Origin of the sequence: Mesorhizobium sp. CAU 1741, assembly GCF_039839275.1 — a bacterium.
In the GTDB taxonomy this organism is placed as follows: Bacteria; Pseudomonadota; Alphaproteobacteria; order Rhizobiales; family Rhizobiaceae; genus Aerobium.
Window position 1 is genome coordinate 449,533 of sequence record NZ_JBDOQP010000002.1, and the last position, 57,671, is coordinate 507,203.

The 57,671-nt window shown below is 64.4% G+C and carries 46 protein-coding genes and 2 tRNA genes (2 of these 48 only partly in view); 25 read left to right on the top strand and 23 right to left on the bottom strand.

Features of this window, described 5'->3' with window-relative positions:
- A protein-coding gene (locus AAFN84_RS09065) for a glutamate--cysteine ligase (protein WP_347514233.1) crosses the window boundary here: on the top strand, positions 1–279 show its 3' end. The gene continues 1,095 nt to the left of window position 1, outside the view; 279 of the gene's 1,374 nt are visible here — the last part of the coding sequence; its start codon lies beyond the left edge, outside the window; it ends in the stop codon at positions 277–279.
- Between the two features lie 54 nt (positions 280–333).
- Positions 334–1,194: a DUF937 domain-containing protein gene (locus tag AAFN84_RS09070; protein WP_347514234.1), complete on the top strand. Its 861-nt coding sequence runs from the start codon at positions 334–336 to the stop codon at positions 1,192–1,194.
- Positions 1,195–1,337: 143 nt separating this feature from the next.
- On the opposite strand, the gene AAFN84_RS09075 is transcribed toward AAFN84_RS09070, so the two are convergent.
- Positions 1,338–1,628 (bottom strand): DUF1127 domain-containing protein, encoded by a 291-nt coding sequence (locus AAFN84_RS09075; RefSeq protein WP_347514235.1) that lies wholly within the window; start codon positions 1,626–1,628, stop codon positions 1,338–1,340.
- Positions 1,629–1,813: 185 nt separating this feature from the next.
- Between AAFN84_RS09075 and AAFN84_RS09080 the strand changes: the two genes are divergently transcribed.
- The 4 genes from AAFN84_RS09080 to AAFN84_RS09095 all read left to right on the top strand — a co-directional run bounded on the left by AAFN84_RS09080 (position 1,814) and on the right by AAFN84_RS09095 (position 5,477).
- Positions 1,814–2,773 carry a LysR substrate-binding domain-containing protein gene (locus tag AAFN84_RS09080; protein WP_347514236.1) on the top strand — a complete coding sequence of 320 codons (960 nt, stop codon included), beginning with the start codon at positions 1,814–1,816 and terminating at the stop codon, positions 2,771–2,773.
- Positions 2,770–3,612, top strand: coding sequence for a hypothetical protein (locus AAFN84_RS09085; RefSeq protein WP_347514237.1), 843 nt, complete (start codon positions 2,770–2,772; stop codon positions 3,610–3,612). The genes AAFN84_RS09080 and AAFN84_RS09085 overlap by 4 nt, the downstream gene beginning before the upstream one ends.
- Positions 3,613–3,662: 50 nt before the next feature.
- The gene (gene xseA, locus AAFN84_RS09090) at positions 3,663–5,291 is read left to right on the top strand and encodes an exodeoxyribonuclease VII large subunit (protein WP_347514238.1); all 1,629 of its coding nucleotides are present in this window, start codon (positions 3,663–3,665) and stop codon (positions 5,289–5,291) included.
- A 110-nt stretch (positions 5,292–5,401) separates the two neighbouring features.
- Positions 5,402–5,477: transfer RNA gene (locus AAFN84_RS09095), tRNA-Cys, on the top strand.
- A 36-nt stretch (positions 5,478–5,513) separates the two neighbouring features.
- Here the strand turns inward: AAFN84_RS09095 and AAFN84_RS09100 are convergent.
- The 3 genes from AAFN84_RS09100 to AAFN84_RS09110 all read right to left on the bottom strand — a co-directional run bounded on the left by AAFN84_RS09100 (position 5,514) and on the right by AAFN84_RS09110 (position 7,572).
- Entirely contained in the window at positions 5,514–6,674 is a 1,161-nt protein-coding gene (locus AAFN84_RS09100) for a ceramide glucosyltransferase (protein WP_347514239.1), read from the bottom strand.
- 148 nt (positions 6,675–6,822) lie between these two features.
- Positions 6,823–6,899 (bottom strand) — tRNA-His (locus tag AAFN84_RS09105).
- A 217-nt stretch (positions 6,900–7,116) separates the two neighbouring features.
- Entirely contained in the window at positions 7,117–7,572 is a 456-nt protein-coding gene (locus AAFN84_RS09110; protein ID WP_347514240.1) for a phasin, read from the bottom strand.
- 254 nt (positions 7,573–7,826) lie between these two features.
- On the opposite strand from AAFN84_RS09110, the gene AAFN84_RS09115 reads away from it, so the two are divergent.
- Positions 7,827–11,315, top strand: coding sequence for a PAS domain S-box protein (locus AAFN84_RS09115; protein ID WP_347514241.1), 3,489 nt, complete (start codon positions 7,827–7,829; stop codon positions 11,313–11,315).
- Positions 11,316–11,324: 9 nt separating this feature from the next.
- On the opposite strand, the gene AAFN84_RS09120 is transcribed toward AAFN84_RS09115, so the two are convergent.
- The 3 genes from AAFN84_RS09120 to AAFN84_RS09130 all read right to left on the bottom strand — a co-directional run bounded on the left by AAFN84_RS09120 (position 11,325) and on the right by AAFN84_RS09130 (position 16,265).
- Positions 11,325–12,890 carry an iron ABC transporter permease gene (locus AAFN84_RS09120; RefSeq protein ID WP_347514242.1) on the bottom strand — a complete coding sequence of 522 codons (1,566 nt, stop codon included), beginning with the start codon at positions 12,888–12,890 and terminating at the stop codon, positions 11,325–11,327.
- Positions 12,891–12,904: 14 nt separating this feature from the next.
- Positions 12,905–13,888 carry an iron ABC transporter substrate-binding protein gene (locus AAFN84_RS09125; protein WP_347514243.1) on the bottom strand — a complete coding sequence of 328 codons (984 nt, stop codon included), beginning with the start codon at positions 13,886–13,888 and terminating at the stop codon, positions 12,905–12,907.
- A gap of 418 nt (positions 13,889–14,306) precedes the next feature.
- Positions 14,307–16,265 (bottom strand): acetoacetate--CoA ligase, encoded by a 1,959-nt coding sequence (locus AAFN84_RS09130; RefSeq protein ID WP_347514244.1) that lies wholly within the window; start codon positions 16,263–16,265, stop codon positions 14,307–14,309.
- Between the two features lie 244 nt (positions 16,266–16,509).
- Between AAFN84_RS09130 and AAFN84_RS09135 the strand changes: the two genes are divergently transcribed.
- Entirely contained in the window at positions 16,510–18,333 is a 1,824-nt protein-coding gene (locus AAFN84_RS09135) for an AsmA-like C-terminal region-containing protein (RefSeq protein WP_347515089.1), read from the top strand.
- An 18-nt stretch (positions 18,334–18,351) separates the two neighbouring features.
- Here AAFN84_RS09135 and AAFN84_RS09140 read toward each other — a convergent pair whose 3' ends face one another.
- The 6 genes from AAFN84_RS09140 to AAFN84_RS09165 form a co-directional block, all read right to left on the bottom strand.
- On the bottom strand, positions 18,352–19,170 hold the full coding sequence (locus tag AAFN84_RS09140) for an ABC transporter permease subunit (protein ID WP_347514245.1): 819 nt from the start codon (positions 19,168–19,170) through the stop codon (positions 18,352–18,354).
- 1 nt (position 19,171) lies between these two features.
- Positions 19,172–20,137 (bottom strand): ABC transporter permease subunit, encoded by a 966-nt coding sequence (locus AAFN84_RS09145; RefSeq protein WP_347514246.1) that lies wholly within the window; start codon positions 20,135–20,137, stop codon positions 19,172–19,174.
- A gap of 13 nt (positions 20,138–20,150) precedes the next feature.
- Positions 20,151–21,293, bottom strand: coding sequence for an ABC transporter ATP-binding protein (locus AAFN84_RS09150; RefSeq protein ID WP_347514247.1), 1,143 nt, complete (start codon positions 21,291–21,293; stop codon positions 20,151–20,153).
- A gap of 75 nt (positions 21,294–21,368) precedes the next feature.
- A complete protein-coding gene (locus tag AAFN84_RS09155; protein ID WP_347514248.1) occupies positions 21,369–22,466 on the bottom strand; it encodes a polyamine ABC transporter substrate-binding protein in 1,098 nt (365 codons plus the stop codon).
- A gap of 116 nt (positions 22,467–22,582) precedes the next feature.
- Positions 22,583–24,049: a glutamine synthetase family protein gene (locus AAFN84_RS09160; protein ID WP_347514249.1), complete on the bottom strand. Its 1,467-nt coding sequence runs from the start codon at positions 24,047–24,049 to the stop codon at positions 22,583–22,585.
- 78 nt (positions 24,050–24,127) lie between these two features.
- The gene (locus tag AAFN84_RS09165; RefSeq protein ID WP_347514250.1) at positions 24,128–25,069 is read right to left on the bottom strand and encodes a DMT family transporter; all 942 of its coding nucleotides are present in this window, start codon (positions 25,067–25,069) and stop codon (positions 24,128–24,130) included.
- Positions 25,070–25,229: 160 nt separating this feature from the next.
- Between AAFN84_RS09165 and AAFN84_RS09170 the strand changes: the two genes are divergently transcribed.
- The gene (locus AAFN84_RS09170) at positions 25,230–26,207 is read left to right on the top strand and encodes an NADPH:quinone reductase (RefSeq protein WP_347514251.1); all 978 of its coding nucleotides are present in this window, start codon (positions 25,230–25,232) and stop codon (positions 26,205–26,207) included.
- Positions 26,208–26,211: 4 nt separating this feature from the next.
- Here AAFN84_RS09170 and AAFN84_RS09175 read toward each other — a convergent pair whose 3' ends face one another.
- On the bottom strand, positions 26,212–27,630 hold the full coding sequence (locus AAFN84_RS09175; protein ID WP_347514252.1) for an XRE family transcriptional regulator: 1,419 nt from the start codon (positions 27,628–27,630) through the stop codon (positions 26,212–26,214).
- A 311-nt stretch (positions 27,631–27,941) separates the two neighbouring features.
- Between AAFN84_RS09175 and aceA the strand changes: the two genes are divergently transcribed.
- From aceA to AAFN84_RS09205, 6 genes are all read left to right on the top strand, one after another.
- Entirely contained in the window at positions 27,942–29,231 is a 1,290-nt protein-coding gene (aceA, locus tag AAFN84_RS09180; protein ID WP_347514253.1) for an isocitrate lyase, read from the top strand.
- A gap of 37 nt (positions 29,232–29,268) precedes the next feature.
- Positions 29,269–29,514 carry a hypothetical protein gene (locus AAFN84_RS09185; RefSeq protein WP_347514254.1) on the top strand — a complete coding sequence of 82 codons (246 nt, stop codon included), beginning with the start codon at positions 29,269–29,271 and terminating at the stop codon, positions 29,512–29,514.
- A gap of 186 nt (positions 29,515–29,700) precedes the next feature.
- On the top strand, positions 29,701–30,135 hold the full coding sequence (locus tag AAFN84_RS09190) for a response regulator (protein WP_347514255.1): 435 nt from the start codon (positions 29,701–29,703) through the stop codon (positions 30,133–30,135).
- Positions 30,136–30,259: 124 nt separating this feature from the next.
- Positions 30,260–31,645 carry a glutamine synthetase family protein gene (locus AAFN84_RS09195; protein WP_347514256.1) on the top strand — a complete coding sequence of 462 codons (1,386 nt, stop codon included), beginning with the start codon at positions 30,260–30,262 and terminating at the stop codon, positions 31,643–31,645.
- Between the two features lie 53 nt (positions 31,646–31,698).
- A complete protein-coding gene (locus tag AAFN84_RS09200; protein ID WP_347515090.1) occupies positions 31,699–32,055 on the top strand; it encodes a four helix bundle protein in 357 nt (118 codons plus the stop codon).
- A gap of 76 nt (positions 32,056–32,131) precedes the next feature.
- Positions 32,132–33,418 carry an FAD-binding oxidoreductase gene (locus tag AAFN84_RS09205; RefSeq protein WP_347514257.1) on the top strand — a complete coding sequence of 429 codons (1,287 nt, stop codon included), beginning with the start codon at positions 32,132–32,134 and terminating at the stop codon, positions 33,416–33,418.
- Positions 33,419–33,427: 9 nt separating this feature from the next.
- On the opposite strand, the gene AAFN84_RS09210 is transcribed toward AAFN84_RS09205, so the two are convergent.
- The 4 genes from AAFN84_RS09210 to AAFN84_RS09225 all read right to left on the bottom strand — a co-directional run bounded on the left by AAFN84_RS09210 (position 33,428) and on the right by AAFN84_RS09225 (position 38,775).
- Positions 33,428–35,197: an SLC13 family permease gene (locus tag AAFN84_RS09210; protein ID WP_347514258.1), complete on the bottom strand. Its 1,770-nt coding sequence runs from the start codon at positions 35,195–35,197 to the stop codon at positions 33,428–33,430.
- Between the two features lie 88 nt (positions 35,198–35,285).
- Positions 35,286–36,413: a beta-ketoacyl-ACP synthase III gene (locus tag AAFN84_RS09215; RefSeq protein ID WP_347514259.1), complete on the bottom strand. Its 1,128-nt coding sequence runs from the start codon at positions 36,411–36,413 to the stop codon at positions 35,286–35,288.
- A 73-nt stretch (positions 36,414–36,486) separates the two neighbouring features.
- Entirely contained in the window at positions 36,487–37,236 is a 750-nt protein-coding gene (locus tag AAFN84_RS09220) for an SDR family oxidoreductase (protein ID WP_347514260.1), read from the bottom strand.
- 63 nt (positions 37,237–37,299) lie between these two features.
- Positions 37,300–38,775 carry an aldehyde dehydrogenase family protein gene (locus tag AAFN84_RS09225; protein ID WP_347514261.1) on the bottom strand — a complete coding sequence of 492 codons (1,476 nt, stop codon included), beginning with the start codon at positions 38,773–38,775 and terminating at the stop codon, positions 37,300–37,302.
- A 201-nt stretch (positions 38,776–38,976) separates the two neighbouring features.
- Between AAFN84_RS09225 and zwf the strand changes: the two genes are divergently transcribed.
- The 3 genes from zwf to edd are packed head-to-tail and all read left to right on the top strand — an operon-like array spanning position 38,977 to position 42,992.
- Positions 38,977–40,446, top strand: coding sequence for a glucose-6-phosphate dehydrogenase (zwf, locus tag AAFN84_RS09230; RefSeq protein WP_347514262.1), 1,470 nt, complete (start codon positions 38,977–38,979; stop codon positions 40,444–40,446).
- A 5-nt stretch (positions 40,447–40,451) separates the two neighbouring features.
- The gene (pgl, locus tag AAFN84_RS09235) at positions 40,452–41,153 is read left to right on the top strand and encodes a 6-phosphogluconolactonase (protein WP_347514263.1); all 702 of its coding nucleotides are present in this window, start codon (positions 40,452–40,454) and stop codon (positions 41,151–41,153) included.
- 12 nt (positions 41,154–41,165) lie between these two features.
- The gene (gene edd, locus AAFN84_RS09240) at positions 41,166–42,992 is read left to right on the top strand and encodes a phosphogluconate dehydratase (protein ID WP_347514264.1); all 1,827 of its coding nucleotides are present in this window, start codon (positions 41,166–41,168) and stop codon (positions 42,990–42,992) included.
- Between the two features lie 8 nt (positions 42,993–43,000).
- Here the strand turns inward: edd and AAFN84_RS09245 are convergent, their stop codons facing one another.
- The gene (locus tag AAFN84_RS09245; RefSeq protein WP_347514265.1) at positions 43,001–44,656 is read right to left on the bottom strand and encodes a VWA domain-containing protein; all 1,656 of its coding nucleotides are present in this window, start codon (positions 44,654–44,656) and stop codon (positions 43,001–43,003) included.
- A 136-nt stretch (positions 44,657–44,792) separates the two neighbouring features.
- Here AAFN84_RS09245 and AAFN84_RS09250 point away from each other — a divergent pair, with 136 nt between their 5' ends.
- The gene (locus tag AAFN84_RS09250; protein ID WP_347514266.1) at positions 44,793–45,701 is read left to right on the top strand and encodes a DMT family transporter; all 909 of its coding nucleotides are present in this window, start codon (positions 44,793–44,795) and stop codon (positions 45,699–45,701) included.
- Between the two features lie 136 nt (positions 45,702–45,837).
- The gene (locus AAFN84_RS09255; RefSeq protein WP_347514267.1) at positions 45,838–46,023 is read left to right on the top strand and encodes a hypothetical protein; all 186 of its coding nucleotides are present in this window, start codon (positions 45,838–45,840) and stop codon (positions 46,021–46,023) included.
- A 52-nt stretch (positions 46,024–46,075) separates the two neighbouring features.
- Here AAFN84_RS09255 and AAFN84_RS09260 read toward each other — a convergent pair whose 3' ends face one another.
- From AAFN84_RS09260 to AAFN84_RS09270, 3 genes are all read right to left on the bottom strand, one after another.
- On the bottom strand, positions 46,076–47,038 hold the full coding sequence (locus AAFN84_RS09260; protein ID WP_347514268.1) for a GlxA family transcriptional regulator: 963 nt from the start codon (positions 47,036–47,038) through the stop codon (positions 46,076–46,078).
- Positions 47,039–47,096: 58 nt separating this feature from the next.
- Positions 47,097–47,993 carry a bifunctional methylenetetrahydrofolate dehydrogenase/methenyltetrahydrofolate cyclohydrolase gene (locus AAFN84_RS09265; RefSeq protein ID WP_347514269.1) on the bottom strand — a complete coding sequence of 299 codons (897 nt, stop codon included), beginning with the start codon at positions 47,991–47,993 and terminating at the stop codon, positions 47,097–47,099.
- Positions 47,994–48,106: 113 nt separating this feature from the next.
- A complete protein-coding gene (locus tag AAFN84_RS09270; RefSeq protein WP_347514270.1) occupies positions 48,107–50,038 on the bottom strand; it encodes a hypothetical protein in 1,932 nt (643 codons plus the stop codon).
- Between the two features lie 193 nt (positions 50,039–50,231).
- On the opposite strand from AAFN84_RS09270, the gene proC reads away from it, so the two are divergent.
- The 5 genes from proC (at position 50,232) to AAFN84_RS09295 (ending at position 55,158) form a co-directional block, all read left to right on the top strand.
- Positions 50,232–51,041 (top strand): pyrroline-5-carboxylate reductase, encoded by an 810-nt coding sequence (proC, locus tag AAFN84_RS09275; protein ID WP_347514271.1) that lies wholly within the window; start codon positions 50,232–50,234, stop codon positions 51,039–51,041.
- A gap of 81 nt (positions 51,042–51,122) precedes the next feature.
- Positions 51,123–52,040, top strand: coding sequence for a methyl-accepting chemotaxis protein (locus AAFN84_RS09280; protein WP_347514272.1), 918 nt, complete (start codon positions 51,123–51,125; stop codon positions 52,038–52,040).
- A 115-nt stretch (positions 52,041–52,155) separates the two neighbouring features.
- Positions 52,156–52,668: a TRAP transporter small permease subunit gene (locus tag AAFN84_RS09285; protein ID WP_347514273.1), complete on the top strand. Its 513-nt coding sequence runs from the start codon at positions 52,156–52,158 to the stop codon at positions 52,666–52,668.
- Positions 52,665–53,990: a TRAP transporter large permease subunit gene (locus tag AAFN84_RS09290; protein ID WP_347514274.1), complete on the top strand. Its 1,326-nt coding sequence runs from the start codon at positions 52,665–52,667 to the stop codon at positions 53,988–53,990. Before AAFN84_RS09285 ends, AAFN84_RS09290 begins: the two co-directional genes overlap by 4 nt.
- 103 nt (positions 53,991–54,093) lie before the next feature.
- Positions 54,094–55,158 carry a TRAP transporter substrate-binding protein gene (locus AAFN84_RS09295; RefSeq protein WP_347514275.1) on the top strand — a complete coding sequence of 355 codons (1,065 nt, stop codon included), beginning with the start codon at positions 54,094–54,096 and terminating at the stop codon, positions 55,156–55,158.
- Between the two features lie 78 nt (positions 55,159–55,236).
- Here the strand turns inward: AAFN84_RS09295 and AAFN84_RS09300 are convergent, their stop codons facing one another.
- Positions 55,237–57,671, bottom strand: the 3' portion of a protein-coding gene (locus AAFN84_RS09300) for an efflux RND transporter permease subunit (protein ID WP_347514276.1). The gene runs 646 nt beyond the window's last position; only the last 2,435 of its 3,081 coding nucleotides appear in the window; the start codon falls outside the window, past its right edge; its stop codon occupies positions 55,237–55,239.

Sequence of the window (57,671 nt, forward strand, 5' to 3'; positions counted from 1 at the left end):
GTCAGCGCGATGCGCGAAACCGTTCCGGCGCAAGCGCTCAACACCGCCTTCCGCAACCACTCGCTTCGCGACGTCGCCCGCGAGGTCCTCGATATTTCGCGAACCGGCCTTGCGAATCGCGCCCGCAACAACGCCGAGGGCTATGACGAGACGGGTTTTCTCGCGCCGCTTGAGGAGGTGGTCGCACGCGGCACCACCAGCTCCGAAGAAATGGTGCGGGCGTTCCACACACGCTGGGGCGGCTCGATCGAACCCGCCTTCATCGAATACGCCTATTGAGCGCGATCGTGGTTGGAGTAGTCTCCCGGTAACAGGAACCGGGAGGATACCGCGATGCTGCCCCTATACGACATGCTTGCCAACGCGCAGAACGGTCACGCGTTTCAGCAGATGGCGAAGCAGTACGGCCTTTCGCAGGCCCAGGTTCAGGAAGCGGTTGCAGCGCTTCTGCCGGCTTTCAGCCAGGGACTGAAGCGCAACGCATCGAGCCCGGGCGACCTCGGCGCGTTTCTCTCGGCGCTCTCGTCGGGACAGCACGCCAGATATTTCGAGGACGCCAGCAACGCCTTCTCCCAGCAGGGACTACAGGAAGGCAATGGCATTCTCGGCCATCTTTTCGGCTCCAAGGACCTGTCACGCGCCGTCGCCTCGCAGGCGGCGCAGGCAACCGGCATAGGGCAGGATTTGCTGAAGCAGATGCTGCCCGCACTCGCCTCGATGATCATGGGCGGATTGTTCAAGCAATCCACCGGACAGGTCGGCGCCTCAGGGACTCGGGCATCGGCCAATCCGCTGCAGGAGATCATCGAGCAGATGATGCGGCAGGGCGGTGGCATGATGCCGCCGCAGCCGCAGGCCCAGCCCTCTCCCCTCGATAACCCGTTTGGCAAGATCCTCGAAGGCATGTTCGGCGGCGGCGGTCAGGCGCAACCCCAGCCGCAGGCGCCACAGACGCCTTTCGGCGACAACCCGCTCGGCCGCATCTTCGAGGAGATGATGGGCGGCGGCCAGGTCCGGCCCGAGGCTCCCGCGGCGCCCGAGCCGAAAGCCAATCCGAGCGGTCGCGCACGTACGCCGTATGACGACCTCTTCGGCGACATGTTCGAGGCCGGCGCCAAGACGCGCGACGGTTACCAGAAGAACATGGAATCGGTGTTTGACCAGTTTCTGCAAGGGATGAAGCAAAGGCGGTAGGACGCACCCAAGTGGCGGCGCACCCCAGACCGCAGGTAACCAAAAAAAGCCCGGCCTTCTCGCGATGGCCGGGCAGTGTGCAGGCTGCCGGAAGGGGATCCGGCGGGAGTGTGGGAGTTTGCCTGCGTAACTTAAGAACTGTTTCAGCAGACGCGCCGGGCACTCATCTCGACCATGCCGCGCTCACGCGCGATACGGTTGAGGCGGACCGTCGGATCCACGCCGAGCGGCGCATGGGTGACGACCTCGATGTCCGTGCGCATCAGTCCGATGTCTGCGAGTTCGTGGTCTGACAGTCGCCAAAGGTGATTCAGTTCGCGGCGATTCTTCACGGAGCGTACGAACATGCGCAACACCTCGGTCAGACGCGCCACGGTGGCAACCGTGCGCGTTCCGGCACCGATCGCATGCGTGGGGTGGTCGAGGGCGGTCATGACGTGTCTCCTTCATCGTTTCTCAAGGCGAGACAAGACGCCGGCGCACCGCATCGTCGAATGCGGAATGGGCCGTGGCGCGTCGCACCTGCTGGTTTGAACAATGTGACGATCGCATCGCGGCATTGATTAGTCTAACGAATGTTTTTAATGTATCGGATCAATGAACGTTATGGATTGATGCCATGGCCTCGCCTCTCGATCTCGACCAGCTCCACACTTTCATCACCATCTCCGACACCGGCAGCTTCACAAAGGCAGCGGAAGAGGTCCACCGAACCCAGTCCGCCGTGTCGATGCAGATGCGTCGGCTGGAGGAGCGGCTCGGCAAAGCGCTGTTCGAGAAGGACGGCCGCACCAACCGTCTCACCGAGGAAGGCGAGCGGCTGCTCACCTACGCGCGGCGTCTCCTGCGGCTCAATCGCGAGACGCTGGCGGCATTCGACGACAACAGCCTCGAAGGCCATATCCGCATCGGCACGCCCGACGACTATGCCGACCGTTTCCTGCCCGAGATCATGGCACGTTTCTCGCGGTCCAACCCGCGCGTCGAGCTATCGGTGATCTGCGAGCCGACGATCAACCTGATCGACCAGATCAAGCGCGGCCAGCTCGACATCGCCATCGTCACCCATGATGGGGACAAGGGCGGGACGTCGGAAGTGGTCCGGCGCGAGCCGCTGCTGTGGGTGACGTCGGCGAATCACTCGATCCATGCCGAGGACGTGCTGCCGATGGCGGTCGGCCGCACGAGTTGCATGTGGCGCCGGGCGGCCTGCGACATGCTCGACCAGATGGGACGCGACTACCGCATCCTGTTCACGAGCTGGTCGGCCACCGTCATCATCGCCGCCGTGCTCTCGGGCCAGGCGGTGTCGATCCTGCCCGAATGTGCATTGCGCCCGGGCATGCGCATCCTGGGCGAGGCGGACGGATTCGGCGCCTTGCCGGACGTGCGCATAGGCATCATCCGAGGACATTCGAGCCAGCCGGAAGTCGTCGACGCGCTCGCCCGCCATATCGCCGACAGCCTCGACAACATTTCAGTGCCGGTGCCCGAAGAGCCGGGCCAGTTCGACTTCGACGGCATGGCCTTCGCCCGCATCAAGCGCCAGAAGCAGCGTTCGGCCATGGCGGGGTGGTGAGCTTGCACACCAACGCCTCGCCGCTGCAGCAGGCATTCATCGAAAAGATCGGGGCGGCGGTCTCTGGCGACATGCGTTTCGAGGCGTTGTTTCTCGGAGGCAGCTTCGGCCGCGGTTCCGCGGATGCCTACAGCGATCTGGACTTCATCGGACTGGTCGACGCCGACAGCGGGGATTTGACGGCAGCAGCTTGGCAGGGAATCGTGGAAGCCATTTCGCCCGTGGTCTTCTGGAACCGGCTTGACCGTGGCGGTCCGCTCCTGAATGCGATCACCCAAGACTGGCTGCGGATCGATGTCCATATCCTGACGCCTGCTGCATTTCTCGACCGGGTGCCCTCCTCGGGCGCCAGTCGCGCAACGCTGGTGCCGCTCGTCGACAGGCAAGGCATCTTCGATACACTGCCTGCTTATCCCGGAAAAACAGCGCCGAACGGCCAACAGGTCGACCATCTCATTCGCGAATTCATCCGCGTGCTGGGGCTGATCGTCGTCGGGCTGGGACGCGACGAACGGGTGCTGGGCGTCACCGGCGCCGGCCTGCTGCGCGACCTGCTTACAAAATTGATGATCGAGGAAACCCAGTCGCCGGAGCGCGGCGGTGCGCTCCATCTGAGCCGAATCATCACCGCCGATCAGATGGCGGAACTTGAATCCCTACCCTATCCGGGGCCGACACGGGCCGACGTACTAAAGGCTCATTCAGCGCTGGCTAAAAACTTCTTCCCGAGAGCCACAAGGCTTGCCGCGGAGCTAGACCTTCCATGGCCCGATGCGTTCGAGAACGCCACTCGTCGGCACCTCGAGCGGGCCTTCGGCATCGAGTTGTGGCAGTGGTAACACTGTCGCTGACTTGACGGGCGAGGCCGTCCTAATGCCAAGCTGCATCCATGACCGACATCTTCCAGGCCGATTCGCGCAGCAACGCGGCTGAGTTTACCGTTTCCGAAATCTCCGGTGCGCTGAAACGCACCGTCGAGGACGCGTTCGGCAATGTGCGGGTGCGCGGTGAGATTTCCGGCTATCGCGGGCCGCATTCGTCGGGCCACGCCTATTTTGCCCTCAAGGACGACCGGGCACGCATCGAGGCCGTGGTCTGGAAAGGGACGTTCTCGAAGCTGAAATTCAAGCCCGAGGAAGGGATGGAGGTCATCGCTTCGGGCAAGCTGACCACCTACCCCGGCTCGTCGAAATACCAGATCGTCATCGACAATATCGAGCCCGCCGGGGCTGGCGCGCTGATGGCGCTGCTGGAGGAGCGGCGCAGGAAGCTGGCGGCCGAGGGCCTGTTCGACGATGCGCGAAAGCAGCTTCTGCCCTATATGCCACGCGTCGTGGGCGTGGTGACGTCCCCGACCGGTTCGGTCATCCGCGACATCATCCACCGCATCACCGACCGGTTCCCGCTGCATGTCCTGGTGTGGCCGGTGCGTGTGCAGGGCGAGACCACGGGTGCGGAGGTGGCTGCGGCGGTCCAGGGCTTCAACGCCCTTGACCCACTGGGCGCGATCCCGCGACCGGACGTGATCATCGTGGCGCGTGGCGGCGGCAGCCTGGAGGATTTGTGGGGCTTCAACGACGAAATCGTCGTGCGCGCGGTTGCTGCGTCGGGCATTCCGGTGATCTCAGCCGTCGGACACGAGACCGACTGGACGCTGATCGACCATGCCGCCGACATGCGCGCGCCGACACCGACGGGCGCTGCGGAAATCGCGGTGCCGGTGAAGGCCGAACTGCAAGCGACGGTGGCCAGCCTGGCTGCCCGCTTGCGCGGCTGCGTCTCGCGCAATGCGGACCGCAAGCGCCAGGCGCTGCGGGCGGCGGCGCGGGCGCTGCCCTCCCCCGACCAGTTGCTCGGCACGCGGCGGCAGCGTTTCGACGAGGCGGGCAGCCGCCTGACACGCGCCCTGGCGACCAACATCGAAGCCAAGCGCCTGCATTTCAGGGGCGTGCGCCTGTCGCCGACGGTCCTTGAGCGCCGCATCGCGGAGGTGCGCAGGCGGGTCGTCCGCGATGGCGAACGTCTGCCCGCCCTGTTTCGCAATCTGGTCGGCACGGCGCGCAGCCGCTTCAGCCGCGATGCCGGGCGGGTAACGCCGGCAGCACTCACCCGCCGGCTCGACGGGCACGGGCAGGCCTTGCGCGCGCTGGAACGGCGTAGCGACGCCTGCATGGAGAGGTCGCTGGAGCGGCGTGAGGCGGCTCTGCATCGCGCCCAGCTCCGCCTGCGCATCGAGCCGATCGAGGAAAATCTGCGCGACAGGCGCCGCCGCCTGGACCAGGCCGAGCGGCTCCTGCGGAGCGTCTCCTACCAGTCGATCCTGGAGCGCGGATTCGCGCTTGTCACCAACGATGCTGGCGGGCTGATCCGTCGCGCTGGCGAGGTTTCCCGTGGCGAAGCGCTGACGATCGAATTCGCCGACGGCAACGTCGCGGCCATCAGCGCGGGCGGCGACGGTGCGCGATCGGGCAAGACCTCTGCGAAACCGCCGGCCGGCGGCCAGGGGTCGCTGTTTTGAGCCGGCTACGGCCCACCGATTAACTTTACGACCAATCTGCTGCACAAAAGCGTGATAAAATGCTGGCGACACGGCGCCGGCGCTGACATCATCTGCACACATCCAGATGGGGCCTCGGGGCGGGCTGGGTGCGCAGGGGATTGCAACTCCCTTCAACTCCGGTTCGAATCCGGGGCGAGGCCTCCACATCTGCTGCCGGTTCGGCGATTCTACCTCATGGTCCTAATTGGGCTGCTGCGCCGCCGCCGTGTCCGGCCCCTCGAGTTCCGACATGCGCGTCCCGATGGTCATCGTGTTGCCGCGCCACTCCACCACCCCACCAACCCAGCTCCGCATCCAGACCAGCGGCATAACGATGTCTCGCGCCAGCATGGCGGGCAGCGACAATGGCGAGACGTGCCAGTTCTTCGCAAGGGCGAGTGCGAGTTCCGGCAGGTAGATGGCCGCCATCACGAACATGCCGATCAGCACGTGGTTCTTGTCGGATACGGTCGCGGCCGCCAGCGCGAGTGTCAGGGCCGGCAAGGTGCCAAGAAGGATTTCCGGCGCGAAGAAGAGCGGGAACGTCACCCGGCGCAGCCGCGCCCAACGGCTCTGCCGCATCCAGACCTCGCGCAGGCTTCTGCCGCCGAGCGGCTGCTCGAAAGGTGCTGCGACAAGATGTACGTGAAGGCCGAGCCGATTGACCAGCTTCGTAGCGGCGGCGTCCTCGGCGATATCCGCGCCCAGCGCCTCGATGCCGCCATTGGCGTCAAGCAGCGGCTTGTGCCACAGCATGCTCTTGCCCTGGGCGAAGCCGAAGCCGACGGCCTCTCCGGCATATTGCCATCGCGCCTGATGCGTGTTCAGGAAGGCGCATTCCACCTCCGCCCAGAAACTGCCCGGGCGGGTGCCCAGCGGCGTCGAGCAGACGAGTCCGGTGTTCCTGCGCCTGGCCGTCATCAGGTGCTGGACGTAGTCCGGCGGCATCAGCACGTTGGAATCCGCCAGCACCACCCACTCCCAGCGCGCGGCGCGCCAGCCCTTGACGCAATTGTTGAGTTTCGGGTTCGCGCTGATCCGGTCGTCGCCGACAAGCACCCTCGCCGGCACGCCCGGATAGGTGTCCATCATTGCCTCGACCCTTGCAATGATCGGATCGGCATGATCGGCGACGCAGAAGATCAGCTCGTATCGCGGCCAGTCGAGCTGGAATGCCCTGTGCAGGGTTTCCGCGGTGAACGTCTCGATGCCGCGCACCGGAATGACGATCGAGACAGGCGGCGTGTCGCTCGCGCTGGCGGCCCTGGCGCCATTGGGCGAAAGCCGGGACGCGGCGATCAGGATGCTGGCGAGATTGACGACAATCAGTGCCCCGCACAGGAAGAAGAGAGCTTCAGCCATGAACACCCACGCCGACGATGTGCCACGATCAACGGGCAAACGAATCTGCCTTGCGACGAACGCCGACTAAGGCTGGCGGAACACACCATCTTTGTGTGTCAGGACGACGACATTCTGGGGATTGCTGGGCCTTCGGAGGGCTGTCGGGTGGTACGGTTGGGTGGGCTTGAACCACCGACCTCCGGATCCACAATCCGGCGCTCTAACCAACTGAGCTACAACCGCACATCATCAGCCTGTGGCTGGCGAGGCTCTTACGGGCAATCGACACCGATTTCAAGCCCGATGGAGTGGATGGGAGGCCCAAAACAGGAAAAAGGCCGGCGGGAGGAGGTGCCGGCCTTTTCCTATGACAGACCGGCGGGAGGAGGTGCCGGTCTTGAGCCTGCGGATTGGAAGGGAGGAGGAATCCGCCCCGCAGGTTACTTGAAGCCTGAACGTGTCAGGCGATCTTGAGTTCCTTCACGGAGTTCTCGAAGACGTCCTTGAACGGCTTGGACATGTCTTCGGCAGCCTTCGTGGAGGCGGTCTGGAATTCCTTGGCCTGCTCGACGGCGGTCTCGACCGACTTGCGCATGAACGCGGTCTGCAGTTCGATGACTTCCGACAGCGACTTGGCGCCGATCAGCGCTTCCATGTGCGAGAAGCCGGCTTCCACATTCGAGCGCGCGGCCGAGATCGACTTCAGCGAGAACTCGCTGCCGGCAGTCTTCGCCGTGTCGAACGTGTTTTCCATGGCCTTCTGCGCGCTTTCGGCGCCGGACTTCATCTTGGCGTAAGCCTCCTGGGACTGCGCAACGCCCTTCTCGGCAAATGCCCGGAACTGATCCGTCGCCTGTCCGGCGTCGAAGGTCGGAAACTCGATGGTCTCTGCGGTCTTGGCGGTGGCTTTCGTCATCGCTGGCTCCTTTACACTGGGCCCGACAACATCTTAACGTGCCGGGCGTTTGACTTGACCCGGATATAGACCATCCTCTTGTGCATTGCAACATTTTTGTTGCGACGCACCAATATTCGATCGAGGATTAACCAAGGCTGGAGATTCAGCCGCGCGGAAGCCCGGGGTTTCTGGACGGGCGCAAACCGTGCTTTTATTAACAATGCGTTAATTCCGGGATACGCCCGCTCCGACGACAGATTTCAGGTTCGCGCATGGCTCCAGGCCCCTACTCGTTCATCGACATCGCCGTGCTGGAAGACGTGCGTGCGCGTTTTGCCGCAGGCGATGCGCTGGCGATCCTGACCATTGATCTCGACGAGGTGATCTGGGCCAATGGCGCCGGCGCGATGCTGTTCGGCCATTCCGACATCGAAGCGGTGATGGGCGCGTCGCCCGGCCTCGGCTTCACGGCCAGACGTCAGATAGCCGCGACGCCGGGCTTCCCGCGTCGGGTGTCGAACCGCACCATCCTTGTGCGGCTGGCGCGCGGAATGTCGAGCCAGGCGGTGCCGTTCGCCGTCAGCAGCATCACGATGCCCGATGGCGAGCCTGCGATCCTTCTGGCGGCCGGCGCGCAATCGCCAGGCTCGTCAGACGGCAACGCGGTAGCTGCGCGCATCATCGAGGGGTTCCGAGAAGCGGGCTATTTCGCCGCCCTGCTCGACGCCCAGGCCCAGGTCGGCGCCGCATCGGCGGGGTTTGCGGATCTCGGCATCGAGGACGAGACGCTCAGGCGTCTGGTCGACGAGGTCGGCAGGTCGAACGACCGGCTGGTCAAGCGTCTTGCGATCGCGACAGCCGGGCTGATCCCGGTTGGAATCGCACGTCTCACCGACGATCCGCAGTTGCATCTGCTGATCGCGATCGATGAGGCTGTCGAACAGCCTGCGCCGGCCCAGCAGGCCGCCCCGCCCCAACCGCCGGATGACGTTGCCGTCGCCTCGCAGGATGACGCCGCCGCGCCGTCCGACGCCGACCTCCCCGACCGGATGCAAGAAGACGAGGCAGCGTTCGAGGACATCGATCCGCCATCGGAGGGCGACGTCCGCCCCGCTGCGCCGTCCCCTGCCGGCAAAGAGCCGGAGGACATCGGCTCGCCCTCGGACTCCGACGACTGGTATTTCGAGGCGGACGGTGCATCCGAGCAGCCCCAGCCTCAGGCTGCCTCCGCGCGTCCCGCCCGCAAGGCGCTTGGTCCGCGTCCCGACCTGAGCGGCGCGGCGCCTGTCCGTTTCGTCTGGCGCACCGATGCGGCCGGCGCATTCAGCACCGTTTCGGACGAATTCTTCGCTGCCACCGGGCATGATGCGGCCAGCGTCATCGGTCGGCCGTTCCGTGAGGTAGCCGACGAATTCGGCCTCGACCCTACCGCCGAGATCGCCGGCCTCCTTGAACGCCGCGACACCTGGTCGGGTCGCTCGGTGCTCTGGCCGATCGCGGCGACCGACTTGCGCGTGCCGGTCGATCTCGCGGCACTGCCCGCCTATAGCCGCGACCGGACCTTCGAGGGTTTTCGCGGCTTCGGCGTGGTTCGCCTTGCGGAGGCGGTGGTCGACGCAGAGGCCACACATGTCGACGAGCCCGGCGACACTGCGGAGGACCGCGATGCGCCGGCGGCCCCCGACAAGGCGGCGGAGGCCGACGACCCGTTCCGGGGCGAAGTGCCGGTGATCTCGATCGCCGAAAGCCGCGAACGCCGCGTCAGCGACAAGATCATCAAGCTTGCCGAACACCGGCCCGCGCCCACCGGCCGCCAGCTATCGCCAGGCGAGCGCAACGCCTTCGAGGAAATCCGGGCGCGCCTGCGGCAGGATTATGCGTCACGGCAGGCTGAAGAGCCGGCCGCACGCACCGTCTCCCCAACCGGACCCTCCGAGGCGCCGGTGGAACCGGCCGTCGAGGCTGCGCCGGATGTGCGGGAACCCACGGCGACCGAACAGAACGAGCCCGAAGCGGTCGGATCCGCACCGACGCAGGACGTCGAACCGAGCGCGGTCACGCCGGACCAGGAGCCCGCCGTTGAGGCGCAGGGCGACGAGCCTCCCGCCGATCTTGCCGATCAAGCCGAGGACGTTCCTGCTGCGCCAGAGGCCGAAGACCCCGCCGCGCCGGAAGCCGAAGCCGAGCCAGCCCGCGAGACGATGCCCGCACCGCCGATCGCGTCCAGCGGCTTCATTCCGTCGGCCTTCTCGACATCTGCGGGACCCGTGGGCCTTGACCAGGATTTCCTCTCGACGCTGCCGCTGCCGGTTCTCGTGCACGCCGGCGACGAGCTTTATTTCGCCAATCCCGAGTTCCTCGCCCTGACCGGCTATGCCAGCCTCGAAGCGCTTCGCCGCGAAGGCGGGCTCGGTCGGCTCTTCGTCGATAACCAGACCGAGGCCGAAGCGGATGATGAAGACAGGAAGCTGCGCCTGCGCACTCTGGGCGGCGAGGAATTTTCCGTCGACGCACACCTGCAGTCGATACGGTGGGAGGGCAGTTCGGCGCTGATGCTCGCCTTGCGGCGTGTCGCGCCAGACACGCCCGCGCTGCCCGATCCCGTCCCCGCGCCAGTCATCGCCGATCCTGCCATGGCCGACATGGAAGACCGGGTTGCCGAGATGCGCACGATCATCGACACGGCGACGGATGGCGTCGTGCTGATCACGCGGCAAGGCACGATCCGCAACATCAGCCGGCCCGCCGAAGCGCTGTTCGGGTTCGACAGCGCCGAAGTCGAGGGCGAACCGTTCACCACGCTGTTCGCCATCGAGAGCCAGCGGGCGGCGCGCGACTATCTCAACGGCCTGGCGGACAATGGCGTGGCCAGCGTCCTCAATGACGGGCGCGAAGTCATCGGCCGAGAGGCCGAAGGCCGCTTCATCCCGTTGTTCATGTCCATTGGCCGCCTGCCCGGCGACAGCGGCTACTGCGCCGTGGTGCGCGACATCACGCAGTGGAAGCGTGCGGAGGAAGAGCTGACCCAGGCCCGCTCCCAGGCCGAGCGCGCATCCTCGCAGAAGACCGAATTTCTGGCCCGCGTCAGTCACGAGATCCGCACGCCACTCAACGCGATCATCGGCTTCTCGGAACTGATGCTCGACGAAAAGTTCGGGCCGATCGGCTCGGACCGCTATCGCGACTACCTGCGCGACATCAACCGGTCCGGCAACCATGTGCTCGATCTCGTCAACGACCTGCTCGACATCTCGAAGATCGAGGCCGGCGAGCAGGAGATGAATTACGAGGCGGTCTCGCTCAACGACGCGCTCGCCGAGTCGGTCGCGATGATGCAGCCGCAGGCAAACCGCAATCGCGTCATCATCCGCTCCAGCCTCGCCTCGCGGCTGCCGGAAGTGGTCGCTGACCTGCGCAGCGTGCGCCAGATCGCCCTGAACCTTCTTTCCAACGCCATCCGCTACACCCAGGCAGGCGGCCAGGTTATTGTGTCGACGTCCTACGAGCCGTCGGGAGACGTGGTGATGCGGGTGCGCGACACCGGCATCGGCATGTCACTGGCAGAGATCGACCAGGCGATGAAACCGTTCAAGCAGATCAACGCGCTCAAGCGCGGGCGTCACGACGGAACGGGTCTCGGCCTGCCGCTGACCAAGGCGATGGTCGAGGCCAACCGGGCGCGCTTCACCATCGTCTCGACGCCGGGCGAAGGAACGCTGGTGGAGATCATCTTCCCGTCCACCCGCGTGCTTGCCGACTGACGCCTGTGGCTACCGCGTGCCTTCGTGCCGCAGGATGAGCCCGACGAACAGGCTGGAAAACAGGACGATCATCAGCGCATAGGGAGCGGCTTCCATCATCATGCCTTCCGACGTCCGGCTGAAGACCGACGTCGCCAGCGTACTGTATCCGATCGGCGCGAGCAGGAAGGTGATCGGCAGTTCCTTGACCACCATGATGAAGACCAGCAGGGCGCCCGAGACCATCGATCGGCGCAAGAGCGGGAAGGTGGTCAGCATGAACGAGCTCAAGGCGCCATGGCCCAGCGACCGTGCCGCTTCCTCGAACCGGGGCCCGATCTGGAGCAGGCGGCTCCTGACGGGTCCCACCGCCAGCGCCAGGAACGTCATCGCATAGGCGAAGATCAGCAACGGCAGGCTCTGGTAGAGGAAAGGCACCGCCTGCAAAGCAAAGAATGCCATCGACAGTGCGAAGGCGAGCGGCGGGACGGCGTAGCCGAGATAGACCAACCGGTCGAGAAGGCCCGTTCCGGCCGATGGGAAGCGTACCGTGAGGTACACGACGGGCACCGCGAGCACGATGGCCGTGAGCGCGGCGGGAACTGCCGCCATCGTCGTGCGATAGAACGCCTCTGCGACCTCGATCAGGTCGAGCCCGGGGCCGGCCTGCACCATCCAGAATACGAGCACCACCAGCGGCAGGCCTAGCGAGCAGGTGTAGACGAGCGCCAGGAATGCCCAGGCCAGCGGCCGGAAGCGACCGAGCGGGATCGGCGACGCGGGCCGTGCGGCGCCCTTTCCGATGCGCGCATAGCGCCGGCCGCGCAGCCGTGCATCGATCATGATGAAGGTCAGCGTCACCCCCATCAGCATCAGCGAGAGCCATGCGGCATAGACGCGATCGAAGGCGCCGGAATATTGCGTGAAGATGGCGTAGCTGAACACCTCGAACCGCATCAGCGCGATCACGCCGAAATCGCCGAGCACGTACAGGCCGATGACGAGCCAGCCGGACAGCATCGCCGGCGTCATGTGCGGCAACACGACCGCGCGGAAGGTCTGCAACGGCGTCCGCCCCAGGCTGCGCGCGGTTTCTTCCAGGCTCGGATCGAGGCCCAGCAGCGCGGCCCGCAGGTTGAGAAAGAGATAGGGAAACGTATAGAGCGACAATGCGATGGTCGAACCGACGAGCCCTTCGGGGCGCGGGAGGCTGACACCGAACATGACGTTGGCGAAGCCGTAATAGCCAGAAAGCCCCATCAGCGCATAGGCCATCACGTAGCCAGGCACGGCCAGCGGCAGGACGCCCAGGATCGCGTGAAGCTTCTTGTGGCCGAGATCGCTGCGGACGACCAGCCACGCAAGCGGCAGCGCGATCACTGTGGTCACGAAGAGAACGCACGCGGTCAGCGCCAGCGTGTTGGTCAGCAGACGAAAATTGCGTTCGCGAAAGACGATGTCGGCCAGCGTCGCGGCGTCCGCCTCGAGAGCCCGCGCGACGAGATAGACGAGCGGCAGCAGCATTCCCGCGCCGACCAGCAAGGCCGGCGCGAGAAGCAGAAGCGAAGGCCGATGCCGATGGCTTGGCACGGCCATGGCGGCGAAGTCGCTCAGAGCAGACCCACGTCGCGCAGCAGCGCGAGCGTGCCTTCGAGGTCGCTGATCTGGTCGATGTCGACCTCGGGGCTGATCTCGACCAGCGTGTCGAAAGGCTCGAGCGTGCTGTTCAGGATGATGCCGGGAACGACCGGATATTCATTGCCCTCGAGCGTGATGTATTGCTGCGAGGTCGTCGACAGCAGGTAGTCGATGAACTTGCGCGCATTTTCCTGGTTGTCGCTCGACGCCACGATGCCGGCACCTGCCACGTTGAGGAGATTGCCGATGTCGCCAGCCTCGAAATGCGTCTGGTCGACCGGGAACTCCGCATCATTGGCGACGTAACGGCCCAGATAGTAATTGTTGACGAGCCCGAAATCGACTTCGCCGTTGGCGATGCCTTCGATCTGCGTGCCATTGTTGCGATAGACCTTGGTCTCGTTGGAGATCATGCCCTCCAGCCATGCCTTCGCGGCTTCCTCGCCATGGACGACCCGATAGGCGGTCACGAAGGCCTGGAACGAACCGTTGGTCGGCGCCCAGGCAACGCGGCCCTTGTACTTCTCGTCGGTGAGGTCGTCGATCGAGGCGGGCAGGTCGGCTTCCTCAACCCGCTCCTTGGAATAGACGAGAACGCGCGACCGGCCGCTCGTCGGCGCCCACTTGTTGTTGACGTTCCGGAATGGAGCTGCGACGCCTTCATTGACCTCCGCCGGCAGATCGGCAAACAGCGGCGCGATCGCGCCGAGGGCCCCGCCATCCTGCGCCCAGAAGACATCGGCGGGCGATTGGTCTCCCTCTTCCTGCAGCAAGGTCGCGAGTTCCGCAGTGCCGGCATAGCGCACATTGGCCTTGATGCCGGTATCGGCCTCGAACTGCGCGATGACCGGGCCGATCAGGGCTTCGCCCCGGCCGGAATAGATGGTCACTTCGTTCGCCAGCGCCGCGCCCTGCACGCTCATGCCCAGCAGTAATGCTGCGATTATCTTCTTCATTGGATGGCTCCCTGCTCCAGGTCAAAATTGGACGAAAGTCGGTCAATCATCGCCAAGGTCGCGCAAAAAATCGCCGCCTCCAGCGATAGTTGGAGCCGTATATTACCTGACGGTAAAATTCAACTTTCAACAGTGGTCTTGGCTGTGGATCACGGGCCAGACGCCGGGATGCGCGCGGGCCAAAAAAAGAGGCGCTTCAATGAAGCGCCTGGGAATTAGAATTGGCTGTTACACAAGGGCTTGAGCACACCGTGCTCCGGGGGGCGGGGAGCGGGCTTCCTCTCTCAAGTTACGCACGACTATCGAGGCTGGACATTAACAACACCTTACCGTGATCGGGTGCAGTTTACGATTGTGTATCATGCCTGAAGTCTAGGTAAATTTTGTGGTCAGACTTTATTAACTTTCGCGTTTCGATTCAGGACTGAAGCGCCGGAATGTCCCGATACAGGTCAAGTGCCTCGGGATTCGCCAGCGCTTCCTTGTTCTTGACCGGGCGGCCATGCACCACGTCGCGCACGGCAAGTTCGGTGATCTTGCCGGACTTGGTGCGCGGTATGTCGCCGATCGCGACAATGCGGGCAGGCACATGGCGCGGGCTCGCGCCGGTCCGGATCTTGGTCCTGATCCTGCGCTCCAGGTCCTCGTCGAGCACGACGCCGTCGGCAAGGCGCACGAACAGCACCACGCGCACGTCGTCCTCCCAATCCTGGCCGATGCAGATCGCCTCGATCACCTCCGAGAGCTGTTCGACCTGGTTGTAGATTTCAGCGGTGCCGATGCGGACGCCGCCGGGATTGAGCGTAGCATCGGACCGGCCGTGGATGACCATCCCGCCATGTTCGGTCCACTCGGCAAAGTCGCCATGGCACCACACATTGTCGAAACGGTCGAAATAGGCAGCGTGATATTTGGCGCCGTCGGGATCGTTCCAGAACATGATCGGCATCGACGGGAAGGCGCGGGTGCAGACGAGTTCACCCTTTTCGCCGCGGATCGGCCTGCCATCGTCGTCCCACACGTCGATCGCCATCGCCAGCCCGGGACCCTGAATCTCCCCCACCCAGACCGGCTTGATCGGTATGCCGAGCACGAAGCAGGCGGCAATGTCCGTGCCACCGGAAATCGAGGCGAGATGCACGTCCTTCTTGATGCCCTCGTAAACGAAGCGGAAGCCTTCGGGCGCCAGGGGCGAGCCGGTGGACGAGATCACCCGCACCGAAGTCAGATCATGCGTGTCGATGGGGCGGAGATCGGCCTTCCGGACGGAATCGATGAACTTCGCCGAGGTGCCGAAATAGGTCATCCGCTCGGCCTGCGCGAAGTCGAAGATGGCATTGCCGTTGGGATGGAACGGCGACCCGTCATAAAGCAGCAACGTCGCGCCGGAGGCGAGCCCCGTCACCAGCCAGTTCCACATCATCCAGCCGCATGTGGTGAAATAGAAGAACCGGTCGCCGTCGCGCAATCCCGCATGCAGCCGGTGCTCCTTGACATGCTGGATCAGCGTGCCGCCGGCTGAATGCACGATGCACTTCGGAATGCCGGTCGTGCCTGAAGAGAACAGTATATAGAGCGGATGGGAAAAGGGCAGCCGCTCGAAGGTCACCGTTTTCGGCGCGAACCCGGCCAGAACGTCGTCGAGGGCGTCGGCGCGATCAATCCCGTCGGCCACGACCCGTGCATCGCCGAGATAATCCACCACGAACGCGGCGCGCACGGTTGGGAGCTTTTCGAGGACCGCGGCGATCTTCTGCGAAACGTCGATGCGCTTGCCCGCATACCAATAGCCATCCGGCGCGATGAAGATCACCGGCTCGATCTGTCCAAAGCGGTCGAGCACGCCCTGTTCGCCAAAATCGGGAGAGCATGACGACCAGATGGCGCCGATCGACGCCGCCGCCAGCATGCAGGCGACGGTCTCCGGCATGTTCGGCATCATCGCGGCGACCCGATCGCCCGCCTTGACGCCGTGGCTGAGAAAGAGTTGCTGCAGCTTGGAGACCAGCGCATGCAGTTGGTCCCAGCTTATGCGGCGCTCCACCTTGTCCTCGCCACGGAACACCATCGCTTCCGAAGTCCCGGACTTCTTCAGCAGGTTCTCGGCAAAATTGATCCGCGCGTCGGGGAAGAACCTGGCGCCCGGCATGCGGTCGCCATCCACCAACACCCGTTGCCCCTGGTCCCCGACGATGCCGCAATAGTCCCAGACGAGCGGCCAGAAGGTCTCGCGTTCCTCGACCGACCATGCATGCAGCGCATCGTAGTCGGCGATGTCGCGCCCGCTGGCCGCGGCGGCACGTTGCATGAACTCGGTCATCGGCGCGTTTGCGACCTGCTCGGCAGACGGGGTCCACAATGGGGCGGTCTCGGTCATGCATATCCTCCTCGATGCGCCCTTCACACCGGGCACGCGGCAACCAGAGCATCAGCGCCGGCACGGTTAAGCATATCGGCGACCCTCTAGGCAAGGTCGCGAAAATACGTGACGTGTCCTGTTGGCAAACGTCATCCCAAAGCCATAAAAGCTTGAAATGGGGACACCGCTGATATTCGGTGTTGTAAGAGGATGCGCTTGTGCGCGCCATCCTCGGCGGCGAGGAGACAATCTGTTGTCGACGGTGAGGAAGGGCATTGTTGCGCTGGCGGCGCTGCTGGTTCTCGCGCTGCTTGCAACCGCCGCCCTGCCATGGCTCGCCTCTACCCAGATCGTGCGTGACCGCATCGCCTACGAGCTCTCCTTGTGGAGCGGCTACCGGGTCTCGCTGGGCGAGACCCCTATCCTCGATGTGTGGCCCGGCTTCAAGGCAACGCTGCACCACGTCGCCTTCCACGAATGGGCGAACGCGGGTGCGCCACCGGTGCTGGAAGCGGACCGGCTCGAGGTTTCGCTGTCGGCGCTCGCGGCGCTGAGCGGCAATGTCGTGATGTCGGCGGTGTCGATGCACCGGCCGCTTCTCAGGCTGACCGTGGAAGGATCGGTTCTTGACCTTCCCGCCTCTCCCGGCGGCGGCAGGATGACGCGCGCCGTCGACATGGCTAAGGCGGTCGTCGCCAACAACCCCACCGCACCGGATACCGCGGCGCTGCCGTCGGATGCCTTCGGTACTGTGGAGTTCACCGAAGGGCGCGTGGCGCTGATCAACGGAAATGCCGACGACGGCCTCAGCAGCCTGAACGGCCGGATCGTCTGGCCGGCGTTCAATCGCAGCGGCCGGATCTCGGCTACCGGCATCTGGCGCGGCGAGAACATCGCAATCGAGGCAAACGCCGCCCAACCGCTGCTGCTTTTGGCAGGCGGCAGCACGCAGGTCGGCGCGAACCTGAAATCGACGTTGCTGGAAGCGTCCTTCGAGGGCACGACCAATCTCGCCGGCGAGGCCTATTTCGATGGCCAGGCGAGCCTGTCGTCGAGTTCGCTTCGGCGGATGCTGGAGTGGTCACGGACTGACATCGCGCCCGGCGCGGCGATCGGTGCGGTCTCGATCGCCGGCGGGGTGCAGGGATCGGCCCAGCGGCTGCAACTGGATTCGGTCGACCTCAACCTCGATGGCAACGCGGCCCACGGCGTGCTGGAGATCTCCTTCGCCGAGGCGGTGCCGGCGATATCGGGCACTCTTGCCTTCGAGAGCCTCGCGCTACGATCGTTTCTGTCCGCCTTCACGCCGGCCGCCGCTGGAAACGGCAATATCTACGACGAGATTGATACCGGCTTTTCCAAGCAGCTTTCGCTCGACCTGCGTCTTTCGGCACCCACCGCGACTCTCGGATCGATGGCACTGACGAACCTGGCCGCAGCGGCGCGCGTGAAGGGCGATCTCGCCGTGTTTGACATTTCCGATGCGAGCGTCTTCGGCGGAACGCTGCAGGCGGGCGTGCGCGTGGATGCAGCAGACGACAATCGCTCGGTTGAGATGCGCGCCATGGCGAGCAATATCGACACCTTCGCACTCGCCAAGGGTTTCGGCATGGAGCGGCTCGTGCCACAGGGACGAGGGGCCTTCTCGCTCATGCTCAAGGGCACCGGCCGGGACTGGAACACCGTGATGGGAAATGCGGAGGGCACGGTCAGCGCCTCGCTTGGAGAAGGCGCACTGGCCGGTCTCGACCTCAATCGGTTCCGGGAGCGGCTGTCGGCAGGTGGATTCTTTGCGCTTTCGGAAGTTCAGGGCGGGCCCCTGCCCCTGCGCGGCTTCGACTTCAAGGCGCGGGTCATCGGTGGCGTCGCCCACATCGAAAAGGCTGAACTCCGTCTCGACCAGCAGCAGGTGATCTCGATCACCGGGCTCAGCCCGTATTTCAGCAGGGCTCTGGCTCTGTCCGGCCATTTCGCGACCGTGGGCGAGGACGGACAGCAGACGGACCTCACGATGCCGTTCTTCATCGGTGGCGCATGGGATGCGCCTTTCATTTCGCCAGCCTGGTTCGCAGACGACTACCAGTAAATCGTCAGCCGCCCCGCCTCACAAACGTTCGGCGGCCCGCTCGTCGCGCTGGCGCTGCACCTCGCGACGCTTGTTGACGATTGCCGCCGTCAGCACTCCCATCGTGACGACCGCGATCAGCAATGTGCACACTGCGTTGATTTCAGGCGTCACGCCGAGCCGCACCTGGCTGTAGATGCGCATCGGCAGCGTGGTCGCGCCCGGCCCAGAGGCAAAGCTGGCGATGACGAGATCGTCGAGCGAAAGGGTAAAGGCCAACATCCAGCCGGACACGATAGCCGGTAGGATTACAGGCAGCGTCACCTGGAAGAAGGTGCGCGCTGGCGTGGCGCCGAGGTCCATTGCAGCTTCTTCCAGAGAGCGGTCGAGGCTGATTAGCCGCGATTGCACCACGACCGCGACGAAGCACATGGAAAAGGTGATGTGCGCCAGAGTTACCGTCAGGAACCCACGGTCGAGGCCGACGGCCACGAACAGCAGCAGCAGGGACAGGCCGGTGATGACTTCCGGCATCACCAGCGGTGCAAACACCATGCCGGTGAACAGGAACCGTCCACGAAAGCGCGTGTAGCGGGTCAGTGCCAGGGCCGCCAGTGTGCCGAGCACCGTCGCGGCCGTCGCGGAGATGAACGCAATCCGCGCCGTCACCCAGGCCGCGTCCAGCAATTGGGCGTTGGACAGCAGCGAGCTGTACCAGCGCGTCGAGAACCCGCCCCACACGGTAACCAGGCGGGAATCGTTGAAGGAATAGATGATGAGCAGGACGATCGGCAGATAGAGGAAAGCGAACCCGAGCACCAGCGAGGCGATGTTGAAGCGGCTCAGTTGACCCTGCATGTCAGCGCCCCTGTTCCTGGGCGCGTGCCTGCGCCCGCTGGAAGAACATCATCGGCACCACGAGCAGCAGCAGCAGGATGATGGCGACGGCGGAAGCCACCGGCCAGTCCCGATTGGAGAAGAATTCCGTCCACAGGGTCTTGCCGATCATCAAGGTCTGCGATCCGCCCAGCAGGTCGGGAATCACGAACTCGCCGACGGCCGGGATGAAGACCAGCAGGCTGCCCGCCACCACGCCGGGCAGCGACAGCGGGAAGGTGATCTTCCAGAACGCCGTGGTCGGCGGACACCCGAGATCCTGCGCCGCCTCGATCAGCGAGAAGTCCATCTTCTCCAGCGAGGCGTAGAGCGGCAGCACCATGAACGGCAGATAGGAATAGACGATGCCGATGAAGATCGCCGTATGGGTGTTCATGATCTGCAGCGGCGTGTCGATGACGCCGATCCACAACAGGAACTGGTTGAGCAGTCCCTCCGGCTTGAGGATGCCGATCCAGGCATAGACGCGGATCAGGAAACTCGTCCAGAACGGCAGGATCACCAGCATCAGGAGCAGCATGCGCAGCGATGCGGGCGCCCGCGCCATGCCGTAGGCAAGCGGATAGCCGACGAGCAATGCCAGCACCGTCGAGATGCCGGCGATCACCACGCTGGAGACGTAGGCGTTGAAATAAAGCGTGTCGTCGACGAGCCAGAGGTAGTTCTCGAACGAAAGCTCGCCGAGCTTGGCGATCCAGCCGGAAAGTCCGTCTGCCATCTCGAACGACGGCAAATAGGGCGGCATCGCGATGGTGGTGGCCGACAGCGAGATCTTGAAGACGATGGCGAACGGGACAAGGAAGAAGACGAAGAGCCACAGGTAGGGGATCAGGATCACGATCCTGCTGCTGATCGCCGAGGCAAACCCGCTTGAACGCGCTTCCTCCGCGATCGCGCCGGTTGCGTCCGTGTGCAGTGCCTGAGCCATCGGTGCCCTCCGTCTAGCGCGTCAGCACCACGCCGGCATCCGGCGCGAAGGAAATCCAGGCCTTGTCATGCCAGCTCAGTTGGTCGTCGCTGATGCGCGCCGCGTTGAGCGCGCTCGCCTTGACCACCTGCCCGTCCGGCAGCTTCACATGATAGACGGTCATGTCGCCGAGATAGGCGAGGTCCCAGATTTCGCCTTCCATGACGTTCGTTGCACCGTCGGCGGGCCTGCTCGACGAGACGCGAATCTTTTCGGGACGGATGGCGAAGGCGATGCTGCTTCCGGCTGCTGCATTGCCGGCATTCTCGACGACGATGCGGGCACCGCTCGCGCCAGCGATGGTGATCGTGTCTCCCTCGCGCCCGGCGACCGTGCCTTCGAGCATGTTCACGTTGCCGACGAAATCCGCCACGAACCGCGACGCGGGCGCTTCGTAGACCTCAGGCGGGGTCGCCACCTGCATCACCTGGCCCTTGTCCATGATGGCGATGCGGTCGGCCATCGTCATCGCCTCCTCCTGGTCGTGGGTGACGACGACAAAGGTGAGGCCGAGTTCCTGCTGCAGGTCCATCAGTTCGAACTGGGTTTCCTCGCGCAGCTTCTTGTCGAGCGCGCCCAAAGGCTCATCCAGCAGCAGCACCTTCGGCCGCTTGGCGACTGAGCGCGCGAGGGCGACCCGCTGGCGCTGGCCGCCGGAAAGCTGATGCGGCTTGCGCTTGGCGAACTGTTCGAGTTTCACCAGCCGCAGCATCTCCGAAACACGCGCCGCGATGTCGGGCTTGGGCATGCCGTCCTGCTTCAGCCCGAAGGCGATGTTGGCTTCCACACTCATGTGCGGAAACAGCGCGTAGGACTGGAACATCATGTTGACCGGCCGCCGGTAGGGCGGGATACCGCGCAGGTCCTGCCCGTCGAGCAGGATGCGCCCGGCGCTCGGCTCCTCGAAGCCGGCGAGCATGCGCAGCAGCGTGGACTTGCCGCAGCCCGACGCGCCGAGAAGCGCGAAGAACTCGCGCTCGAAGATGGTCAGGGAGAGATCGTTGACCGCGGTGAAATCGCCGAACCTCTTGGTGACGTTCTCGAACGCGATGTATGGCTTGGCCTGCGGATCATTCCACGGCGCGAAGCTTCGGCGAATGCTGCCAAGCGACTTCATCGTTCCCACACCCCTTTGAACCGTCCCGTTCCGGCAGGAAAGACGCCCCGGCGGTTTGCCGCCGGGGCGTTCGGATCATTGACCCGTGACGATTCGGGTCCAGCTGCGCGTCACCAGACGCTGAGTACGGGAATCGTAGGGGAGATGGGTGAACAGCGTCGCGAGTGCCGCCTTGTCGGGATAGATCGCCGGATCCTCGATCACTTCGGGATCGATGAATTCCTGCGATGCGAGGTTGCCGTTGGCGAAGTAGACGTAGTTGGTCGCCTTCGCCATCACCTCCGGCTCCATGATGAAGTTCAGGAACTCGTGCGCTTCGTCGACATTGGTGGCGTCGCTGGGGATCGCCATCTGGTCGAACCACATCTGCGTGCCTTCCTTCGGCGCCACATAGGCAACGCCGACGCCCTGGTCTGCCTCGGCGGCACGGTCGCGCGCCTGGAGCACGTCGCCGGACCAGCCGACCGCCATGCAGATGTCGCCATTGGCGAGCGCGTTGATATATTCGGACGAGTGGAACTTGCGGATAGACGGGCGGATCGACAGCAGCACTTCTTCGGCCTTCTCGAAATCCTCCGCCTCGTGGCTGTTCGGATCGAGGCCGAGATAATTCAGGACGATCGGGATCATGTCCGTTGGGGAATCCAGCATGTAGATCCCGCAATCGGCAAACTTTTCGGCGTTCTCCGGCTTGAACAGCACGTCCCAGCTATCGATGGTCTCCGTCCCGAGGATTTCGGACACCTTTTGGATGTTGTAGCCGATGCCGACGGTGCCCCACATGTAGTTGATCGAGTATTCGCCGCCCGGATCGTACTTGTCGGTGCGCTCCGTCACCACGTCCCACATATTGGCGAGGTTGGGCAGCTTCTCCTTGTCCAGCTTCTGGAAGACGCCGGCCTGGATCTGGCGCGCCAGGAACGAACCCGTCGGCACGACGATGTCGTAGCCGGATCCACCCGCCAGCAGCTTCGTTTCAAGAAGTTCGTTGGAGTCGAACACATCGTAGACGACGCGGATGCCGGTCTTGTCGGTGAACTCCTGGATCAGCGAATCGTCGATGTAATCCGACCAGTTGTAGACGTTGACCACGCGTTCCTGGGCCATCGCCGGCACGGCCAGTGTGGCGGCGACGAGCGACGCCGTTGAAAGAAGTAGTGCCCTGCGGATCATGTTGTTCTCCTCTGTCTCGGTCTGGTTCCGCCTGCTTCGGTTCCCGTCTCGGCAGGCTCTTTGCTTGAAGCCTATTGGCGTTTTTGCGGTGCGACAAGCGTGAAAACACCGTGCGTTCAAAGATATGTCGTGCGCTCCAGCGGCGTGATCTCGCTCCAGAATGCCATGATCTCGGCGCGCTTGAGGTCCTTGTAGACTTTCGACAGCAGCGGCCCGAGCGCGCGGTCGATGAACCTGCTCTTCTCCATGAGCTGCAGCGCGTCGTCCATGTCGTCGGGCAGGAATAGCCCTTCCTCGTCGTAGGCGTTGCCTTCCACCGGAGGCGGCGGCACGGCGTTGGTCTCGATGCCCTCGACCATGCCCTGCACGATCGCGGCCATGACCAGATAGGGGTTGGCGTCGGCCCCGGCGATGCGGTGCTCGACGCGGCGGTTCTCGTCGTTGGACATCGGAATGCGCAGCGCCACCGACCTGTTGTTCTCCGCCCAGACCGCACGCGTTGGCGCATAGGAACCCGGCGTGATGCGCCGGAAACCGTTCCAGGTATTGATGAACAGGAGCAGCGATTCCGGCATCGTCTTGAGCAGGCCGGCCACTGCCGATTCAAGCGTCCTGCGTCCGTCCGGGCCTGCGAATATATTGCCGCCGTCACCGTCCAGCATCGAGGCGTGCACGTGCATGCCGTTGCCGGCATATTCCAGGAACGGCTTGGCCATGAAGGTCGCCGTCAGCCCGTGGGCGCGGGCACAGCCCATGACGATGCGGCGCAGCAGGATGACGTCGTCCGCCGCTCTCAGCGGGTCGGCGCGGTGCTTGAGATTGACCTCGAACTGGCCCGGCGCGGCCTCCTTGATGATCGTGTCGATCGGCAGGCTCTGGGCGTCGGCCGCATCGCGGATCATGTCGAAGAGTTCGGCGTGCTCGGCTAGGTCGTCGAGACCGTACATGCGCAACCGGTCCGGTCCAGCCGTGGCACCCACCGGGGCGGGCATGCCGTCGTCCCAGTCGGTAGAGGGGTCGAGCAGGTAGAATTCGAGCTCGAAGGCGACGGTAGGAAAGTAGCCCTTGGCGTTTGCCTCGGCGACCTTCTTCTTCAGCACCTGGCGCGGATCGGCCATGAACGGCTCGCCTTCCGGCGTGAATGTCTGCAGCAGCACCTGCGCGGTCTTGCGCTTGGCCCACGGCACGATCGCCAGCGACCCGCGCGTGGCCCTGCAATAGCCGTCCTTGTCTCCGGTTTCGATGTGAAGCCCGGTCGCGGCGACCTCGCGGCCCCACACATCCAGTCCATGCAACGACATGGGAAAATTGACGCCTTCCTGGAAGGCCTTCTTCAGCGCGTCGCCGGGCGCCCATTTCCCGCGCATCACCCCGTTGGGATCGACCATCAGGAATTCGACCGCCTCGATGTCGGGATGCTCTCGGACGAACTCCAGATATTCGCGTTCGTGATCCGGTGACGTGAAGCCGCTCGCTTCGCCGTCCTTGCTGGCCGTGACGACGGTGTTGCCCGTCTTCTCGTTTATTGCAGTTGTTCGTCGCTTGCTTCCGGGTTCCAGAACCCCCGTCGGAGTGGATCGCAAGATAAACCTGTATCGTTGTTGCGGATGGTCGCAGCCTGCCCTTGCGATCGGAAGCTTGTCAATGGGCAGGCGCCAGCCTCAGCGCGGCGCGGAGATGCCGCTGACGCCTGGACGTGCCGGTCGCGACAGCCGTCGGAATTGCAGCGCGATGTGAACCAGCAGCGTTGCAAACACGATCGCGCCACCGAGAAGCGTGCGTGTCGACGGCACTTCGGCGTGAACCAGCCATACCCAGACGGGTCCGAACAGGGTTTCGAAGGTCGCCAGCAGGGCCGCGTAGGCCGCCGGTATCATGCGCGCACCGGTGGCGAAGAACGCAAGACCGAGGCCGAGATTGATCGCGCCGAAGGCGAAGAGAAAGCCCATGTCGGTGCCGCTCACCATCAGCGTCGATGCCTGCGTGGCGGCAAAGGCGCCGGCGATCATCGTGCCGAGGCACATGGCCGGTGTCATGCGCACATGCGCGTATCGGCGCGTTAGCACCGTGGCGATGGAGAACACAAGCACGATGACGAGCGCCAGCCCGTCACCCATGGCCGAGACGTTTCCGGTCACCGAATCCGAGACCATGACGCCGACGCCGACGAGCACTGCGGCGATCGCCGCCCATGTCGGGCCGGAGACACGCTCGCGCAGCATCAGGAACGCGATAAGCGCCGCGAAGAGCGGCGCGCCGGCCTGGATCAGCAGAATGTTCGCCACGGTCGTGTAGGACAGCGCGATGACGAACGAGGACGTTGCGATGGCGAAGCAGCACGCAACGATCAGCCCCGGCAGTCCCATGTTGGCGAACAGGCGCATGGTGCCGGCAACCCCGTCTCGCCATGCCATGTAGCCAAGCATGAACGACGCCGCCCAGATCGAGCGCCAGAAGACCACCGTCCAGGAATCGTCGGCGTCGATGAAGCGCGCGATGACGCCGCCGAGGCTCCAGCAAAGTGCCGCAAGGAAGACGAGGACGAAACCGACGCGTTCTTCGCCAGCGGACGATGTCGCCGGAATTGGGGTGGCAGCGCTCATGACGGTTCCTCCGCGGGGCGACGCCCGCCCGATGGAATCTCCGCTAGACCCAAATTTCGGGCCGCGCGTGATCCAGCGCGGCGCAGCCATTGTGGCACCCGCGTCTGGGCATCGCCGCCGGGGTTTGATAGACGCGATGGAGCGGAAGAGGAGAGCGTTGATGAAGGCTGCCTGGTACGAAGAAAACGGCGAGGCGCGCGACGTCCTTGCAGTCGGCGAGATGGACAGGCCGGAACCGGGCGCCGGCGAGGTGCTGGTGCGCCTGCACAGCTCGGGCGTGAACCCGTCCGACGTCAAGAGCCGCATGGGCCGGCCGCTGATCGCGCCGCGCATCGTTCCCCACTCGGACGGGGCGGGCGTGATCGAGGCGGTGGGAGATGGCGTCGACGAAACGCGCATCGGGCAACGCGTGTGGACGTGGAACGGCCAGTGGAAACGCGCCTTCGGCACGGCCGCGCAATATATCGCGCTGCCGGAGCAGCAAGCCGTCCGGTTGCCCAACAGCGTCGAATTCGCCGAGGGCGCATGCCTCGGCATCCCCGCGCTGACGGCGCTGCATGCAGTCGCGCTGCACGGCGACGTAAAGGGCAAAACGTTGCTCGTCACAGGCGCGGCCGCAGCAGTCGGCCACTACGCGGTGCAGATCGCAAAGCTGCGCGGTGCGCGCGTGATCGGCACCACCTCGCCCGAGCGGCAGACGCATGCGCGCGCCGCAGGCGTCGACGAACTGATCGACTATCGCCACGAGGACGTTGCCGAGCGGGTCAAGGCGCTGACGGGTGGACGCGGTGCCGATGGCATCATCGACATGGACATGTCGTCCACCGCCGCACTGCTGCCGAAAGGCGTGCTGGCTGCCCATGGCAAGATGGTTTGCTATGGCTCGAATGTCCCCGGCGAGATCCCGCTGTCCTTCCCGGCCATGCTCTGGGGTAGCCTGACGCTGCAGGTTTTCGTTGTCTACGAACTCACGGCCGATGAGAGACGCGCGAGGATCGCCGAGCTCAACCGCCTGCTCGAAGACGGCGTCCTGAAACATTCGGTCGGCGCGCGCTTCGGGCTCGACCAGATTGCAGACGCACACGAGACGGTCGAGCGCGGCCGCCTCAGCGGCAACGTCGTGCTGGAGATCGACTGATCCCTCACTGGAAGTCGAACGCGCTTAATCCCGTCACCATCTCGTCCAGCCCGAGCGGACGCGTGACCGGCGGCTCGGCGCGGGAGAGGCAGCCCACGCGCTCGCACAGGCGGCACACCGGACCGACAGGGGTCAATCCGACCGCTCCGGCGAGTGCTGCGGCATAAACGATCTCGTCCTTGAAGCCGATGTCGCAGCCGAGCAGGATCGCAGTGCGGCGAGGGCGTTCGTTGAAGGCGCCCTGGGGGCCTTCGAGGGTGCGGGCGATGGTCAGGAATTCCGCACCGTCAGGCATCTGCACCGCCTCGACGAGGATCTGGCCGGGCTGCGTAAAGGCGGCATGCACGGGCAGTTTCGGACAACCGCCACCGAAGCGGCTTTGCGGAAATCCCTGCGCGCCGGCCCGACGGAACCGGTTGCCGGCATTGTCCAGTTCCAGCATGAAGAACGGGATGCCCGCCGCTCCCTGTCTTTGCAATGTCGTCAGGCGATTGGCCGCCTGCTCGAACGATACCCCGAACCGGGAGCGCAGCACGTCGAGATCGTATCGCGCGCGTTGCGCGGCCGACAGGAACGCCTGGTAGGGCATCATCAGCGCGTGCGCGGCGTAGCGGGCCAGCTCGAAGCGGGCGAGGCGGCGCGCCTCGTCGCTGCCCAGTTTCAGCGCCTTGAGTTCAGCCGCGATCGCCACCTGCATGCGCATCAGGCAGGCTTCCATCGCGACTTCGCGCAACTGGTCGAAAGGCGACAGGCGTTCTGAAATGAACAGGCGCTGCGAGTGCCTGTCGTAGCGCCGTCGCCAGTTGGGCATGGTGGCCACGGGCAGCACCTTTACGACGATTCCATGCTCGCGTCGCAGCCAGTCCTTGAGCGCGGCGAAGAGATCGTCACCGGCCTTGAGCACCTGAACGAAGGCCTCGGCTTCTTCCTCGATGGCTGCGAAATGATTGGCCCGGCGCTCGAACACCTCGCGCACCTCGTCCATCGGCAGACGCGCCGATGAAAGTGTTGTCGCGTGCCCCTCCCGCGCCAGAAGCTCCGACAGGTCGGACAGGCGCTCTGCCTGCTCGCGATAGGCACGGAAGAGCTTGATGATCGCCGCGGCAGCGTTGGGCGCGCCTTCGGCGATCTCGATCAGTTCCTGGTCGCCCGGCAACTCTCCCGCCAGAAGCGGGTCGGCGAAAACCTCCCGCAAGGCCGCGATCGAGCCGCCAGCCTCGCCCTGCAGGTCCTCCGGATCGACCTGATAGGCCGATGCCAGCTTGAGGATGAGCTGGACGGTAAGGGGGCGCTGGTTGCGCTCGATGAGATTCAGATAGGAGGGCGAGATACCAAGCCCTTCGGCCATCGCGGTCTGCGTCAGCCCCCTGGCGTTGCGGATGCGCCGGATGCGCGGCCCGGCAAAAATCTTCTGCTCAGCCATGGCGATAGACCCGCAAACGCGATGTAGGCGGGACAGCGCCCCCCTCTGTCCTGCCGGACATATCCCGCACGAGGGGGGCAACGTAGAGTGCCATCATGACAACCCTTTTACAAATCGAACGCGATCGCGCTTTTACAGCTTTGACAAATTTACAAGTTCAGCCTGTCAAACACAATACAGCTTCACCCCAATTATCCGAACCTTTTCCGCATTTCCCTCGTTCTTTTCGCGAACGCAATGTAAATCTGGTCATAGCGGATAGCGTCGTATCGCTGCCGATCAGACAATCGAGAATTCGACGGAGCCACATCATGACTGATTTTTACAACCTCGTCCCATCCGCTCCCGAAGGGCGCTACGAAGGCATCGAGCGCCCCTATACGGCGGACGACGTGAAACGGCTTCGCGGCTCGGTGCAGATCAGGCACACGCTGGCCGAGAACGGCGCCAACCGTCTGTGGCAGCTCATCAATCAGGACGACTACGTCAACGCGCTCGGCGCGCTGTCCGGCAACCAGGCGATGCAAATGGTGCGCGCCGGCCTCAAGGCAATCTACCTGTCCGGCTGGCAGGTCGCGGCCGACGCCAACACCGCATCGGCGATGTATCCCGACCAGTCGCTGTACCCGGCCAATGCTGCGCCGGAACTGGCCAAGCGCATTAACCGCACGCTTCAGCGCGCCGACCAGATCGAGACGGCGGAAGGCAAGGGCCTTTCTGTCGACACGTGGTTCGCGCCGATCGTCGCCGACGCGGAAGCCGGCTTCGGCGGGCCGCTCAATGCGTTCGAGATCATGAAGGCCTTCATCGAGGCAGGTGCGGCCGGCGTTCACTTCGAGGACCAGCTCGCTTCGGAAAAGAAGTGCGGCCATCTCGGCGGCAAGGTGCTGATCCCTACGGCGGCGCATATCCGCAACCTGAACGCCGCGCGGCTCGCAGCCGACGTCATGGGGACGCCGACGCTGACCATTGCACGCACCGATGCCGAGGCTGCCAAGCTGCTGACGTCCGACATCGACGAGCGCGACCAGCCCTTCGTCGACTATGACGCAGGCCGCACCGCCGAAGGCTTCTACCAGGTCAGGAACGGCATCGAACCCTGCATCGCACGCGCCATCGCCTATGCGCCGCATTGCGACCTGATCTGGATGGAGACCGGAAAGCCCGATCTCGAGCAGGCGCGCAAATTTGCCGAGGCCGTGCACAAGGCGCATCCGGGCAAGAAGCTCGCCTACAACTGCTCGCCATCGTTCAACTGGAAGAAGAACCTCGACGACGCCACCATCGCCAGGTTCCAGCGCGAGCTCGGCGCGATGGGCTACAAGTTCCAGTTCATCACGCTGGCCGGCTTCCACCAGCTCAATTTCGGCATGTTCGAACTGGCCCGCGGCTACAAGGATCGCCAGATGGCGGCCTATTCGGAGCTTCAGGAGGCGGAGTTCGCAGCCGAGGTCAACGGCTACACCGCGACCAAGCACCAGCGCGAAGTCGGCACCGGCTATTTCGACGCGGTTTCGCTGGCGATCACCGGTGGCCAGTCCTCGACAACCGCGATGAAGGAATCCACCGAGACGGAGCAGTTCCGTCCGGCGGCTGAATAACCACGCACCCCCAGGGCACCAGCCAAGGAGACGACCCATGACGCCCAAGACCCGTGTGAAGGAAAGGGCCGAGGAACAGGCCTCGACCATGAACGACGACCAGCAGGCGGTGATCCGCATGGTGGCCAACGACCTGCACCGGCTGAACCAGTCGGTCATGAAGGCGGTGGAGGCGGGCGTATCCGTGGAACTGGTCCGCTCCGCCCGTCATCACGGCGGCGACGGGAACTGGGGCGACCTGTTGATCCCCGTGATCGTGACGCAGGCGCGCGACGCCGCCTGACAGGCCGTTACCCGCAGTTTTTCCACGAGGGCGGCGCAGAGATGCGCCGCCTTTCTGCTTTCGTTTCAAGAAAATCCTCCCTCCTATACATGCTGGCGCGCTTGACATGCTTGCGTGAATCGAGAAGAAAATGCGTATCGCACGTGATTTCCTTCCGAGTCCCCCGCATCCGATCGGTACGCCCCCATGCCGCATCCAAGTTTCGAGGCCGAAGCGTCCGCGCGCGAGCCGCTGCCGGAAGCGAACGGCGATCTGGCGCTAGTCGTCAGCACGTCTCCCATCAATCGCATCGTCATGGGGCGCATTGCCGAACGAGCCGGCCTCAAGGTGGTCGCCGAGACGCCGGAATCTGCTGCTTCCGTCTTTCTGTCCCGATCCCCGGGTCTGGTGATCCTCGACGGTGGACATGACGATCGCGAATGCGAGTGCATGATGGAGAGCCTCTCAGCCCGCAGACAGGCCTCGATCGGCAAACGGCCTGTCGTCATCCTGCTTTCGAACCGCAATCCACTACCCGATCCTTTGCCCGGGCAGTACATAGACGCGGTCGTCGCAAAGCCCATCACGCCGGACCGCTTGCAGCCATTGTTGCAAAGCATGATGGACCGCCTGCAGGACTGACTTCCCTCCCCCGCCCTTTGCTTCGTGCAGGGCCCGCGTCTATAGTGCCGGCATCTCAACGAAACATTGGTGATTGATGCCTGTCCAGAAGAAGGATGCCCGCTCCGCAGGCCGGGGGACCAGCATGCGCGTACCGACCTTCGTGAAAAGCCTCCGGGGGGTAAAGACCTGGAAGGAAGCCGCTGGCTGGCTGGATTGGCGCGGCATCGAGGACATCGAGTGCATCACCCCTGACCAGGCCGGGGTCGCGCGCGGCAAGATGATGCCGTCTAAGAAGTTCACATCCAACACCTCGCTGGCGCTGCCCTCGGCGGTGTTCATGACGACGATTTCCGGCGGCTATCCCGAAGACGGAAACGGTTTCACCTATCCCGAAGACGACGGTGACCTGAAACTGGTGCCGGACCTGTCGACGCTGTCCGTCGTGCCGTGGGAAAGCGACCCGACGGCGCAGGTGATCTGCGATCTGGTGCATCAGGACGGCCGCTCGATCGAGTTTACGCCGCGAAACGTGTTGCGCCGTGTGGTGGCAGCATACGCAGAGCGCGGGCTGCAGCCGGTCGTGGCGCCGGAAATCGAGTTCTATCTCGTGCGCAAGAACCCGGATCCGGACTATCCGCTCGAACCGCCCGTGGGACGCTCCGGCCGCGCCATCGGTGGTGGCCAGGGCTATTCGATCGCGGGCGTCAACGAATTCGACGAATTGATCGACGACATCTACCACTTCTCCGAGGGCCAGGGTCTCGAGATCGACACGCTGATCCATGAGGTCGGCGCCGGGCAGCTCGAGATCAACCTGCGCCACGGCGACCCGGTCGAACTTGCCGATCAGGTGTTCATGTTCAAGCGCACGATCCGCGAAGCCGCGCTCAAGCACGAGACCTATGCCACGTTCATGGCCAAGCCGATCCAGGGCCAGCCGGGTTCGGCGATGCACATCCACCAGTCGATCCTGCAAAAGAAGTCCGGCAACAACATCTTCACCAACGAGAACGGCTCGGAGACGGAGGCTTTCCGCCACTTCATCGGAGGCATGCAGCGCCACATTCCCAGCGCGCTGGTCATGCTGGCGCCCTACGTCAATTCCTATCGCAGGCTGACCCAGGCGGCATCCGCTCCCGTGAACACGAAATGGGGCTACGACAACCGGACCACCGCATTCCGCGTCCCGCGCTCCGACCCGGCCGGGCGGCGCGTGGAGAATCGCATCCCTTCCTCCGACGCCAACCCCTACCTGGCGCTCGCAGCGTCGCTCGCCTGCGGATTGATCGGCATGATCAACAAGGAAATGTGCGACGCACCGGCGGGCACCACCGTCAACGAAGACGAGATCGACCTGCCCCGCGGCCTGCTCGAAGCGGTCGAACTTTTCGAAAGCGACGATGCCCTGCGCGAGGTCCTCGGCTCCGATTTCGTCTCCACCTACGCCGCGATCAAGAAGGCGGAGTTCGAGACCTTCATGGAAGTCATCAGCCCGTGGGAGCGGGAGTATCTGTTGTTGAATGTGTGAGAGTGGGCAGTGGGCAGTGGGCAGTGGGAAACAATGCAAGCCACGTAGACGAGATCAAATCCTATCGGGATCTCGTCGTTTGGCAGTGCGCGATGGATCTCGCAGTCGCTGTGTATGAACTCACGAAAAACTGGCCTCGGGACGAGATATACGGCTTGACGAGCCAGATTCGCAGAGCTGCAACGTCGGTGCCGGCGAATATCGCCGAGGGGTATGGGCGTGAGAACAGAGGTTCCTATCTTCAGTTTCTGAGAATCGCACAGGGATCACTCAAGGAATTGGAGACGCATCTCTTGATCTCGGGACGTATCGGCATCACCTCCGCGCAAGCCGTTGAGCCGCTGCTTGCGGACAGCGAACGCATAGGAAAATTGCTAAGGGGCCTCATCCGAAGGCTTGCCGAAAAATGAAGCCTTCTCTCTTCCACTCCCCCCTGCCCATTCCCCACTCCCCCCTGCCTATTTCCCAATCCCCCCTTCCCTGCCCATGACCCACACATCCCCCATCTCCCCCGGCTATTCCTGGTACGAAGCGACCGCAGGCGAGCGGCCGAGCCTTCCCGCGCTCGACGGTGACCTGACCGTCGACGTCGTCGTCATCGGCGGCGGCTTCACCGGGCTTTCGGCGGCAACGCACCTCGCCAAGGCCGGCACGAAGGTCGCGTTGATCGAGGCGCATCGCTTCGGGGACGGCGCGTCAGGCCGCAATGGCGGCCAGTTCGGTACCGGCCAGCGCGCCTGGGCGGAAGAGATGGAGGAGGAACTCGGACTGACCCGCGCCAAGGCGCTCTTCGCGCTCGCCGAGGAAGCCAAGGCTCACCTGCTGGGCTTTGCCGAGGCCAACGGCATCGACATCGACTATCGGGTCGGCCAGATGTCGGTGGTCCACAAGAAGCGCTACCTTGCGGATTACCGGGCCCATGCGGAGATCATGGCCGAGCGGTTCGACTATCCTCATATCAGTTTCATGGACGCGCAGGAGACGGCGACGCGGCTCGGCTCGACGCATTATTTCGGCGGAGTGCGCGACACGGGTACCGGTCATATCCACCCGCTCAAGCTGGTGATCGGGACCGCCCGCGTCGCCGCGCAGGCGGGCGCGGCGTTGTATGAAAACACAAAATCGACGGGCATCACCTCACAGGGTGGCAAGGTGCGGGTGACGACGCCGCGCGGCACGATCACGGCCGACAAGGCGCTCATCGCCGTCAACGCCTATGGCGAGAACCTGGAGCCGCAAAGCGCCTCCCATGTGATGCCGATCGGTTCGTTCATCGGGGCGACGGTGCCGTTGGGCGACGACAGTTCCGTCCTGCCCGGATGGGAGGCTGTGGACGACTCTCGCTTCGTGGTCCGCTATTTCCGGAAGTCACCGGACGGTCGGCTGCTGTTCGGTGGACGCGAGATTTATGCGCCCGGCAATCCGCAGGATATCGGCGACGGCATTCGCCGCCAGATCGCGGAGATTTATCCACACCTCAAGGACGTCGAGATCACCCACGCCTGGGGCGGCTATGTCGGCATCACCATGCCGCGCAAGCCGTTCGTGCGCGAGGTGATGCCGAACGTCATCTCTGCCGGAGGCTTTTCCGGCCATGGCGTGATGCTGTCCAACTTCGTCGGCAAGCTCTATGCCGAAACCGTGGCGGGCAACCGTGACCGGCTGAAGTTGTTCGAGGACCTCAAGATCCCGCCCTTCCCCGGCGGACGCCGCTTCCGCGCGCCGCTGCTATTCCTGGCGCTCAACTGGTATGCGCTGCGGGATCGGTTCTGAGATCCCAGTTCACAACGGCCAGAAGAACAAGAGTGCCGGCACCGCCACGGCGATCATCAGCAGTTCCAGCGGTGCGCCGAGGCGCCAATAGTCGCTGAACGCATAACCGCCCGGCCCCATGATGATCGCATTGTTCTTGTGGCCGATCGGCGTCAGCAACCCGCAGGTACCGGCCACGGCAACGCCCATCAGGAATGGGTCGGGCGACACACTCAGCGATTCGGCAACGCCGACACCGATGGGTGCGGCGATCAGGGCCGTTGCGATGGCGTTGAGAAAGTCCGACAGGATCATCGTCACGGCCATCACCACGGCAAGGATGGCCCACACCGGCAGTCCGTCGGTCTGCGCGATGATCGCATGGGTGATGATTTCCGTTCCGCCGGCTTCCTCGAACGCCGTACCGATCGGTATCAGCGAGGCGAGAAGCACGATGATCGGCCATTCGATCGAGCCGTAGACATCCGATGGCGTGACGATACTGGTGATCGCATAAATGCCCACCACCAGCGCCAGCGCGATCGAAAGCGGCACGAGCCCGAACACCGACAGCGAGATGGCAGCGGCGAATACGCCGATCGCCATCAGCGCCTTGCGGCGCTGGATCACCGTATGGCTGCGATCGGCGATCGGCAGTGTGCCCAACCAGTCGGCAGCGTCTGAAAGCAGGTCGACGGGACCGAACAGCAGCAGCACATCGCCCTGTCGGATCGCCAGCTTCTCCACGCGCTCCCGGAACCGGCGACCGCCGCGCGAAAGGCCCAGCAGGCTCACGCCGCGCCGGTAGCGCAGGCGCATCTCGTTGACGTTCCGGCCGATCGCCCGCGATCCTTCGGGAACGATGACTTCCATCAGCGACATCGACTTGTCGGTGAGGCCCTCGCTTTTCTCCTGCTTGGTCAGGGCCAGCTTCGCGGCACCGATAAAGGCCTCGATGGATTTGGGATCGCCCTCGAGGACCAGGAAATCGCCCTTCTTCAGTTCCGTCGCTGCGGCAAAGCCGGGCAGGCGCTTCCCGCGCCGCACGACGCCGAGGATCGTCACGTCATGCTCGTCGCCCAGTTCGTAGAGGTCCGCGGGCGTCTTGCCGATCGTCGTCGATTTCTCGGGGACGCGGGCTTCGGCGATGAACAGGTCGCTTTCCGTCATGCTCGGCCGCGTGCGCTCGGTGCGTTGCGGTATCAATCGCCAGCCCACCAGCGCGACGAAGGCAATGCCCACCGCGGCACAGACCAGGCCGACCGGCGCGAAGTCGAACATGCGGTAGGGTTCGCCCAGCGCGCGTTCGCGAAACTGCGCGATGACGATGTTGGATGGGGTGCCGATCAGGGTGATCATGCCGCCGAAGATCGTCGCATAGGACAGCGGCATCAGGGACAGCGAAGGCGAGCGGCCGGCCTTTTTTGCCGCCTCGATGTCGAGCGACATGAGGATGACGATCGCCGCGACATTGTTGATCACCGCGGAGAGGGCGGCGCCTGTCACCGACATGATGCCGATATGCACCGGAAGCGCGCGGGACGCGGATATGACGTATTGCGCGATCAGTTCGACGGCGCCTGCATTGATCATCGCGCGCGAAATCACCAGCACCAGTGCCACGATGATGGTGGCTTCGTGGCCGAAGCCCTCGAACGCGGCTTCTGCCTCGATGGCGCCCCCCAGCACGGCGATGATCAGCGCGCCGAAGGCGACCAGATCATACCGGACACGGCCCCACACGAGCATGCAGAGCAGCACGCCCAAAAGGCCGAAAATGAAAATCTGGTCATATGTCATGCAGGCGCCCCGACGCTTGGAATCAAGCCGGAACGATAACAAGTTTCCGGCTGCGTCGTTCCGCTACGCATCCTGTTTTTCAGCTCGATCAGGCGAGACGGCGCACGATGACACTGCCGGCCGAATAACCCGCGCCAAACGAGCAGATCACGCCGAGGCTTCCCTTTTCGAGATCCTCGGAATGCTTGTGAAACGCGATGATGGAGCCGGCCGACGACGTGTTGGCAAAGTCCTGCAGGACGTTCGGCTGCTCCTCGCGGCTCGGCTCGCGCCCGAGCACCTTCTGGCCGATCAGGTCGTTCATGCTCTTGTTGGCCTGGTGCAGCCAGAGCCTGTCGAGATCGTCCGGCGCGATGCCTTCATCCGACAGATGCGTCAGCATGAGTTCGGTGACCATTGGCACCACCTGCTTGAAGACCTTGCGCCCTTCCTGCATGAACTGCATGTCGCGCCGGTCGGCCATGTGGCCTTCACGGGTGCGCCGCAGAAAGCCGTTGTTGTTGCGGATATTGTTGGAGAACTCGGTGATGCAGCGCGTCGAGACGATCTCCCAGGCATTTTCCGACGTCACTTCATCGGCGCGTTGCAGCACCACCGCGGTGCAGACGTCACCGAAGATGAAATGGCAGTCGCGGTCGCGCCATTCATGGTGGCCCGAGGTGATTTCGGGATTGACCATGAGAATGGCGCGCGCCGATCCGGAACGGATCATGTCGGCCGCTGCCTGGATGCCGAATGTGGCCGACGAGCACGCCACATTCATGTCGAACGCGAAACCGTTGATGCCGAGCGCCTGCTGAACCTCGATCGCGATCGCCGGATAGGCGCGCTCGTGGTTGGAGGCGGCACAGATGACCGCGTCGATATCGGCGGCCGCGAGGCCCGCCCTGTCCAGAGCATCATTCGCCGCCGCCACGGCGATCTCGGCCATGATCGACAGTTCATCGTCGCTGCGTTCGCGCAGGATCGGCCGCATCACCTCTGGATCGAGAACGCCCTTCTTGTCCATGACGAAGCGCCGCTCGATGCCGGATGCCTTGACGATAAACTCCTCGTTGGACATCGGCATGGCATCCGCCTCGCCGGCCGCTATCGCGGCGGCGTTGGTGGCATTCTGCTTCTCGGCAAAGGTATTGTAGGAGGCCACCAGCTCGGCATTGGTGATGACCTCATCGGGCGTGAATAGGCCCGTCCCGCTGATCGCGACCCTGTGCATGGCGTTTCCCGTCGGCTTTTTTGTCGTTGCCTTTCTCTTGCATAAGGCAACGCTGGAGAAAAGCCGCGAGATGTCAGATGCACCGGCCGCCGTCGACTTCCAGCGCCACGCCTGTGATGAAGGCTGCCTCGTCGGATGCCAGCCACAGCGCGGCATTGGCGATGTCGAGCGGCGTCGAAAGGCGCCCGAGCGGGATGGAGGCGCGGAACTTGGCGCGCAGTTCCGGCGTGTCCTCGCCCATGAACTGCGCCAGCATGCCCGTCTCGCCCGCGACCGGGCAAAGGCAGTTGACGCGCACGTTCTTTGGCGCGAGTTCCACCGCCATCGACTTCGTGGCGGTGATGGCCCAGCCCTTTGACGCATTGTACCAGGTCAGGCCCGGACGCGGGCGCAGGCCAGCAGTGGAGGCGGTCGTGATGATCGAGCCGCCGCCCTGCTTGTCCATGATCGGCACCACCGCCAGCGTAGAATAGTAGATCGCCTTCATGTTGACTGCGGCGATGAGGTCGAACGTGTCCTCCGGGATCGTCAGCATGTCGCCGTTGACGTGGGTGTAGCCGGCATTGTTGACCATGATGTCGATGCGACCGAACGACGACATCGCGGTTGCGACCATCTCGTCGATCTCGGATTTCTGCGACACGTCGGTCTGCACGGCGACGGCTGCATCGCCGATCTCTCCCGCGACGCGCTCGGCACCCTTGATGTTCAAATCGGCGACGACCACCTTGGCGCCTTCCTCGGCGTAGCGCTTGGCGATACCCTCGCCGAAGCCCGATGCCGCACCCGTGACGATCGCGACCTTGTCTTGAAGCCTGCCCACAATTTTCTCCTTGGTATGTCTTAGCTCCCCTCACCGCCTTTCCGAACGGCAAGGGGCGATATCTCACCCGTGGTTGAACACGACCGTCTTGGTGGCCGACATGTCGTAAAGCGCCTCGAAGCCCTTCTCGCGGCCATGGCCGGACTTCTTGAAGCCGCCGAATGGCAGTTCGATGCCACCGCCAGCGCCATAGCCGTTGACGAAGACCTGGCCGGCGCGCACGCGCTTGGCGATGCGATGCTGGCGCGCGCCGTCCTTCGTCCAGATGCCGGCGACGAGCCCGAACTCGGTGCCGTTGGCAAGCCGGATTGCCTCGTCCTCGCCCTCGAACGGGAACAGGGTCAGCACCGGGCCGAAGACTTCCTCCTGCGCGACGACCGCCTGTGGGTCGACCGAACCGAACAGGACGGGAGCCTGGTAGTAGCCACCCGCCGGCGCGTCTTTATGCACCGACCCTTCCGCCAGCACCGAGACGTCGGCTTCCTTCGCGGCGGCGATCATGCCTGCGACACGCGCCTGCTGCGCCTTGTTGATCAGGGGGCCGAGGTCGAGGTCGGCGTCGTGCGGACCGGCGACCAGCTTGGAAAAACGCTCCGCCAGCGCAGCGGCGACCTTCTCGTAAATCGGCTTTTCGATAAGCACGCGGCTGCCGGCCGAGCAGGTCTGCCCGCCATTCTGGATGATGGCGTTGACCAGCACGGGGAGCGCTGCGTCGAGATCCGCATCGGCGAAGACGATCTGCGGCGACTTTCCGCCGAGCTCCATCGTCACGCCGCGATTGTTGACGGCGGCTGCCTGCTGGATCGCCGTGCCCGTCATCGGCGAGCCGGTGAAGGTGACGTAGTCGACCAGCGGATGCGACGACAACGCCGCGCCGGCATCGCGGCCATAGCCGGTGATGACGTTGAACACGCCTTCCGGCACGCCCGCCTCGAGCGCAAGCTGCGCGATGCGCACCGTCGTCAGCGACGCATCTTCCGCTGGCTTGACCACCAGCGTGTTGCCCATGGCAAGTGCGGCGCCCGCGACGCGGGCAAGGATCTGCATCGGGTAGTTCCAGGGGATGATGCCCGCCACCACCCCATGCGGTTCGCGCAGCGTCAATGCGGTATAGCCGTCAAGGAACGGGATCGTGTCGCCGTGGATCTTGTCGCCGGCGCCGCCGTAGAATTCGTAATAGCGCATCGTCGCCGTCACGTCGGCTTTGCCCTGGCGGGCAGGCTTGCCGGTGTCACGCGATTCGAGCGCGGCGAGTTCGTCGCCATGCTTTTCGACCAGATGGAACAGGCGGGTCAGGCAACGGCCGCGCTCGACGGCTGGCATGCGGCTCCACGGCCCCTCGTGAAACGCCTTGTGGGCAGACCTCACCGCCTTGTCGACGTCGGCCGCGTTGGAGGCCGGGATCGACGAGAATACCTTGCCGTCCGAGGGGCTGGCGACGTCGATGCGCGCGCCTGACATGGCGTCGACGGGCTTTCCGTCGATCAGGTTCATGAAGGCCGTGCCTTCGGCAACGGTGCGGGAAAGGGGCGTGCCCATGGTCGCAATCTCCATCGTTCGGGATCGTCCCGTCCTATCTTCTTGAAAGGACGGGTGCGATGGACCAGTTTGATCGTGGTGACAAACCCAGACCGGCCACCCGTGTCAAGGCTCTTGAAAGCCACGTTCCGGTCTGGCCTTGTTAAATCGATTAGACTATAGAGTCTTCGCAGCTGCGAACGTCAGGATTCCCGAGCCCTCATGACCAGTCAGATCATTCCGGTCGACGCATTCGACTTCATCATCTTCGGTGCCACAGGCGACCTTGCGGAGCGCAAGCTGCTACCGGCGCTCTACCAGCGCCAGCTCGCCGGCCAGTTCACCGAGCCGACCCGCATCATCGGAGCCTCGCGCTCGACGCTTTCCGACGACGAGTACCGCGGCTTCGCGCACAGCGCGATCACAGAGCACGTAAGGGCCGAGGAGATCGACGCGGCCGAACTCGACCGGTTTCTCGGCCGTCTGTCCTATGTACCCGTTGATGCAAAATCCGGCGAGGGTTTCCAGCAGTTGAAGGATGCGATCGGCCACAGCAAGGCGGTCCGCGCCTTCTATCTCGCCGTGGCGCCGGGTCTGTTCAGCGACATCGCCGCGAACCTCGCGAAGCATGGCCTCAACGAAGGCGACCCACGCATCGTCGTCGAGAAGCCGATCGGCCGCGACCTGGTCTCGGCGCGCCAGCTCAACGACGCCATCGGCGCCGTCTTCGCCGAACACCAGATCTTCCGCATCGACCACTATCTCGGCAAGGAGACGGTGCAGAACCTGATGGCGCTGCGCTTCGCCAATACGCTCTACGAGCCGCTGTGGAACTCGACCCATATCGACCATGTGCAGATCACCGTGGCCGAGACGGTCGGGCTTGAGGATCGGGTCAGCTACTACGACAAGGCCGGCGCGTTGCGCGACATGGTGCAGAACCACATGCTGCAGCTCCTGTGCCTGACGGCCATGGAGCCGCCATCGTCGATGGACGCCGATGCGGTGCGCGACGAGAAGTTGAAGATCCTGCGTTCGCTCAAGCGCATCAACGGCAACGAGGCTCCAAAGCTGACAGTGCGCGGCCAGTACAAGGCAGGCGCGTCCGCCGGGGGAGCGGTGAAAGGCTATGCCGACGAACTCGGCGCGGACAGCGACACGGAAACCTTCGTCGCGCTGAAGGCGGAGATCGCCAACTGGCGCTGGGCCGGGGTGCCGTTCTACCTGCGCACCGGCAAGCGCATGGCCGATCGCGTCTCGGAGATCTGCATCCAGTTCAAGCCCGTGCCGCACTCGATATTCGACGACAGCGCCGGCGTCGTCACCGCAAACCAGCTCGTCATCCGTCTGCAGCCCGACGAAGGCGTCAAGCAGTGGATCATGATCAAGGATCCCGGCCCCGGCGGCATGCGCCTGCGCCACGTGCCGCTCGACATGAGCTTCGCCGACGCATTTGAAGTGCGCAATCCGGACGCCTATGAGCGCCTCATCATGGATGTGGTGCGCGGCAACCAGACGCTGTTCATGCGCCGCGACGAGGTCGAGGCTGCATGGCAGTGGATCGATCCGATACAGGCGGCCTGGGCGGAGAACCGACACACGGTGCAGGGCTACACGGCCGGCACCTGGGGTCCTTCCGCATCGATCGCGCTGATCGAGCGCGACGGGCGGACATGGCACGAGAGCATGTGAGCGGCATGAACCGTCTGCCGCACGAACCGCACGACTTCGCCTTGCCGGACGCCCTCGCCGCAGCGCTTGCCGACAAGGTGGCAGGCCTGCTGACCGAGGCGATCAACCAGCGTGGTGCAGGCTTTCTCGCAGTTTCCGGTGGCTCTACTCCCGCCCGCTTTTTCGAGGCTTTGTCCGGGAAGCAGCTCGACTGGGCGAAGATCGTCGTGACCCTCGTCGACGAGCGGTTCGTGCCGGAGAGTTCGGAGCGCTCAAACGCGGCGTTGGTCAAGGCAAAACTGCTTGTCGGGCAGGCCGCGTCCGCGCGCTTTGCTCCACTCTACAATGATGCCAAGACCGTCGAGGCGGCGGCGGCGAAAGCCGGCGAATCGCTTCGGGATTGCCCCTGGCCCCTCGACGTCGCCATTCTCGGCATGGGCACCGACGGGCACACCGCCTCGTTCTTTCCGGACGCCGACAATCTCGCCGATCTTCTCGATCCCGCAAGCGACCGCGTCGTCTTGCCCGTCCGCGCGAAGAGCGCGGGGGAGCCGCGTTTGACGCTATCGCTTGCACGCCTCGTGGAGGCGCGATTTCTCGCTCTTCACATCGAGGGCGAGCAGAAGCGCGCAATTGTCGAGGAAGCGTTGTCGCCCGGCAGCATCCTGCCGATCAGCGCGGTTTTCACCCATTCGACGAAGCCGGTACCTGTCTACTGGGCCGGCTGAAGGAGCAGCCAGATGACAGCCAGATCAGACATCGAAGCCATTACCCAGCGCATCCGCGAGCGTTCGAAACCCGGCCGCGAGGCCTATCTCGCGCGGGTTGACGCCGCGATCGCGCAAGGCCCGCACCGCACCGTCCTGTCGTGTGGCAACCTTGCCCATGGCTTTGCCGCCTGCGGGCCGGTCGACAAGGAGCGCCTGGCGACCGACCGGGTGCCGAACATCGGCATCATTACGGCCTACAACGACATGCTCTCGGCGCACCAGCCCTTCGAGACCTACCCGCAGCTCATCAAGAAGGCGGCAAGCGAGGCCGGTGGCGTGGCGCAGGTGGCCGGTGGCGTTCCGGCCATGTGCGATGGCGTCACCCAGGGCCAGCCCGGCATGGAACTGTCGCTTTTCTCGCGCGACGTCATCGCCATGTCGGCGGCGATCGGGCTGTCGCACAACATGTTCGACGCGGCCGTCTTTCTCGGCGTCTGCGACAAGATCGTGCCCGGCCTCGTCATTTCAGCGCTGACCTTCGGGCACTTGCCGGCGATCTTCGTGCCGGCCGGTCCGATGACGTCCGGCCTGCCCAATGACGAGAAGGCGCGCATCCGCCAACTTTACGCCGAGGGCAAGGTGGGCCGCGCCGAACTACTGGAGGCGGAGTCGAAATCCTATCACGGCCCCGGCACCTGCACCTTCTACGGTACGGCCAACTCCAACCAGATGCTGATGGAGATCATGGGGCTGCACACGCCCGGCGCGTCCTTCGTCAACCCGAACACGCCGCTGCGCGACGCGCTGACCCGCGAAGCTGCGCGACGGGCGCTGGCGATCACCGCGCTTGGCAACGAGTTCACGCCGGTCGGGCACATGATCGACGAGCGTTCCTTCGTCAACGGCGTCGTCGGGCTGCACGCCACGGGCGGCTCCACCAACCACACGATCCACCTGATCGCGATGGCAGCGGCAGCCGGCATCCGGCTCACCTGGCAGGACATCTCCGACCTCTCCGACGTCGTGCCGCTGCTGGCCCGGGTCTATCCCAACGGCCTTGCCGACGTGAACCATTTCCACGCCGCCGGCGGCATGGGCTATCTCATCCGCGAACTGCTCGATGCGGGCTACCTGCATGAAGACGTGCGCACCGTGTGGGGCGAAGGCCTGCGCCCCTACACGATCGAGCCGCATCTGGGCGACGACGGCTCGGTCGCGCGCATTCCCGCGCCGGCGATCAGCGGCAACGACAAGGTGCTGACCCCGGCGACGAAACCGTTCCAGGAAAGTGGCGGCCTCAAGGTGCTCAAGGGCAATCTGGGCGCCGCGATCATCAAGACGTCCGCCGTCAAGCCGGAGAAACGGCTCATCGAGGCGCCGGCGCGTGTCTTCCACAGCCAGGAAGAACTGAACGACGCCTTCAAGGCCGGCGAACTCGACCGCGATTTCGTCGCGGTGGTCCGTTTCCAGGGCCCGAAGGCCAATGGCATGCCGGAACTGCACCGGCTGACCACCGTGCTGGGCGTGCTGCAGGATCGGGGTTTCAAGGTGGCGCTGGTCACCGACGGGCGCATGTCCGGCGCATCGGGCAAGGTGCCTGCGGCGATCCACGTCACGCCAGAGGCGCTCGATGGCGGCATGATCGGACGCATCGAGAACGGCGACGTCATCCGTCTCGACTCCGAAGCCGGGACACTGGAGATCAAGGTCGGCGACGGCGTTCTGGCCAGCCGCATCCCCGCTGCGCCCGACCTGGCCGCCAACGGCTTCGGCATGGGCCGCGAACTCTTCGCCGGCATGCGTGCCCTGGCAACCCGCGCCGAGAACGGCGCAAGCGCATTCGGCGAAGCGGCTTAAGTCCGCCTTCAGGGCACGGTGACCTCGGCGCGCTCGCCGGCCTTGATCGTGGCCGGCGCTTCGGCGCGGCCGCCATTGTCGGGCAATTCCCGAACCACGACGTAGTCGCCGGCAGGCAGCGTCGTCTGGTGCGCTTCACCGTAGGCGAAGCTGACGCTCTTCCTGTTGCCCTGGATGTCTTTTGCCGCGCTCAGAATCTCGATCGAATTCGCACCCGGTGCGCTTGCCGCAAGGACGCCGGCGTTCAGCACGATTTCCACGTCGACGCGCTCACCGACCTTGATGGCGAACGGCGCTTCCGCCCTGGCTTCGCCCATGCTGCCAACTGCGATGTAGTCCCCTGCTGGCAGGTCGTAGCCATTGTCCGGCCCGTAGCCATAGCTGATGCTTTCGCGGCTTCCGTCCATGTTCTTGGCCGCCTTGAGAACCTCGAAGCTGACGCCACCCTCTTCGACCCTCATGCCGGGAACATAGAATGCGTTGAGCACCACGCGACCGACACCGATCACGATGTCCCTCTCGACCGTTTCGCCGGCTGCGAGCGCGATGGTCTCGGTGACTTCGCCTTTCCCTATGCTCACCGTGACGATCTGCTCCCCCGCCGGGAAGACCTCGTTGGCAACGCCATAGATCGTCGCCTCGCCCTCGCCGGGATAATCGACGACGGTCGTCGCGCCGTCAGGCACTTCGGCGCCTTCGTTCGGCAGCGGTCGGATGATCAGCCTGCCGGCATTGAGCACGAAATGCGGCTTGGCCACGGCGCCGGCTTTGATCGTCACCGTCTGCTCCACCTCGGCCTGGCCATAACGCGCCACGACAACGTAATCGCCAGGCTCCAGATTGCCGCGCCAGCGACCGTAGTCGGTCGAGACATAGTCGCCGCGTTGCCCGTCTGCCGTCGCGCGATAGACTTCATAGGCGTTGCCGGCGTCGTCGCCGAGGTCGTCCGTGTCCTCGGAAAGCGCGACCGTCGGCACGATGTTGAACACGGCGGCGGCTTCGGGTTCAGGCGCCGGCGCGGGTGCAGGCCCCGCCGGTGCTTCCGCAACCACCGTCTGGGTCAACGCGTCGCTGAGCCCCGGGCCATCACTCGCCTGGATGTAGCGTCCGCCGGTGTTTTCCGCCAGGCAGGCCACTTCCCTGCCTTCCTCGCGCGACAGGCCGAAACCCACGACATGGGCGGTGAAGTCGACGCCCGACCGTTCCAGTTCGAGCCCAAGGGCGCACGGGTCGGCATTGCAGGTCTCGATCCCGTCGGTGACAAGCACCACCGTGGCCTTGTCTTCGGTGTATCTCAGTGCTTCCGCGGCCCGCTTTACCGCTTCCGAAAGCGGTGTCTTGCCGAGGAAGCGCATCGATCCCGCGGCATCCGAAATAGCTGTACCGGTGCCCGTGGCAGGCTCGACGACCAGTTCGATGTCGGCGCAATTGCCCTTTTCGCGGTGACCGTAGGCCATCAACCCGAGCGCGATGTCTGACGGCACTGTCTGGAGAACGGTGCGCAGCGTCTCGCGCGCGATCTCGAGTTTCGGCTTGCCTTCGATCTGCCCCCACATCGAGCCCGACGCGTCAAGCACGATCATCGTCCTGTCGGCCGCCTGCACTTCCACCGACGAAAAGAGTGAAGTCCACGCCAGAAGCGCGCCTGCCGCCAGATGTTTCATCCGCTCGGTTCCTCGTGGAATCTTACGTAACGGAAGCTATGAGGCTGGCGCCACAAAGGCAAGTCGTCCCGTTGTACTAGCCCTCGGCGGCTCTGGCACATTGCCGCCTTGTCGGTACACGCCTAGCGTGCCCCGCATGATTGCAGACCGGCCGGCCTTTGGCGTTCTCCTGATGATCGGATTTTGCGCCATCGCACCGCTGGGTGATGCGGTGGCCAAGTTGCTTGGCGAAACCATCCCGCTGGGCCAGTTGATCGCGGTGCGGTTCGCCGCACAGGCCTTGCTGCTGCTGCCGATCATCTGGCTGACGGGGCGTAGCCTGGCGGTGAGCCCTCGCATCCTGCGGATCGCCGCCTTGCGCACGGTGCTGCACATCATCGGCATCGGCGGGATGTTCACCGCGCTGCGCTATCTGCCACTGGCCGACGCAGTGGCGATCGCCTTCGTCATGCCGTTCATCATGCTGCTGCTCGGACGATGGTTGCTCAACGAAGAAGTCGGCCCGCGCCGGCTTGCTGCCTGTGTCGTCGGTTTCATCGGCACGCTTCTGGTCGTCCAGCCGAGCTTTGCCAATGTCGGCTGGCCGGCCTTCCTGCCGCTCGTGGTCGCCGTCGTGTTCTCGTTCTATATGATCGTCAGCCGGCATATCGCCAAGGAAGCCGACCCGCTGGCGCTCCAGGCGATCAGCGGCATCATGGCGACCCCCTTCGTCGTCTTCGCAATCTGGCTCGGCCACGACAGCGGCTTTGAATGGCTGGGGCTCAAGGCGCCGGACGGTTACGAGATATTCCTGCTCATCGCCATCGGCTGCCTCGGCACGCTGGCCCACCTCCTGATGACGTGGTCGCTGCGCTTCGCCCCGTCGGCGACGCTCGCACCGATCCAGTATCTGGAAATTCCGTTCGCAACGGCGATCGGATGGATCGTTTTTTCCGACCTGCCCAACGGTCTTGCAGCGCTTGGCATCGCGATCACGATGGCTGCCGGCCTCTACATCGTCTATCGCGAACGTCGGCGTGTGGAGCCTATCCCGCCCGAAACCTGATACGCGGCAGCGGAACCAACGCCACTCCAATCCGTTCATTTGCCGCTGGGACCCCATTTTGAAAGGGCGCAAGGCCCGCTCGGCGTCGTGGCCACACGGCGCGGAGATTTTTCATGCCAGGAGAGGGAGTAAATCGATGTCCGAAGGACCCACAGTCATCAACACCGGCGGCGGCGGCAGCGGCGGCTGGGCCGTCGCGATCATTCTCGCAGTCGTCCTTGTCGTCGGCGCCCTTTGGGTATTTGGCGGTCTGGATTTCGGCGGCGGCGGCGATGCGGTCACGATCGACGTGCCGGCAGTGACCATCGACCCGGCCGACTGACGCGGAGCGTCGCAGGGTGCGCGGCCACATGCGCCGCCACCCCAGCGACGCCTCAGTAGGTGGTGCGCCGTTCCTCGCTCGGGGGGCGGCCGAAAAGCAGCCGATAGCTCTGCGCGAAATACGAATGCGACGTGAAGCCCGTCGCGATCGCCACGTCGAGGATCGGCATGTTCGTCTGGCGCAGGAGTTCGCGGGCGCGCTCGAGCCGCAGGCGCATGTAATAGCGCCCCGGCGTCATGTTCAGGTGGCGCAGGAACAGGCGTTCCACCTGTCGCACCGAAAGACCCGCCGACTTCGCCAATTGAACCGCCGAATACGGTTCATCGAGGTTGTCGGCCATCAGCTCGACGATCTTGCGCAGCTTCTCCGACTTGCCCGTCAGGTCGCGCTCGGGACCGACCCGCTGGCGGTCGTCGGCGGAGCGGATGCGCTCATGCTGGAACTGGTTGGCGACCTCGTTGGCCAGGTTCTGGCCGAAATCGGAACGGATGATCTCCAGCATCAGGTCGATCGACGTCGTGCCGCCAGCGCAGGTATAGCGCTTTCGGTCGATCTCGAAGACGTTGCCGGTGCAGTTGATCTCGGGAAAACGTTCCTTGAAGCCGGCCTTGTTTTCCCAGTGGATCGTGCAGCGATGACCCTCGAGCTGGCCCGCCTCGGCCAGCAGGTAGGAACCCACCGACAGGCCTCCCAGCGCCGCGCCACGGCGACCTAGCGACCGAAGCGCACCGAGCACCTTCGACTTGCCGGGAAACTCGTAGGACATACCGGCACAGACGAACAGGATGTCCACCGCAGGCAGATCGTTGATCGCATAGTCGACCTTGATCGGCAGTCCATTGGACGCAATCATCGTGTCGCCGTCAGGAGACACGGTCGTCCAGCCGTAGAAGTCACGGCCCAGAAGGCGGTTGGCGGAACGTACGGTATCGATCGCCGCCGCCAGCGAAAACATGGAAAACTTGTCCACCAGCAGGAATGCGAACTGGCGACCAGCCTGTGCGGTATCGGTCATGACGGCCCGTTCTACAGGTTCGGGCTCCGGCCGCAAAGGGACCGGCAGCCCGTCCGGTTCAGAAGCGCGGCGGGGTGACGCCCGCGACGCGGCAGGCGGAAACCAGCGTGTTGGCCATCAGCAGCGCAATGGTCATCGGCCCGACCCCGCCCGGGACCGGCGTGATCGCGCCCGCCTTTTCTGCTGCTTCCGCAAAGGCGACGTCACCGACGAGGCGGGTCTTGCCCTCGCCCTTCTCCGGCGCGGGTATGCGATTGATGCCGACGTCGATGACCGTTGCACCTTCCTTGATCCAGTCGCCCTTGACCATCTCGGGGCGGCCGACCGCCGCCACCACGATGTCGGCTGTGCGGCACAGCGCCGGAAGGTCCTTGGTTCGCGAATGGGCAACGGTGACCGTGCAATTGGCGGCCAGAAGCAGGTTCGCCATCGGCTTGCCGACGATGTTGGAGCGACCGACAACGACGGCGTTGAGGCCGGACAGATCGCTTCCCCTGACACGCTCGATCAGCAGCATCGAGCCGGCGGGCGTGCAGGGCACGAAGGCGGTGTCGACTTCGCCGGTCCCGAGCCTGCCGACATTGACGAAGGTGAAGCCGTCGACATCCTTTTCCGGATCGATCGTCTGGATGATGGCGCCGGCGTCGATGTGGTCGGGCAGCGGAAGCTGGACGAGAATCCCGTGGATGGCCGGATCGGCATTGAGCGTCTCGATCAGCGCCACGAGATCAGGCTGGCTCGTGTCGGCGGGCAGCGTGTGCTGCACAGAGTGGAAGCCGCACTCCTTGGCCTTCTTCGACTTCGACGCGACATAGACCTGGCTTGCCGGGTCCTCGCCGACAATCACCACCGCCAGGCCCGGCTGCACGCCCTTGCCCGCCAGTCCGCGCGTTGCATCCGCTACGGTCGCGACGACGCTTTCCGCAACCTGTTTCCCGTCGATGATCTCGGCCATGATTCTCCCCCGTCACTGTTCGGGTTTCGCATCGCATTCTCGCGATCCGAGCGCAAGGCGATGCCGCCATTGCGCCCTGTCATGCCGCAAACCTGAAAATCGCAGATCCTCGCTTACGTGCCGTAGCGATCGTCGGCGAAATCCTCGATCGCCTCGCGCAATGCGCGAAGGCTGTGGCGGATTTCCTCGATCGCCGCGTCGGTGCGCCGGTCCATGTGGCGATCGCGCTCGTAGTGATCGAGGCGCGGCAGCGATTGCTGCTGAGGATGGGCTGCGACCGGCACGTAGACGACCGTTGGACCCTGCGGATGTCCGTAGCCCGGTTGCGCGTAGTATGGCGGAACCTGTGGCGCATAGCCGCGCGTGTGTGCCCAGGGGTCGTTGGCGGCCGGCACCGGCGGATACCATCCCGGCGCGGCGTGTTGCTGCATCTGCGGATGCTGCGGCGCGGGTGCGTAGCCCATCGGTTGCGGCTCCGGCTGGCCTTGATTTTGGGCTTGCGCGGAGGGCGAAGCGTGAGGTGGGTAGGGATACATGGCTTCTGTCTCCTTGGATTGATAAACGGCGGCGGCCGGGACTTCCCCATCCGCTTCCCAGACCGCTTCGCTATGGTGGTAATGATGATGCTCGGGGTCGTCATACGAGCCGCCCTCGACAGGCTGCTCGTCGTAATTTCGTTCTGCCCGGCGCCAGCCAACGAAGCCGAGCCCGGCCAGCATGCCACCCAGCCCGCCGGCCAGGGTCAATGTCGGCATCGAGGGACTGGCAGCCTGCATCGGCGCCTCGGCCTGCGAAAGCACCCGCAGTCCGGCGGCAGCCGCTTCGGCGCCATCAGACGTGCTCATCGCGTCCTCGTAGGCCGCCCGCCTGACTTCGGCCGCACGCTCCAGTTCACGCAGCGTCGCCAGCTTCTCTTCGCCTGCCGATCCGTTTCCAAGCGCACCTGAAAGCCGCGATGCGATGTCGTCTTGCTTCTGTTTCGCCTGCTGCATCCGCTCCTCGAGTGAGGCGGCAATCTGCTGCTTCTGCAACTCGACTTCGCGCACCGCGCCGTCGAGGCCGGCCCGCGCGGTCACCAGATCGGGATGGCGCGGCCCCAGCTTGGCGGACAGGTTGTCGACCATACGCTTGGCCTCGGCCTGCCTGGCGATTGCCGCATCCAGCGGGCTCGGTGACGAATCAGTCGGGATCGATCCTGTCGCCGTCATGTCGAGGTCGCCGCGACCCATGAGCTGAGCTTGCGCGGTGAGCGTCTCTGTCCTGTCGCGGGCGGCTGCCAGTTCACGGCCGAGCTTTATTGCCTCGTCAGCGCTCGGCAGGCCGTTTTCGGTCCTGAAATTTGCCACCGCGCGTTCGGCGGCTGCGAGTTCCGCTCTCAAGTCCTCGGCAACGGCTCCACCTGCAGAGCCGCCAGCGACATTGTCCAGGAACAGGCCCGACATCGTATTGGCAATGATTGCCGACTTTTGCGGATCGGACGAGCGAACCGATATGGCGATCACCGCGGAAGCCGGCTCCCGCCTGGCTTCGACTGCCGCTGCCAGTCTCTCGACGGCGCGGCGGCGGCGCTGCTCGACGGTGCGCGCACCGTCTCCGGCAAACAGATCGCCGAAATTCGCCAATGCGCCCGTGATCCCGAAAGGACCGGCCGCATCGCCGTTGAATTCCGGGTCGGCGGAAAGGTTCAGTCGATCGACGGCTGCGTTCAGCGTCACGCCCGAGCGCAGCATGCGAAGCTGGTTCTCGACCACGGCCAGCGACGCATCCGTCGAAGCCACGCTCGCCAGTTGCATCGCGTTGGGGTCGATCAGAAGTTCGCTGGTCGCGACATATGTCTGTGGCCAGGCAAAGGTCAGCGCCGCGCCCAACACGGCGCCCGCCACCGTCAGGCCAGTGACGATGCGCAAACCGCCGCCCTGCTCTTCGATGGGTGCGGTTTCGTGCTCATTCGGCGCGGGCGCCGTATCAGCGTACTGCTCGACGCCCACCATCGACAACAGCGATGGCGCACGATCGGGTATCGGGTATTCGAGACGGCTGGACATGAATGCCTGCAGGTTGACGCGTGAGGCTCTCGACCGGGGTGAATGGTTAAGTCAACCTAAACAGGGATAGGAAACAAAAGGTTAATCCACTCGCCACAAACGGGTAGATGACCGCATTGATCAATCGCCCCGCGCGACCTAAACCCGTCGACATGATTTTTCCCGGGATGCCCCGGAAAGCGTGGAGGTGACGATGGCGGTCAAGATGGTGCTCGTGGGCTGCGGCAACATGGGATACGCGATGCTGGCGGGCTGGATCTCGTCCGGACGGCTTGCGCGCGACGAGGTGATCGTGGTGGAGCCGGCCGAGGCGTTGCGCACGCGCGCAGGCGCGCTCGGGGTCGGCGCGCTTTCCGATTCGGCCGATCTTCCACCGGATGCCGCGCCCGCGCTCGTGCTGTTCGCGGTCAAGCCACAGGTGATTCTCGACATCGTGCCCGCCTATAAGCGCTTTGGAGGCACCGCCACTTATCTCAGCGTCGCGGCCGGCACGCCGATTGCCGCGTTCGAGAAAGCTCTCGGCGACGTTCCCGTCATGCGCGTCATGCCCAACACGCCGGCGGCGATCGGCAAGGGCATGATGGTGGTCGTCTCCAACGACAGGGTCGCCAGCGAGACGAAGACCGTCGTACTGGATCTGCTATCGGCCAGCGGCGCGGTGACCACCATCGACGACGAAAGCCTGATGGACGCGGTGACGGCCGTTTCGGGCTCGGGCCCGGCCTATGTCTTCCATTTCATCGAATGCCTCACGGAGGCCGGAAAGCAGGCGGGCCTGCCGGAGGACACCGCCAAGCTGCTCGCCATGCAGACCGTCTTTGGCGCAGCTTCGCTTGCCGCCGAGAGCCCGGACGCCCCCGGCGAACTGCGCCGTCAGGTCACCAGCCCCAACGGCACGACGGCTGCTGCGCTGAACGTGTTGATGGGCGACGATCGGCTCAAGACTCTTGTAGTTGAAGCCGTCGAAGCCGCCAGGAAGCGCTCGGTGGAGCTCGGCAAGTAGCACCGCGGCGCAAACTTCGTGCAAGCTTGCTCCGGTAAGCTGCGGCGACCATAGAAGCGTCCGGCACGCAGGCTGATCGACATGAACGCAACTCACGAGGGGAAGAGACGCCTGTCTCCGTCCACAGCGGTGGCCGTCGCCGCCGCCGCGGCGGGCGCGGCGGCGTCGGGTCTCGTGGTGCTCGTCATCGAAATCGCCCCCGGCTCGTTCACCGCCCTGGCGGTTGCTATCGTGCTTGCGTCGCTACTTGCCGGTTTGGTCTCGTGGGCGACCGCGCGGCTTGCGGTGCGCGCGGAACTTTCGTCGATCGCGCAGGCCGTCGTGCGGCTCGAAAGGCAGGATTTCACCACGTCGGTACCCGCATCCTCGGCGGAGGCCGGCGAACTCGTTGCCGCCCTGCAAAGCTGCCGTGCCACACTCGGCGATAGGCACAAGGTCGCCAAGGCGCACGCCGCCGTTGCCCGCCTGCTCGGCAACGCGATCAAGCGATTGGCCGAAGGCGATCTCGCCGCGCGCATCACCGTGGACCTGCCGGAGCCCTATCGCGGCTTCCGCAACGACTTCAACGGCTCGATGGAGGCGCTCGAGGCGGCGTTCGGCGGGCTGGCGGATACGGGAGGACGGCTTTCAGGCCGCGCGCGCGCCATCGGCGAGGCCGCCGACGAACTGTCGCGCCGCGCGACAAAACTGTCGGAGCGGCTCGATGCCGACTTGAGGGCAATCGACATCGGCGCACGGCGCGACCCCGCCGAGGCGTTGCGCCTCGCGCGGCACACGCTGGACGGTGTCGTGATCGCCACCCACCGCAACCGGGCCGCCGCCGCCCGATTCGATGAACTCGGCCGCGGGCTGGCGCGCGAAGCCGAGCGCCTGTTCGTTCTCGCCGGCGTCGAGCAGCCTCGCGGCGCGCCGGTCGCGAAACCGGTTCAAGACCAAGGTTTGCCGGCCGCCGCTTTTCCCGTCTCGCTCGGAGCAACGGCTCTCAAACTCCACCGTTGAGAAATCCGCATCGCGCGGCAATGCGCCTTGACTGTCCTCCTCCATCTGAAATGATGGCCGTGAAGTGACGTAAGGGGATGCGCGTGACGGGAACCAGAGCGACGGATCGTATCGCGTGAGCGAGGCAATACGGCTCTACGTGCGGTGGGTGGACACCTTCAATCGCTGGGTCGGCCGCTTCGCCATGCGGCTCATCTTCGTCATGGCAGCCCTGATGCTCTACGCGATCGGCTCGCGGCTGTTTTTCGGCGCTCCGGTGAACTGGAGCATGGAGATGTCGCAGTTCCTGCTCGTCTCCTATTTCCTGCTCGGTGGCCCCTACTCGATGCAAATGGGGTCCCATGTCCGCATGGATCTGTTCTACAGCCAGCTTTCCGCGCGCCGCCGTGCGGCGACGGATGTCTTCACCATTCTGTTCGTGATGTTCTACCTCGGCGTGCTCTTGTGGGGCGGCATCTCGTCCACCGAATATGCCTGGTCCTATAACCAGAAGAACTACACGTCCTGGGCGCCGCCGATGTGGCCGGTGAAGGCCGTGATGACCTTCGGAATCTTCCTGATGCTGCTGCAGGCGATCTCTGCCCTGTTCAAGGACGTCGCCATCGCGCGCGGGAAGCCGATTGAATGAGTTCCGAACTCATCACCCTGTTCATGTTCACCTCGATGCTGCTGCTGATGGCGACGGGGCAGCGCGTGTTCGGGGTCATCGGGTTCGTCGGCGCGGCGTTCGGCTTGTGGCTCTGGGGCCAGGGGTCGGCCGAACTGCCGTTCAATGCCACGATCCAGGTGATGAACTGGTTCCCACTGATCACGGTGCCGTTCTTCGTGTTCATGGGATACATGCTGTCGGAATCCGGCATCGCCGCCAATCTCTACCGCATGTTCCACGTCTGGTTCGGCGGGCTGCGCGGCGGCCTGGCCATCGGCACGATCGGCCTGATGGTGCTCATCGCGTGCATGAACGGCCTGTCGGTGGCGGGCATGGCGATCGGCGCCACGGTCGCCCTGCCGCAATTGCTGGCGCATGGCTACGACAAGCGCATGGTCACAGGCGTCATCCAGGGCGGGTCGTCTCTCGGCATCCTGCTGCCGCCGAGCGTGGTGCTGGTGCTCTATGCCATGATCGCGCGCCAGCCGGTGCTGCAATTGTGGCTGGCCGGTATCATGCCCGGCCTGCTGATGGCCGCGCTGTTCACCATCTACATCTGGTGGCGTTGCCGCCGGAACCCGGAAATGGGACCAGCACTTCCGCCCGAAGAACTCGCAGCCATCACGCGATCCGAAAAGCTGAGGCTGCTGTCGGCGGGCCTTCTGCCGCTGGGCATCTTCGGCGCCATCATGAGCCTGTTCATGACCGGCGTGACCAGCCTCGTCGAAAGCTCGGTGATCGGCGCCCTGCTTGCCACGCTCGCCGCGCTCTTCACCGGGCGGCTGAATTCAAAGGTGCTGGAGGAGACCACGCGAAACACGCTCGGCGTGTCGTGCATGTTCCTGTGGATCATCCTGGGCGCCCTGTGCTTCTCCTCGGTCTATGACGGGCTGGGCGCGGTGCGCGCCATCGAGGCGCTGCTGCTCAACACGTGGGACCTGTCGCCCTGGACGATCCTGATCATGATGATGGCGTCGTTCGTGGTGCTGGGCATCTTCCTCGACGACACCGCGATGCTCGTCATCGTCGCGCCGCTCTACATCCCGCTGGTGCGCAGCCTCGGCTTCGACCCGATCTGGTTCGGCGTGCTCTACACCATCACCTGCCAGATCGCGTACATCACGCCGCCCTTCGGCTACAACCTGTTCCTGATGCGCGCGATGGCGCCGCCCGAGATCAGCCTGTCCGACATCTACAGTTCGATATGGCCGTTCTTTTTCCTGATGATCGCAACTATGGTGCTGATCATGGTCTTCCCGCAGATCGCCTTGTGGCTTCCGCAACTTTACACGGGAAGATGAGCGAACAGGCCAACGACAAGAAAGAAACGATGCGGCAAAATCGGGGAAACGATCCGGCGACGAGGGCGGATACTGAAAGTGCAACAGTAATGGGAGACCAGACATGAGCACCAAACGCATCATCACCAAACGCGACTTCCTGAAAAGGGCCGGCGTCACGACGGCAGGCGCCGTTGGCGCCACGACGTTGGCCGCGCCTTACGTCAAGGCACAGTCGCCGATCCGCTGGCGGCTCCAGACCTATGCCGGTGCCTCTTTGGCCGAGCATGTCATCCAGCCCGCGATCGAGGCGTTCAACAGCGCTGCCAATGGCGAGATGGTGATCGACCTGTTCACCGCCGACCAGCTCGTGCCGCAGGGCGAACTTTTCCGTGCCGTGCAGACCGGCACCATCGATGCCGCGCAGTCGGACGACGATTCCATGGCCTCGCCCGTCGACGTTGCGGTGTTCGGCGCGTATTTCCCGTTCGCCTCGCGCTACGGTTTGGACGTGCCGGTCCTCTGGAACTGGTATGGTCTCAAGGAAATCTGGGAAGAGGCCTATGCCGATACCGGCGTCACCTGGCTGTCGGCCGGTGCCTGGGATCCGTGCAATTTCGTCACCACGAAGCCGATCCGCTCGCTCGAGGATTTCAAGGGTTTGCGGGTCTTCACCTTCCCGACCGGCGGCCGCTTCATGGAGCGCTTCGGGATCGTGCCCGTCACCCTGCCATGGGAAGACATCGAGGTCGCGGTGCAGACCGGCGAACTCGACGGCGTGGCTTGGTGCGGCGCCACCGAGGCCTATACGGTGGGCTGGGCCGACATCAACCAGTACTACCTCACCAACAACATCAACGGCGCGTGGGCCGGGTCCTTCTTCGCCAACACCGACAAATGGAACGAGGTGCCCGAGCACCTCAAGACGCTGTTCCGGCTCACGATGGATTCCTCGCACTACTATCGCCAGCATTGGTACTGGTGGGGCGAGGCCCACTACCGCACGACCGGCGGCAAGCTGGAACTGACCACCATTCCGGAAGCCGAATGGAAGACGGTGGAGGACGAGGCGATGAAATTCTGGGACGAGATCGCCGAAACCGGCGAACGCAACGCGAAGGTCGTCGAAATCCTGAAGAAGTACCAGGAGACGATGCGCGGCGCCGGCGCGCCTTACCGCTATAGCTGACGAAAAAGGCCGGGCAGCGCGAGCCGCCCGGCCTCTTCAGACTTGTTGCAAAGGCGCTGCCGCAGGGCGGCGCCTTTTTCAGTGCGCGGCGGGTGCCGCCTTGGCCACCGGAGGGTCTTCCTCCACGTGCTTGAGTTCCTTGCGGGCAATGAAGGAATAGAACATCGGCACCACGAACAGCGTGAACATCGTTCCCACGATGAGGCCGGTGAAGATCACAAGACCCATCGAGAAACGCGCCGCAGCACCCGCGCCGGCCGCGATGATCAGCGGCACGACGCCCAGCGACATCGCCGCGGTGGTCATCAGGATCGGCCGCAGGCGAACCTTGGCCGACGCGACGATGGCCTGGAACCGGTCGAGCCCATGCTCCTCGCGCTGCTGGTTGGCGAACTCCACCATCAGGATGCCGTGCTTGGTGATCAGGCCGATCAGCGTGATCAGGCCGACCTGCGTATAGATGTTCAACGTTGCGAGACCGAGGTTCAACGGCAGCAGCGCGCCGAAGATCGACAGCGGCACCGTCATCAGGATGATCAGCGGATCGCGGAAGCTCTCGAACTGCGCGGCCAGCACCAGGTAGATCACCACGATCGCAAGCGCAAAGGCGATGACGATTGTGTTGCCCTCCTCGACCTCGAGGCGCGACTGGCCCGAATAATCGATGAAGAACCCGTCCGGCAGCAGCGGGCGGGCGATCTGCTCGAGTTGCGCAAGCCCGTCGCCCGTCGAGACACCAATCATCGGCAGCGCGGAGATCGTTGCCGAGTTCAACTGGTTGAACTGTTCGATCGCTGCTGCGGCCACGCCGGTCGAGATCGTCACGACGGCGGATAGCGGCACCATGTCACCGGTCGCGCTGCGCACGAAGAAGTCGCCAAGGCGCTCGGGATTGTCGCGATATTCCTGCGGCACCTGGAGGATGATGTCGTAGCTGTTGGAATCGCGCTCGAACTGCGCCACTGGCGCACCGCCGACGAGCAGGCTCAGCGTCGTGCCGACATCGCGAACCGGCAGGTTCAACGCGGCTGCGCGGTCACGGTCGACCGTAATCGTCACCTGCTGGGCATCGAATGAAAGCGAGTTCTGAACCACGATATACCGGCCCGTCGCCTGCGCTTCCTGGCGAATCTGTTCGGCGACCTCGTAGACCTGGCTTGGATCGCCGGTCGACTGGATGACCATCGATATCGGCAGGCCGCCGCCGGCACCCGGCAGCGACGGTGGCGCGAACACCAGCGCCTCGACGCCGGCGATCTTGGAAAGGCGCTGCTGGATGTCCTGCTGCAGCTCGCTTTGCGAGCGGTCGCGCTCCGACCAGTCCTTGAACGCCCACAGCGCGATGCCCGAATTGGTGGCGCCGCCAAAACCGACGATCGAGAAATTGGCGTCGAGTTCGGGAATGTCCTTGGTCAGCTCGCGCATCTGGTCGGTGTAGGTGCGGGTGTAGTCCGTCGTCGCGTAGGGCGGCGCGGTGACGAGCGAGAACAATGCCCCCTCGTCTTCTTCCGGAGCCAGTTCCGACGAGGTGTTGAGGAACATGAAGCCAGTCATTCCGATCAGCACCAGCACCACGAGCAGCGTTACAGGCCTGTACTTCAGCGACCCGGAAACGAGGCGCTCATAGCCGCCGGACAAGCGGTCAAAGCTGCGGTCGATCCACATCTGGAACCGGCTGTGGCCACCGCGCTTGAGCACGCGTGCCGCCATCATCGGGGTGATGGTCAACGCCACGATGCCGGAAATCACGACCGCGCCGGCAAGGGTGAGCGCGAATTCCCGGAACAGCGAGCCGGTCAGGCCGCCGGTAAAGGCAAGCGGCGCGAAAACGGCGGCGAGCGTGACCGTCATCGCGACCACCGGCCCGGTAATTTCCGACATGCCGACGAACGACGCCTGCCGGGGCGTCATGCCATCCTCGATATGGCGGTGGATGTTCTCCACGACCACGATGGCGTCATCGACCACGAGGCCGATCGCAAGCACCATGGCGAGCAGCGACAGCAGATTGATCGAATAGCCGAGCAGGAACAGGAAGAAGCAGACGCCGATCAGCGACAGCGGGATGGTGACGATCGGCATCAGCACCGAACGGAACGAGCCAAGGAACAGCAGGATGACGACGACCACGATGGCGACGGCCTCGGCGATGGTCTTGAACACCTCCTCGATCGACGCGCTGATCGATTCCGTGGCGTCGAACATCTTGGTGATCGTCATGCCGTCGGGAAGGCTGTCCTGGATCGCGGGCAACTCCTCGGTCACGGCGGCAGCCGTCGTCAGCGGGTTGGCGGACGGTGTCGGGAAGATGCCAATGAATGTGCCCGGCTGGCCATTGAAATTGACCACCATGTCGGTGCTCTCTGCAGCCAGTTCGACCGACGCAACATCGCGCAGACGCACGACCTCGTCGCCGGACGCGCGAAGCGGCAGCGCGCCGAACGCTTCCGGCGTCTGCAGGGTGGAATCCATCGTTATCGAATAGGCGACGTAGTCGTTCTTCGTCTTGCCGG

Bases quoted from the DNA above. Each gene is read 5' to 3' on its own strand.
- AAFN84_RS09280 (WP_347514272.1), top strand. From the start codon at position 51,123: ATGAACGCAACTCACGAGGGGAAGAGACGCCTGTCTCCGTCCACAGCG.
- AAFN84_RS09170 (WP_347514251.1), top strand. From the start codon at position 25,230: ATGAAGGCTGCCTGGTACGAAGAAAACGGCGAGGCGCGCGACGTCCTT.
- AAFN84_RS09185 (WP_347514254.1), top strand. From the start codon at position 29,269: ATGACGCCCAAGACCCGTGTGAAGGAAAGGGCCGAGGAACAGGCCTCG.
- AAFN84_RS09110 (WP_347514240.1), bottom strand. From the start codon at position 7,572: ATGACGAAAGCCACCGCCAAGACCGCAGAGACCATCGAGTTTCCGACC.
- AAFN84_RS09265 (WP_347514269.1), bottom strand. From the start codon at position 47,993: ATGGCCGAGATCATCGACGGGAAACAGGTTGCGGAAAGCGTCGTCGCG.
- AAFN84_RS09175 (WP_347514252.1), bottom strand. From the start codon at position 27,630: ATGGCTGAGCAGAAGATTTTTGCCGGGCCGCGCATCCGGCGCATCCGC.
- AAFN84_RS09140 (WP_347514245.1), bottom strand. From the start codon at position 19,170: ATGCAGGGTCAACTGAGCCGCTTCAACATCGCCTCGCTGGTGCTCGGG.
- AAFN84_RS09115 (WP_347514241.1), top strand. From the start codon at position 7,827: ATGGCTCCAGGCCCCTACTCGTTCATCGACATCGCCGTGCTGGAAGAC.
- AAFN84_RS09245 (WP_347514265.1), bottom strand. From the start codon at position 44,656: ATGAAACATCTGGCGGCAGGCGCGCTTCTGGCGTGGACTTCACTCTTT.
- AAFN84_RS09150 (WP_347514247.1), bottom strand. From the start codon at position 21,293: ATGAAGTCGCTTGGCAGCATTCGCCGAAGCTTCGCGCCGTGGAATGAT.
- AAFN84_RS09255 (WP_347514267.1), top strand. From the start codon at position 45,838: ATGTCCGAAGGACCCACAGTCATCAACACCGGCGGCGGCGGCAGCGGC.
- AAFN84_RS09195 (WP_347514256.1), top strand. From the start codon at position 30,260: ATGCGCGTACCGACCTTCGTGAAAAGCCTCCGGGGGGTAAAGACCTGG.
- AAFN84_RS09290 (WP_347514274.1), top strand. From the start codon at position 52,665: ATGAGTTCCGAACTCATCACCCTGTTCATGTTCACCTCGATGCTGCTG.
- AAFN84_RS09210 (WP_347514258.1), bottom strand. From the start codon at position 35,197: ATGACATATGACCAGATTTTCATTTTCGGCCTTTTGGGCGTGCTGCTC.
- AAFN84_RS09120 (WP_347514242.1), bottom strand. From the start codon at position 12,890: ATGGCCGTGCCAAGCCATCGGCATCGGCCTTCGCTTCTGCTTCTCGCG.
- zwf (WP_347514262.1), top strand. From the start codon at position 38,977: ATGACCAGTCAGATCATTCCGGTCGACGCATTCGACTTCATCATCTTC.
- AAFN84_RS09145 (WP_347514246.1), bottom strand. From the start codon at position 20,137: ATGGCTCAGGCACTGCACACGGACGCAACCGGCGCGATCGCGGAGGAA.
- pgl (WP_347514263.1), top strand. From the start codon at position 40,452: ATGAACCGTCTGCCGCACGAACCGCACGACTTCGCCTTGCCGGACGCC.
- proC (WP_347514271.1), top strand. From the start codon at position 50,232: ATGGCGGTCAAGATGGTGCTCGTGGGCTGCGGCAACATGGGATACGCG.
- aceA (WP_347514253.1), top strand. From the start codon at position 27,942: ATGACTGATTTTTACAACCTCGTCCCATCCGCTCCCGAAGGGCGCTAC.
- AAFN84_RS09125 (WP_347514243.1), bottom strand. From the start codon at position 13,888: ATGAAGAAGATAATCGCAGCATTACTGCTGGGCATGAGCGTGCAGGGC.
- AAFN84_RS09165 (WP_347514250.1), bottom strand. From the start codon at position 25,069: ATGAGCGCTGCCACCCCAATTCCGGCGACATCGTCCGCTGGCGAAGAA.
- AAFN84_RS09080 (WP_347514236.1), top strand. From the start codon at position 1,814: ATGGCCTCGCCTCTCGATCTCGACCAGCTCCACACTTTCATCACCATC.
- AAFN84_RS09270 (WP_347514270.1), bottom strand. From the start codon at position 50,038: ATGTCCAGCCGTCTCGAATACCCGATACCCGATCGTGCGCCATCGCTG.
- AAFN84_RS09100 (WP_347514239.1), bottom strand. From the start codon at position 6,674: ATGGCTGAAGCTCTCTTCTTCCTGTGCGGGGCACTGATTGTCGTCAAT.
- AAFN84_RS09225 (WP_347514261.1), bottom strand. From the start codon at position 38,775: ATGGGCACGCCCCTTTCCCGCACCGTTGCCGAAGGCACGGCCTTCATG.
- AAFN84_RS09075 (WP_347514235.1), bottom strand. From the start codon at position 1,628: ATGACCGCCCTCGACCACCCCACGCATGCGATCGGTGCCGGAACGCGC.
- edd (WP_347514264.1), top strand. From the start codon at position 41,166: ATGACAGCCAGATCAGACATCGAAGCCATTACCCAGCGCATCCGCGAG.
- AAFN84_RS09155 (WP_347514248.1), bottom strand. From the start codon at position 22,466: ATGATCCGCAGGGCACTACTTCTTTCAACGGCGTCGCTCGTCGCCGCC.
- AAFN84_RS09205 (WP_347514257.1), top strand. From the start codon at position 32,132: ATGACCCACACATCCCCCATCTCCCCCGGCTATTCCTGGTACGAAGCG.
- AAFN84_RS09190 (WP_347514255.1), top strand. From the start codon at position 29,701: ATGCCGCATCCAAGTTTCGAGGCCGAAGCGTCCGCGCGCGAGCCGCTG.
- xseA (WP_347514238.1), top strand. From the start codon at position 3,663: ATGACCGACATCTTCCAGGCCGATTCGCGCAGCAACGCGGCTGAGTTT.
- AAFN84_RS09215 (WP_347514259.1), bottom strand. From the start codon at position 36,413: ATGCACAGGGTCGCGATCAGCGGGACGGGCCTATTCACGCCCGATGAG.
- AAFN84_RS09070 (WP_347514234.1), top strand. From the start codon at position 334: ATGCTGCCCCTATACGACATGCTTGCCAACGCGCAGAACGGTCACGCG.
- AAFN84_RS09250 (WP_347514266.1), top strand. From the start codon at position 44,793: ATGATTGCAGACCGGCCGGCCTTTGGCGTTCTCCTGATGATCGGATTT.
- AAFN84_RS09295 (WP_347514275.1), top strand. From the start codon at position 54,094: ATGAGCACCAAACGCATCATCACCAAACGCGACTTCCTGAAAAGGGCC.
- AAFN84_RS09260 (WP_347514268.1), bottom strand. From the start codon at position 47,038: ATGACCGATACCGCACAGGCTGGTCGCCAGTTCGCATTCCTGCTGGTG.
- AAFN84_RS09130 (WP_347514244.1), bottom strand. From the start codon at position 16,265: ATGACCGAGACCGCCCCATTGTGGACCCCGTCTGCCGAGCAGGTCGCA.